This is a genomic window from Paenibacillus artemisiicola (genome assembly GCF_017652985.1).
Lineage (GTDB): Bacteria > Bacillota > Bacilli > Paenibacillales > Paenibacillaceae > Paenibacillus_Z > Paenibacillus_Z artemisiicola.
This window is the reverse complement of record NZ_JAGGDJ010000045.1, coordinates 1-45,509: the sequence shown is the minus strand read 5'-3', so window position 1 is coordinate 45,509 and position 45,509 is coordinate 1. Positions and strand designations below refer to the sequence as shown.

Genomic DNA, 45,509 nt, shown 5'->3' with positions numbered 1-45,509 from the left:
GACGAGGCGCGACAACGCCGCCTCCAGACGCCCGCCCGCCAGACGCCCGCCGGGCCAGCGCGCCGCGACCTGCAGCGCGTGGCCGAGCGGGAGCGGCACCGGCCACGCGACCAGCCGCACCGTCTCGCCGCCCATCGCATCCCCGGGGCGCCCGCCCTCTCCCTCCCCGGCCCGCTCCGCCTCGCTCCTCGCACGATGCACCGTTCCGTCTCCGAACCGGCCCATCGGCGTCCCATCCTCGCTTTGCTTCTCCTTGTCCTGCCTCATCGCCGCCCGCTCCGCCTCGCTCGTCCCAAGACTCGCTCCTCCGAACCGGTCCATCGGCGTCCCATCCTCACTTTGCTTCTCCTTGTCGCGCCTCATCGCCGCCCGCTCCGCCTCGCTCGTCCCAAGACTCGCTCCTCCGAACCGGCCCACCGGCGTCCCCTCCTCGCTTCGCTTCTCCTTGCCCCGCCTCATCGCCGCCCGCTCCGCCTCGCTGGTCCCAAGACTCGCCTCCTCTGCTCCGAACCGGCCATCGGGCGCGTCTCCCGCTCCTTGCTTCTCCCGAATCCCGCTCGCGGCCGCCCGCCCACCCGCCTCATCGGGCGCCCAGCTCGCTTCAGCTCCGCGCCGCTCGCAATCCCACCGCATCGCCGCCCGCTCCGCCTCCGCCCGATAACCGGCGTCCAACCAGTACGCGAAATCCACTTCGGGCGCGATCGTCCAGCCCGCCCATGAGCCGGCGGGCGTCGCCGCCGCGTATACCGTCACGTTCATCGTCAACATCCTCCATTCGGCTTCGTCCCGAAAACGCCAAAAAAGCACACCCCGACCGCCTTCCGGCAGTCGAACGGGTGTGCTTCACGCGTTTCGATCTTCAGTTGTGTCGATTATACCTCGCCCTCCTCCGCTGCGCAACGGTTCGGCCTCCAGCCAACCGCATGCCCCGCGGTCGCCGTCCGCCACCGCCTCAAAACGGCAGCTTCGACAAATCCGCCGGGTCGCGCAGATCGATGAGCACCGCATGCTCCTTCGCGGAGACGACGCCTTCCGCCTGCAGCATCCACAGCAGGTGCGTCGGCTCGAACGGCTTGCCGTCCTTGCCCGCCGGCTTCGCGCCCCGACGAAACCGTTTCCATTTTCCGGAGCGTCCAATTCCCGTTGTCGCTTCTTCTCCCCCGAGCGCACGCGTATCGGCAGCGGCATCGGCGCCTTCCCCGGCTTTCGCCTCGCTTGCGGGCCTGCCTTCGGCATCCGCGGGCAGACGACTTCCGCCATGCACCTGCACGTTCATCCCCTGCTTCGCGAACGCCCGCGCGATTTGTATCGTATCGTCCTGCGAGCCGTTATCCACGACGGTGACCTTCACGTCGGTCCCGGTCAGGTGCGAGAATCGGCGAAGCGAACGCATATACCATTCCATCCGCGGTTCTTCGTTGCCGGCGATGAGCACGTAATGCTTGACGCTTCGTTCGCGGCCCAAGCGAAAAGCCGAGCAGACGTAGACGACGATCGCCGCCAGCACGTAGCAGCCCACGATCCATAACAGCACCGATATCAAAGGCGTCCACCTCCTTTTTGTGACATCATATGCCGCGCCGCGCCCAGAGGTTACGGAGCGCCGAGGACGAGCCGGCCCAATCTGCGGCCCCCCGTCCGGCCCTCGTTTTTTTAGCGGCCGGAGACGTAATGCCCCCGCACTTCCCGCTCCTTCCGGCTCCTTCCATCCCCTTTCAACCGCTTCCCATCCTGCCTCCCCGCATGCGCGCAAAAAAGGCTCCCGCACAAAGCGGAAGCCTTCTTCGATCGTATGTATGCCTGACTTAAAGCGTAACCCAGCCGAACTTGATGGAGTTGATGACGGCCTGCGTGCGGTCGTCGACTTCCATTTTCTGCAGGATGCTGCTGACGTGGTTTTTAACGGTTTTCTCGCTGATGAAGAGGAATTCCCCGATCATCTTGTTGCTCTTGCCTTCCGCCATCAAGCGAAGCACCTCGGCCTCGCGGCGCGTGAGCGGATTGTCCTCGCTCGGGATGAACTTGACGCCGGTTTCGCGCGCTGCCGCCGCGCCCGAGGTCGAGCCGATCTCGTCGAGGTACGTCATGCGGCGAAGCTGGTTGATCAGTTTGCCCGTTACTTTCGGATGGATGTACGCATAGCCGTTTACGACGGATCGAATCGCATTCGCCAACGCTTCGGCTTCCATGTCCTTCAAGAGATAGCCGCTTGCTCCCTTGCGAAGCGTCTCGAAGACATAGCTCTCGTCATCGTGAATCGAAAGAATAATGACTTTCACGTCCGGGAAAATGTCCCGCAGCCGTTCCGTCGCCACCACGCCGTTCTCGATCGGCATGTTGATGTCCATCAGGACGACTTCCGGCTTGTTCTCGTTGCAGAATTCCAGCACTTGGATGCCGTCGTTGCATTCGCCGATGACTTCCAAGTCGTCTTCCATATTCAGAATCCGCTTAAGCCCTTCGCGGAACAGCTGATGGTCATCCGCGATCAGGACCTTGATTTTGCGCTTGCCGCTCGAAGCTTTGAATTCCATTCGTTAGTTACTCCTTTCTAGATTCCGCGTTGATGGGGATATGGATCGTGATTTTGGTGCCTTCGTTGATTGCGGATTCGATCTCCATCCTCCCTTCGAGCAGTTCAACCCGCTCTCGCATGCCGATCAGACCGAAATGCGCGCTGTTCTTCGCCTTGGACTCGATCTGATTCGGATGAAACCCGACTCCGTTGTCCTTGACGACAATTTTCACCATTTGCGCCTGGTAGGTCATTTCGAGCGTCACATAGGTCGGATTCGCGTGCTTGAACGCGTTGCTGTACGCTTCCTGCACCATGCGGTAGATGGCGGCTTCCATGGCCGACGGGAGCCGCAGCTCCTTGCCGATCGTTTCGAACCGCGTTCGAATCTTGTTTTTTTCTTCGTAATCTTGAATATATTTGCGAAGCGTTGGCACTAGACCGAGATCGTCGAGCGCCATCGGCCGCAGGTTGAAGATGATTTTGCGAATTTCTTCGATGCCGGAACGCACTTGGCTTTTCAAATCTATTAATTCGTCCTGCACGATTTGAAATTCCTGCTTCATCAGCATGCGTTCCGCAATTTCCGTCCTAAGCACTATATTCGCAAGGGACTGGGCGGGACCGTCGTGAATCTCCCGCGCGATCCGTTTGCGCTCTTCTTCCTGGGCCAAAATAATCTTGAGCCCGATTTGCTGTCGGTTCTTGGCGGATTCCAGAATGCGCGTCACCTGGTTCAAATCTCCTGCCAAGTACTCCAGCACCACGTTGATTTTGGACGCGATGGATTCCGCCCGCTCGATGGATTTCTCCACGTTGCGGACCCGCTTCTGCAATTCGTCGCGCCGGGCCTTCAGATACGTTTCCTTCTCGCGGAACATCATCAGCTCCAGCTGGAGCTGCGTCGCTTTTTCGTACGCCGTTTTGATGTCCTCTTCTTTATATCGGACGAAGTCCCGGCTAACTTCAGTCAGCCGGATCCTCGCCCTGCGGTAGTCGAGCTCGAGCTTGTCGACTTTGTCGATGATTTCCCCGGTTTCGGCCAGCACTTGGTTCAGTTCCTGGCTTAGGGAATACATTTCCTTGCGCGCCGATTCGCAGATCTCGAAGATTTGATACTTGCTGTCCTCCATGACCAAGACGGCGTTCTTTATGACGCGATCGATATCGTCTACGCGAAAATCCATCCGATAACGGCCCACTTTCTGCTTAATCTACTAAATCTATCATAGCATAGATTCAGAGGCAGGCATCCATATCATTCGACGGTAATCGTGCCCATTTTTCCATCCCAATTTACAACTAGGCCCAATTGCTCGGAAACGAGCCGGATCGGGACCAGCGTACGTCCGCTGCGGGTCATCGGTGCGACTTCGGACTGCTTGCGCTCTCCGTTCAGCACATACTCCTTGCTGCCGACCCACATATCCATCAGCTGGCTCCCGCGCAGCACGGAGACGCGCTTCAGCACGGCGTCCCAATCGACTTGGGCGCCCATCGCCTCGGTCACGAAGCGAAGCGGCAGGTACGTCGTGCCGTCCAGCAGCAGCGGCGCCACGTCGAGCTTGTAGGCCTTGCCGGCGACCGTCGCGTTCTTCGAGCCGATCTTCAGGCCGATCTTCTCGCGCGGCGGCTCCGGCGCGAGCGCCGGGTATTGGAACGCGACGTTGTCGAACCCGATCGCGCCCGTCAAGGCGCGCTCGTCCTGTCCGTCCTCCAGCGACGCGACATACAGGCGCTTCAGCGTGACCGGCGCGGGCATGCCTTCGGCCGCCAGGTTGACCTTGATCGTCTTCCAGCCGGTCCAGTCCACTTGCTTGGCCAGCGTGATCAGGTGCGCCGCTCCCTTGCCGTCGATGAACTCGGCGCGCGCCCAGTTGAGGCTGCCGTCGCCCATGACGTCGATGCTCATGCCGGACGGGCTGCCGTCCACTTTCCGGCCCGTGCCGTTCAGGACGGCATAAGCGGCCTTCGTCCCGCTTCCGTTGGTAAAATCGTACTGCAGCTGCACGACGCTCGTACTATTCGTGCCGGGCAGTCCCGACACGACCGAGGCCGTCCCACCTACACCATTCGTACCTTGGAACGAAATTGGATAGGTCTGGTTCTCGAAATCGTCGAATTTTTTATCCGCGCCCGTCGCAAGCACGGCCATTGTCGAAAATCCGTCGTAGCGGGCGATGACGTACCCGGCCTTCGCCGTCGGGCTCACCGCGCCGATCGTCAGCGTGCCGTCGTTCACGGCGCCCGTAAAGCCGCGCAGCTCCCATTTGACTGAGGACGCCGGAACGGTCAGCTGGCGGCCGTCCTTCAGCGTCGCGCTGACCGGAAGCGCCATGGACTTGCCTGCCTCCAGCACGAGCGAGCCCGCGCCGATCGTCATCGAGGCGATATCGGCGCCGCTCACGATCTCGACCGGGAGCTTGTCGCTGACCGCGCCGGACTTGACCGTGATCGTCGCGGAGCCCGCCTTCGCCGCGGTGAACGTATTGCCCGAGAAGCTGCCGAGCGCGGAGCCGACCTGCCAGGTCGGCTGCAGCGTGCCGGGATCGATCGGGTTGTAATAGTTGTCGTACGCCTTCATCGCGTAGGACGCCTGCTGGCCGACGAACAGCACGCTGCTGCCGCTGGCTTTGATGCCCATCAGCGTGCCGGCCGGCGCCGTCGAGAAGACGCCGAGCCCGTTCGCGACGAGCCGCTGCGTCGCGCCGTATTCCGTCGGGAACGCCAGCTGCGCCGCCGTCTCCCCGAGCGGGCGCGCGATCATCGTCGTGGAGCCGCCGCCGTCCAGGTTCATCCCTTTCCAGACGCCCGCTTGCACCATGATCTGCTGCAGCTCCGCCAGCGTCACGCCGAGGCTGCTGCCGCTGTCCTCCACGGTGACGATGAACGCCTTGGCGCCGTCCTTCGAATACCCGAGCGCCGTGCGCGCGCGGTCGCTGTTCGGGCTGATGCTGCTCGTGCTGCGGGAGAAGGCCGCCGCCGCGCCGTTGTTGACCAGAATCGTATGGCCGCCGATCAGCATTTGCAGCTGATTCGGGTCGATCTTCTGGCCGGTCGACTGCGCGACCAGGTTATAATTGACCGCGACCTGCGCCCCCACCTGCAGATGCGCGCGCGCGTACTCGGCCGCTTTGCCGTGCGTGCGCAGAATGATGCCGTCCGCCGGGATCGCGCCCGTAATCATGGCATTGTCGGCGAACTGCGTGACCACGCCGTTTTGCACGAGCACCTCCGTCGGCGTCGTGGAGCTGTCGCTCACGTCCGGTCTCGACTGCGTCCAGGCGCCCGTGTAGATGTACATCGCGTTGGCGTGGCTGAAGCCGTTGTCGGGCTCCGTCTTGTACGCCGCCTTGTTGATGCCGGACAGCGGGAAAGCCGAACCGTCGGCCGCCGTGACCGCCCCTTCAAAACCATATGTATCGATCGTCGGCTTATGATCGTTCGTCAGCGCGAACGCGTACATGCCGGTCAGCTGCGAAGGGCTCGTTACGAGCTGGCCGCCCGTCACCTCCGCGCCGATCGGATTGCCTTTGCCGCTCGCCGTATTGAAATAGTCCCCGTTCACGCCCGCGACCGCCCCGGTCTGGCCGACCATGTTGGCCACGGAGCCGACGCTCGTCACCGAACCCGCCTTGCCGTTCATGACGTCGAGCTTCACGTACGGATTCGTCAAATCCACCTCGATGACGTGCACGTACGACGGTTTTGCCCCTGCCTTGCTTACCCATGTATAATCGACGCGTTTCGCGCCGGACGTAATCATTTCCGCGTTCGTTTGCACCAGCTGCTTCACCGCCGCCTGCACGACGTTCGTGCCCGTGCCGCCTCCAGCGGCCGCCGCGAAGGCGGGCACCGCGATCGTCAGCGGCTGCGCCAGCAGCGTCGCCCCCAATGTCCATAGCAGCAAGCGTCTGCCGGCTTTGCCCGGCACCCGGTTCGGTTTCTGTTCGTCTCGCATGTCTCCTGCAACTCTCCCATCTCAAAGTCTAGTAGGTTAGACTATGAAACCGCTGGAAAAGTTACGTCTGATAGAAGAGTCCTATCAACAGCATTCGACCGACAAAAAAAAGCTATCCGAGCCGATTCGACCGGATAGCTGATAATTAGCTAGATATCGAGGAAATCCACGTTGGCCAGCAGCCGCTTCACCATGACCGCGGCCTCGGCGCGCGTCGCCTTGTTCTTGCCGCCGAACGACGTCGCCGTCTGGCCGGCGATGATGCCCGCCTGGACCGCCTTGGCGACGTCCGCCTGCGCCCACGTGCCGATCTTGCCGCGGTCGGCGAACTTCTTCAACGTGTCCGCCGCGGTGCCCTTGAGCGTGTATTGAACGCCCGCCGCCGCCGCCGCGCGCACCATCATCGTCGCCATCTCTTCCCGGGTGATCGGATTGTTCGCCTTGAAGCTGCCGTCCGTCATCCCCTGCACGATGCCGGACGTCGCCGCCGCGCCGATGTACGCCGCGAGCGCCGTGGACGTGTTGACGTCCTTGAACTTCGCCGCCGCCGACCGGTCGCCCGTCAGTCCGAGCCCTTTCGCGATGAACATCGCGAACTCGCCGCGCGTGATCGCTTTGTTCGGGGCGAACGCCGTGAGCGTGCTGCCTTCGACGATATACTTGTTCGCGAGGAGCTGGATGTCGTTGCGGGCCCAATGCTTCGCCAGATCGGTGAACTTGGCCGCGCCTTTCACGACGGCGTAGACGCTGTTGCCTTTGCGCTTGAACGTGACGACGGATTGACCGTTCGCCTGCGTTACCTGCGTCGGCACGTACGACAGCTTGTTCGTCTGCGGATCCAGCCACACGACCGCCACTTGCTTCCCGTCGAGGTTCGCGGGCGTCTTGATCGTGCGCGTGACGTAGCCGCTCAGGTTGTCGACGGGCTTCGTCTGGCCGTTGTTCGTCACCGCCAGCTGGAAGCTGACCGGGTTGACGAGCGACAGGGCGCCCGCGCTGCTCAGCTGCGCGTTCAGCGCCGAAGCCAGCGAACCGGCGTTGGTGTCGATGGAGACGACGAGCTGGCCGACCGCCCCGGCCGCGTTCATCATCTGCGCCAGCTGCGCGAAATTAAGCGCGCTGAGCGGGATGTCGTAGGTAACCGCCTTATAGGCCACGCCGATCGACGCGTTGGAAGCCAGCTTCTTGGCGTCCTCGAGCGCGCCGAGCGGCAGCGCGACGATCGCGGCGTTTTCCGTGCTCGGCACGGTGAAGACCACGCGCGGCACCGTGCCGCTGACGGACCTTACCGCGTTGTAGGCGGCCGTGACCTTCTCGGCCGTCAGGGCGTATTGGTTCGCCGGAATGCCGGCCGGGGACACCGTCGACGTCGTGAGCGCCGCGGAGGATTTGATCCCCAAGCCGCCGCCTTCCGCCGCCTCGTAGTCGCCCGACGTATTATCCGCCCAGGTCGTCTGGTTAGCGGCGCCCACCTCCGTGAACGAAGCCGGCAGAACGCCCGTGACGGAGCGAGGGCCGAGACCCGCGTTGCTATAGCTGACCTTCACCGCATCGCCGATCGCGACCGGCGTGTACAGGGACAAGACCACGCTGGACCCGCTGACCGAAGCGTTCGAAATCGGGCGCGACGCGTTGTTGACCTTGACCGAGAACTGCGACGTCGACGCCGGATAACTCGCGCTCAGCGCCGCCGAGAAGCTGACGGTGACCGTGCCGCCCTTCGCGATAATGCCGTTCAGGACCAGCGACGAGGTTCCGCCGTTGTTGGCCGGCATGCTGCTAAACGTCGAGGCCGCGTTGCCGTACAGATCCGTTATGGCCGGCGTGCCGCCGACATAGGTGACCACGACGGAATCGCCCGTCGAGATCGCCGTCGAGAGCGACAGCAGCACTTGCGAACCGCTGACGTTCACGCTGTAGACCGACCGGGACGCGCCGTTGACCGTGACGTAGAACGACGCCGCCGGCGGCGTCAGCGCCGTGTTCAACGCTTCGTTGTACGCGAGGGTGACGAGCGAGCCCGCGGCCGTTATGTATTGCAGCGCCGGCGCGCTCCGGTCCGTTCCGTTCTGCACGTAGAAATTGCTGAAGTTGGCGGCCGCGTTGCCCGCCAAGTCGCGCAGCGGGTAAGACTGCGCGTAATAAGAGACCGATACGGTCTGTCCCGACGCCGGCGCCGCGCCGCTGAAGGCCAGGAAGACGACGTTGCCGGAGCTCGAATAAGACGTGGCCGAGCGGTAACTGCCGTCGACGTAAACCGAGAATTGCGCATAGGCATACGAGTTGACCTGCGCGATCTCTTCGCTGAACGTCAGTACGATCGTGGTGCCGTTCAGCGAGCCGCTCACCTGGGAAGGCGCCGTCGTGTCCGGCACGTTCGTGACGTTAATGCCCGAGAAGCTCGCCGCCGCCGTGCCGTCCAGGTCCTTGATCGGATTCGAGCCGGCCGAGTAGGATACCTTGACGACCTGCCCGTAGGACACCGCGCTCTGCAGCGTCAGCGTCACGACTCGGCCGCTAATGGCCACGTCCGTGACCGCGCGCGCCGCGGTGTTTACTGTTACGTAAAAATTCGCCGTCGCCGGCTTTGCGGCATCCCGCGTGTCCAGGTTTTCGTTGAACGTGATCGCGATTTTGTTCGTGCCGACGAGCGCCGCGCTAGTTACCGTCGGAGGGCCGTACGACGAAGCGGACGTCCGGAACGCCCAGCCGTACTGGTTCAGTATCCCGTCGAACGCATTGCCGGCCAGATCGGTGACCGCTTCCGGCGAGATTTCCGCATAATAGTCCGTGTTGCCCGCCATCGTGCTGTTCACCGTGATCAGGAGCTTGCGGTTGTTGTTCGGATCGATGGCATACGTAGTCGTCAGCGGCGAATTGCCCGTGCCGCTCACCCGTTTGACTGTGATTGCCGCTCCGCTCGTGCCCAGCATGATCGGTTCGCTGAACGTCGCTTCCAGCTGCGTGCCCTGAAGCGGTACGTTCTGCGCCCCATTCGCCGGTACCTGGAGCACGAGCGAAGGCTTGTCGCTATCCTGCGTCACCGTGAACGACCACGCGCTGGAGCCGGACAAGCCGGCGAAATAATTCCCTTTGGCGTCCGAGAACGCTTGCCCGCCGATTTCGACGTAGTACCGCGCGTTGTCCGCATACGTTTTGCTCGTATCCGTAACGGTGATCTTCGTCGTGCCGCCGCCGGTGACTTTCGAAGACGTTACGGGAATGCTCGCGAACGCATTGCCCGACGGCAGCGAGCGAACGACGATGTTCCCCGTGCCCGGATAGACCGGCTCGGAGAAATTCATCTCCAGGCTGACCGTCCTCGTCGCCTGCGTGCCGAGCGGCTTCCGGTCCGCGAGCAGCGTCGGCGGCGTCGTATCGTTGCCGGGATCCGTAACGAAGCTCCAAGCCCGCGCATCCGAGATGCCCTGGAACAGCTTCGACGAATCGCCGGCATCCTTGAAGGCGCCCGCGTCGATCAGCACGTAGAAGCCGGTATTCGGCGCCAAATCGGAAGGCGGATCGATGACGACGTCCGTTCCTCCGGTCGACGCGTTCGGCACGTACGACACGCTGCCCGAGTTCGCGCCGATGTTTTGCACTGTCGTATTGTCGGCGACTTTATTAATGGTGATCATCCCCGTATTGGCGGCCACCGCGCCGGGGAAACTCAAAACAAGATTCGTCGTCACGCTGACCGAGTAGGCGTTGTCCGCCGGCTTCAGTACGGGCGTGCCGAGCGGCGGCGCCGTCGTCGTAAAGTGCCATCTCGACCCGTCGACGCCGCCGAACGGATTGCCGGCCGCGTCCTGGAACGCGCCGCTTGGCACGCTGACTTCATACGTGCTGCTGCCGTTCAGTACATTGGGCAGCGTGACGTTGATCGTCGACGTCGAGCTGCCGCTCACGCCGACGGAATTGACGCTGATGACTTGACTATCCCAGGATTGGCCGACGTTCTGCACCGTAATCGAGCCGCTGGCCGCGAAGACCGGTTCGTTGAAGCTCAGCTTCAACGCCGTGCCGACGCCCGCCGTTCCGCCGTTTGCGGGCGAGAACGGATTGGACGCGGCCAAGGCAGGAGCCGTCGTATCGGCCGCGGCGACCGTCGTGAAGCTCCAGCCGACCGCGCTCGTCAAGCCGGCGAAGTTGGCATTGTTGCTTTCGTTCGCGAACGCGCCCGCGTCGATCGTGACGTAATAGCTCGTATTGAGCGCGAAGTTCGAGCTCGGCGAGATCGTCACGACGTTCCGGTTGGCCCCCGTGCCGATCGAGACCCGGCTGTCGGTCGCGACGACATACGATTCGAACAACGCGTTGTCCAGCTGCTTGCGAATTTGGATCGTCGCGCTGCCCGTCCCTTTGCGGACGTTCTCGTCGAACGTCAGCTTCAAATTCGTGTTCGTCGGCACGTTGGCCGTGCTCGGCAGCGGCGAGATATTGGCGATGACCGGTCCGCTCGTCGCCGCCTCCGCCCGCTTCGGTCCGGCGGCGAGGCCGCCGATCGCAACCTGCAGCACCAACAGGGCCGCAATAATAAAGGATACTGCTCTGCGCATACGCATCATATGACCCACTCCCCAACTAAAGACACTCGTATAATAGTTGTCGGCGTGGAACGGAACGAAATGAAGACGAATGCCGAAAAAGGGCGGTTTGACACGCTTTCTCGAACGGAAGGCGAGAGGAAGGGAAAGGAAAAACCTTGGCGAGATGAGGGTAAGAAAAGGCGGGATAGCCAGGCGGGATAGCCGAAACAAGAGGCAAAAAAGCCGCTCCGTTGAAGGAGCGGCTTCCACTCGCGCGAGGTCGTCTTAACGAATCGCCAGCGCGTCGGCTTTCAGTTGTTCGGCTTTGTCCACGCGCTCCCACGGAGCATCGATGTCCGTGCGGCCGAAGTGGCCGTACGCAGCCGTCTTGCTGTAGATCGGGCGGCGCAGATCCAGCATTTTGATAATGCCGGCCGGGCGCAGATCGAAGTTCTTCTTGATGACTTCCACGAGCACTTCTTCGTCGACTTTGCCCGTCCCGTACGTATCCACGTTGATGGATACCGGGTTAGCTACGCCGATCGCGTAAGCCAGTTGGATTTCGCATTTCTCGGCCAAGCCGGCTGCGACGATGTTCTTCGCCACGTAACGAGCCGCATAAGCCGCGGAACGGTCGACCTTTGTCGGATCCTTGCCGGAGAATGCGCCGCCGCCGTGGCGAGCATAGCCGCCGTACGTGTCGACGATGATTTTGCGGCCCGTCAGGCCGGCGTCGCCTTGCGGTCCGCCGATAACGAAGCGGCCCGTCGGGTTAATGAAGTATTTCGTTTCGCCGTCCAGCCATTCAGCCGGAACGACGGGCGCGATGACATGTTTGCGGATATCCGCTTGGATTTGCTCCAGCGAGATTTCTTCCGCGTGCTGCGTGGAGACGACGATGGCGTCGACGCGCTTCGGTTTGCCGTCCACGTATTCGATCGTCACTTGCGTTTTGCCGTCCGGACGCAGGTATTCCAGCGTGCCGTCTTTGCGGACTTCGGACAGACGGCGCGAGATGCGATGCGCCAGCGCGATCGGCAGCGGCATAAGTTCCGGCGTTTCGTTCGACGCGAAGCCGAACATCAAGCCTTGGTCGCCTGCGCCGATATCTTCGTTTTCTTGGCGAACGTCTACGCCGTCGCGGGATTCCAGCGCGGCGTTAACGCCTTGCGCGATGTCCGCGGATTGCTCGTTCAGCGACGTCAGTACGGCGCACGTGCTGTAGTCGAAACCGTATTTCGCGCGGGTATAACCGATATCTTTGATCGTGCGGCGCACGATGGCCGGAATATCGACGTAATCCGCGCGGCTGCTGATTTCGCCGATCACCAGCACCAGACCTGTAGCGACGGAAACTTCGCACGCAACGCGCGCGTAAGGGTCCACTTCAAGAAAAGCATCCAGTACCGCGTCAGAAATCTGGTCGCAGATTTTATCGGGATGCCCTTCCGTCACGGACTCGGACGTGAACAAATGGCGTCCTTTGAGAGACATGAACCTCAACCTCCTGTACTTCGTTGTTCTAAGTAATAATGCATAACCAATCATGATTGCTGGGACTCTATAAGACATCGTCGTCCCATACCGGGATCTAACGCTGAACGTTTCGATTCCAAAAAATGAACCTTTTCCGATGTGGAAAAGGTCTCATTAAGAACTCTCTAAAGTATGATACCGAAGATGTCGCTTGGTGTCAATGGCTGACAGCGGTTTGCAGGACGGGATTTACAGCCCGTTTAAGACCTTCTCGGCTTGCTGGACAAGTCTTCTCGTGATGTTGCCGCCGATATAGCCGGCATCGCGCGTCGCGATCTGCGACCAGTTCACGTGAGCGCCGCCCGCACCGGACGTACCGCCTAATTCGGATGCGAATTCCGTATCCGCGCCGCCTGCGCCACCGGTCATGAGGCCGAGCTCGGCTGCCAATTCATACTTCATTTGATCCAACGCTTGCGCACATTCGGGAACCAGTTTGCGATTGCTTCTCGACATTCGTAAGCACCTCCTAATGGGATGCTTCTAGTGTGCGCGGTTGTCCGCGTTCCGACGCGGATCACTTGTTGTCAGTACGGGTAAAATTAGTTACTTCGCTAGCGCCTGCGACGTATACGTGCCTCGAACCATGACGGTCAAGCCCGTCTTCTGGCCCGGCGCCGGCGTGACGCCGCGGCCGCCGCGCGGGAATAAGATGAGGTGATTGTTCGGGACCGACTTGCCGTTCGTAATGTCCGTCCCGTCCGTCAGGTCGGAAATGCCGTTGCTGTCCGTGCTGTAGGCCACCGCTTTGCCCGCCCGCACGATAAATTCCGCGCCGTCCTTGGCGATCAAAACCTTGCCGACCGGCACCGTCACGACTTCGACCTGCTGAAACCCGCCGCCTCCGCCGCTTTGTCCGGCGCCCGTCTGTCCGCCGCCTCCGCCGCCCTGCTTGGCGAGTTCCGCCTTCACCAGATCGGCGACTTGCTTATCGATGTAGCTCTTCGTGACGATCGGGTCGTTCACGGAGCCCGGAACGACCGAAGCGCTATCGCCCTCCGCAAGCGTCGGAAGCTTCAGTCCAATCCACAATGCCGCTCCGACGACCGCCACGGAAAGCGCCAGTTTCTTGCCCGTAAATCTCACGATTTCGTCCTCCTTGCCCATCCTTCGCGTTTTCTTTCCTTAGTTTAACAATACTAGACTTATATCGGCACGTCGACTTCATTTCATGAAAAAGAGCCGGTTTTGGGTACCGGCTCTTCTCGCGATTGGTTTAATGGGTCGCTTTTCTACGGTGTAGTCGTAAACCAGTTCATTTCTTTGCTGGCCAGCCAGCATATTATTAGAGATTAGATCCGGCAGTATTTACTTTTTGAGAGGCGAGCAATTTTTTATGCCCTTGGAATTCATCGTACACATTTACGGTGAACTCACGGTAAATCGTTCCCCAAAGCTTCTGATCTTCGAAAGAAACAGATGCTTTTTGGTCTTCTCCCACAACTAAGGCACCATTACCGGTCTCGAAATCAAAAGACTGCTCATATTTATTTCCTTGATCTTCGACCTCGACCACAAGCTTATGGGCTCCCGCCGTTTTTTCAAACTCTTTAATCTTGGCTAAATCATACGTGAAATCAATATTCAATTTATAGGCGTCCTGCAAGTTTGGAGATAGCTTTTTCAATGTAATCTGATACGGATTGACAACTAAGTCTTCGAATGTGGACTTGACATCGGTATTCTCTGTTGGCAATTGATAATTCACCGCGTTGATGAAACCGTCCGGCGTTCCGTCTGGAGCTGTAAATTGACCTTGCGTAATGCCTTGCCCGATCACAAGCTGTGCATTCGTCAGATCATAATCCTCTGGAAAACTTGCATAGGCCATAACTTGACTTGCTTTGTTAAAGGTTACTTTATCCTTGATATTTAAGAAAGTAGCTGGCACATAACTGCCGTCTTTCATTTTAAAATAAGCCTGCAGGTTGGCAAGATTCGAGAATCGTTGTTCTAAACTCGTATAGTCGAATTCAGCGTAAAGCAGCTTCGTTTTATCATCTTCATTTTTATAAGTTTGGATTTGCGCCAACTTCAGGTCGGCGGAGCGGCCGCTCCCCGTTATCTTCATGCTGTTCGAAGCTAATACAAGAGGAAGTTGCATGGAATTTGCCGTTAATGCAAAGCTGCCGATCGTAGTTGCCCCGGCTCCGTCCTCGCCGTTCACCTCGGATAAGACGACGTTTACGTTCTTGGACAAGAATGTATATGGAATCTTCGTACTCACAATATACGTTGTCGTGCCAAGGTTATTCAGTGCGACATTTTGATCGGTCTTTATCAACTGAACGTTCTTATCGTCAACCGTATACCCTTCCACTTGAATAGTAGCTTTCAAATTAGGTAACGACTTCGTATTCGCCTCAGGGTTACGCACTGTTATCATGGCGTTGATAAGATCCTGATCTCCCCACGGCAAACGTTCTCCATGAGTGACAGAAAATTCTAGCATGCCTTGTTGGGTCATGTATTTAACGGTTCCTGTAGTGGTTCCGGATCCCGTCGATTTAGGCGGTACTTGAAATAAGCCGACAGCAAAACCTTTCTTATTCTCATCGCTAGTTTTACGAATGATTAGTTTCAAACTATTCGACTTTGCATTCGCAGGAAGCGTGAACTGCAGGTACTGCTCTTTAGCAATATTCGGAGATAACTCCAGCGCGGTCGTTTGAGTTTGCGTTTGTTTTGCCGGGTACATGGCGCCATCGCTGGTCAATATGTAATAGCTATAGTTAGGCAATGTGACCGAATTTTTACCGATATTATTGAAATTCAAATACATCGATAATAGCTGAGTATTGCCATCCTGGCTGTAATAGGCATCTCTGATTTTTGTATTTATAAGCGTCGAATCAATAGTCAGCTTTCCGGATGTTCCTGGTTTTACATAAACCTTATCCAATGACAAGGCTTTAATCTGATAAGAAGCCACAGGAGACTCGACTTTGGTTTCATCATTCATTCCTGTAACAATGAGTTGCATATTAGGATCTATCTTCGTAGTGGGAAGCGTGCCGAACAGCTGAATCTCTTTCGACCCGCCAGGAGGCAGCTGTTGGTCGGCAGTCGTTTCGACGCTTAGTTTGCTTAACGTCCCGCCGGATCGCTTGATGTAGAAGTTCAAGTTATTAAGCGCTATGCTTTGTCCGCTGTAATTCGTCACCCGATAAACAAGCGCGCCTTCAAGCTGGCCATTAAGGGCAACAAATTGGGATTTGGCAAGGATACTACTCATTTTAAGACCGCCGTATTTCACAACCTTACCCGTCGCTGCTGGAACAACCGGATTATAACCGGACGGTACGGAAGCTTCGCCAATATTGCGAGTATAATCAGGTTGACTGAAGTCCCACTTCACAACTCTAAATTTAAAATCCGATAAGTTCATAGATGCGTTGACCTTAGCCGTAAAGTGAAAATCAGTCGAAGTCTTCGAGACAATCTTATTTTTCTTTGTATCCCGATCGTCCATCTTTATGGTGTACTTGCTTCCGCCTTTCGTCCACAGTTCCACCCAATAATCCGAAAAATCAAGCTCTGATTTGGCGTTATTGTACACCGTAACCGTAAAATAGGCTGTTTTTTCATTGTTTCCATATAAAAACTGTAAATCCGTGACCTGTGCGTAGCTACCGCCGCCCAGACTAATAGCTTTTATTTTGTTTACGGCTGCGGAACTAACGGTCGCCGCAGAAACGGATAGGGGCTGGAGTAATCCAGCAGTAGGCAACAGAACCGTTGAAGCGATTAACATCGACATTCCTGCACGTTGAAGCTTTCGCATCCATTCATCATCCTTTTTTAGATTCTACCAATATAGACGAATATAGGTGCGAAAAGTTTCAGCAAAAAAAACAGGACCGATTACTCGGTCCTGTTTTTTACTATAAGGGCTATTACTTAACAACTACTTGGAACGAAATGTTCTTACCGTTCGAAGTCAGTGCCGTAACGCTGAACGTGTCACCAGCAACAACCGTGGACTTAGTTGCGTCCGCAGCATCGATTACGTGGTTGTTAGCTACGCTCGTGATGTAAACTTTCGAGAATGCCGTAGGAATTACAACGCCGTATTGGTCGGTCGTTTTGGTTGCCGCCGCTACCAGGGTTTGAACTTCAGCCGCAGTGTCGACTTTTGCTTTAGCAGCCGACAGAACGCTATCGGATTCTTTAGTAGCATCGTCAGTCGATTGCAGTTCAAGTTTGTCAGCAGCAGATGCAGCTTTCGAAACTTTAATGTTTTTGGTGATAGGTTGTTGGTTGGAACCAATAATGGTTACAACATAAACGCCCGTTACATCACCGTCTTTCAACTGATCAGCTGTCAGGTTAGCATGCAGCTTGTTCGTGTCAACATCTACATTCAAGCCGCTAGTGATGCCGTCAACCGTGAAGTAGGAGTTTGGAACAGCTACTTTCGAGCCGTCAGCCAGAACACCATTTACGGTAACTTGAACATCATGTGCACCCGTACCATCGCCGTTCAGGATCGACGTCACATCTGGGGACTCATAAGATGCGAGGTCAGCCTGTTCTACGACTTTAGAAGTGTACGTATATGCGCTGCCTTGAACGTCTGTCCAAGTACCTTCAACGTTCTTCTGCAGTGCTACCGTGATAACGGACGATCCTTTTGCCGCTGCAGTCAGCGTTTGTTTTGCTGCATCATAGGCAACTTTAGAAGAATCGGAAGAAGTAACGCTCAAACGGTAGTTGCCATTAGCAGTACCCCATGTTGGAGTGAAGTCGCGGCCATATTGGTCCTTGACAACAACGTTGTCTGTATCCAGAGCTACGACAGCCGACTTAGCCAATTGTGTTGCCAGGTCTTTCGTGCCGGTGACTACCGTTGCAACTGCCGAATCTACTACGCTCAGGTTCAAGTTAAACACTTTGCCCGTACCCGAGATAATCGTAATCGTTACTGGACCTTTTGCAGTTACGCCGCTAAGAACCAGCTTAGGCGTTTTCTTCACATAGTCTTGAACGAATGCAAGCGTACCTGCGCTCGAAGCTTTGGAAAGAATTGCACCGGAGTTGTTGATTGCACTTGCAGTCGTTACAGCTACACCGAATTGGTCAACAGCGCTGAATGGGATCTCGATGTCGGAGCCAGCTACTGCAACTGCAGGAGCGCTCAGCGACAGCGTATCGACTTTCACAGCGTCTTTAACGTTTACGTCGAACGATGCCGATTTACCGGACGTGACGGAGATGATGTTCACTTTAGCCGTACCTGCAGCTGGCGTGCCACCCAATTGGATTTTCAGAACGCCGCCATCCAGGTTCGCATCATAAGTTACAACATTAGCCGTTTTGCTAACGTCGACAACCGTTGGGTTGAACGATTGGATCAGCGTGTCTTGCTTGAAGATCGTTGGATCCGTGATTTTGTTGCCGTATTGGTCTTTAGCCGTAACTTCCAGGTAGAACGTCGACGCGTCCGAACCTACTGCCAGCGTGTTGCCGTCAGCATTGTACAGTTTGTCGATCGTCAGTTCAGCAACTTGCGCTCTGTCGGATACCGTCAGAGTCGTGGACGTGAACGTGCCCGTACCAGCATCAACTGCGCTTACCGTGAACTTTTGGTCTTTTACGAAAGCGATGTTAGCTTTCGTGTTGTCGAGTGTCAACACGCCGTTGGAAGCGAGTGTCGGCACGCCAGCAGCGGAAGTAACCGTCAGGCTACCAGCTTTAGCAGCTGTGATGTCTTCACCATATTGGTTGGATACTTTAACCGTCGTCGTAACGATTCTAGCGTCCGTACGGTTGAATACCGCTTTGTCGGAAAGGAATTCGATTTTAGTGACTTTCTCAGCTTCAACGGTAACTTTCGCCGAAACTTCTTTTTCAGCGCCTTTAGCCGTGATCGTGAGATCGCCAGTCAGCAGGTTGCTTGGGAACTCAAGCGTTGCCGACTTGTTGTCAGCAGCGAACGTCGTTTTCGAAACGTTCACAGCGCCGCCCGTAGCATTCTTCACTTCGAACGTTACTTTCGAAGCATCAACTGCTTTGTTCAGTTGAACTTCGATTTTCTTAACGCCTGCAACTTTAGCAGTGATTGCAAGCTCTTGTGCTTGCTCAGGCTTTGCAAGATCGTAAGTAACGTCTACCAGCAATTCACGCGTAGCGTTTGTTTGGTAGGAAGGAAGCTCAGGAAGAAGGCCTGCTTTAACAGCTGCAGCTACATAACCTTTCGCCCATGCGGATACTTTGCCGGATACTTCGCCTTCGATTGGCTCGAGGCCTGCAACCAGGTCAGCAACTTTCGCGATTTGCTCGATCGTTACTTGGCCGGATGGACCGAATTTGTTAGCGCCCAGACCGTTCATCAGTTTAGCTTCCGTGGAAGCGCCGATGAATGGAGCAGCCCAGTGAGTAGCCGGAACGTCCGTGTAGACTTTAGCCGCTGCAGTGTTTTCCGTAAGCTTAGCGAGCTTCGTAAGTACTTTCGCGAACTCAGCGCGAGTCATTTGCTTATCAAGACCTGCGGAACCGTCTGGGTAACCGTTGAAGATACCGAGCGCCTTCAGCGCATCGAATTTTTGTTGTGCAGTCAGTTCCGTTGTTGTTGGAGCCGCGTCAGCGAATGCAACGGACGCCGTTGTCAGCGTCATAGCTGCTGCTACTACGAGGGATAAACTTTTTTTCATAACCTTTTTTTCTCCTCCTCTAAATTGCTTCGGGTCTTGAGAGTTTTGTTTAGGATATTGTTTGCTCGAATGTCTCATTGGCCGATTCACCCCCTTTCACGAGTTGAGCATGTTCATATAAATTATGTCTGCAAAAAGTGACTCCATGTAGGAACTTGTCGCAGAATCTTGTAAATAAAAGAAGGCATGAAAAAAATGGTAGAGTCCAAACGCCACTTTAACATTATACAATGGGCACTTACTAGCGTAAAGAGCTAATTCACAAATCATTCCAAGCTCTATCAGAGGCCAGATAAGCTTTCTTACCGCCGTCTTCATGTAATTAAACGCACAGGTTTCTAAAAAGTTGCGATGTCGAGTGAAAATCTTTTAACTTTTTTTCGGCACCGCTTTTTTAAGAAATTTGTCGACAGATCGCATGAAGCTGGAGGGCTCGTCTACCACGTTACCAATTATAGAACGAATGACCTATAGACGTCGATAGATAACATTTCCCATGTATAGCGAACTCTACTAATCGCTAGAAATCCATGCAGGAACAAGAAGACTGCCCGGGAATCTCCCAAGCAGTCCGATGTCATCCAGTTTAGTTCAGTTTAGGCAGCCGCTTCAGGTCGGCCATCATTTTGCCGATGATGATCGACGCGTCCGAGCGAAGCAAGCTGGAATTCGGCTCGAAGGTATAGCCTTTCTTCAGGTCCTTCGGATCGATCGGCGAGCCTTGGATGTAGCCCTTCTTCGCGATGGCGAGCACCGATGCTTTGGCATAGTAGTTGATGTCCGCATAATCCTTAAACGACTTCTGCAGCGCCGCGTCGATCTTCTTCGGATCGGTCTCCAGCTTGAGATTCAGCGCGCGGGCCAGGAAGACGGCCGCGTCCGCGCGGGACAGATTCGCCGTCGGCTCGAATGCCCGCGGCTGGGTGCCGCGGATGATGCCTTCGCGGGCAGCCGTCTCAATGTAGCTGTAGTCCCATAACGCGTCTTGGTTAATGATCGGCGGCACGTCGTCGAAGTGCGGCTTGCTTAATTCATAGTTGAGCGGAATATCGATCGCCTTGACGACCATCCGCGTAAACTCTCCGCGCGTCGTGTACATGTCCGCGCCGAAATCATCGAAGTTGGCCGCGTTCATGATGCCTTTGGAGAAGATTGCCTCCATATAGTTGCGTGCATACGGGTGGTTCGTCACATCCGAGAACGAATACGTCATCTTCGCGACGACATAGTAGCCGAACTGGTCGAACGGAACGGTAATCGTGTTTTTCTTGGTATCCACGGTTCCGCCCAGGTTGACCCAGAACTTATTCTTCACGTCGTACCGGAACACTGTCACGATCGTCCCCGCGGTATTGCGGATGTTCGGATCGAACGACAGCGATAATGTACCGCGCTTGGACGCAATGAGCTCGCGGTCGTCCGGCCGCTCGTCGTAGGTCGGAATTTTCGTGCCGGCCGGACCCGTCGCGCCTGGATACTGGTATGGATCCACGCCCATCTTCAGCGGATCGTACGTTGGCGTCGTCGTATCGTCGGCCAAGCCGGCGTCAATCCAGTAGACCGGGCTGGACTTCGAGAAGCGCGTCGGGAACGAGACTCTGAAGCGCGTACCGAAGTTTTGCATGATCAAATCGAAGTCCGGCGGCGGGCTGTCGTACTCCCGTCGGTCGACGACGCCGTCTTCGGGATTTGCGATCGCGAAGAGCAGCTTATGTCCCGTGAATACCTGGTTTTTCAAATCTGCCGGAACGTTAAAGTCTTTCCGGATCAGCGCGGCGCCTTTCGGGAACGTCAGCGTCACCGCGCCGTCGAACACTTTATTGGACGTCTTCATGTCATCCAGGAACTGCGCGCCCGGAATGTTCGTCGGCGTGTAGGTGACCTCGAGATAATTGCTGACCTTGTCCGATGCGCTCTCGATGATGAAGTTGATTTTGTTCACGCCGGGCTTCAGGCCGTTGATTGTGGCTTTAAACGCATTCGGATATTCGATGCCGTTCGCCGGATTGTTGTCGGCGTCGTACGCGAATTTCTCGGCAGCCTGTTTATTGATCGTGACTTTGTCGGCGCCTTTGGCGTTGATGATGACATCGACGAAATTCTTGTTCACGATACCTTCAGCCGGCAGGTATGGACGAAGAATTTTGTACGGCAGCACGGTCGGGTCGACTTCCAGACGATATGTCGCTTTCGGACCGGTCTCGCCGCTGTTGTATACGTTAAACAGATAGACGCTGGAACTCCCGTCGGCGTTCAGCTCTTGCTTCTTGAGCAGGAACTGGAACGCTTGCGTAGCGATATCGTAGCGCACGACAAGGTTGCCGTTGATGCTGGCATTGGTCGGATACATGCCGATCGGCGTGTCGCCGTCGACGATCTGGAAAGGATCCGTCAGCTTCCACGTCAGCGGAGTCGTCAGCGTCGCGCCCGTGATTTTGAGAATATAATCGCTCGCTGGTACATGGCCGTTATCCGCAGCAAGCAAGAAGGTCATCTTATCGCGTACTGCTGCCTCTGATTTGCCCAAGTCGATAAAATCGAACGTGCCGAAAATGTTCATGAACGGCTCCGTCGTATTGTAGAGCGCGCCGTTCTTCGTGAAGTTCGGATCGTTCAGGATCGGCTTCGGATCGCTGATCGTATCGGTAAACGTAAACGGGTACACACCCGAATTATTCGCCGGAATGATCGGCAGGTTGGTTGGCACCTTATTTACCTTTACGACTTTCTCGTAGTAACTCTTCGAGCTTTGGAACACGAATTTGATTTCGTTCTCCCCGTTGAACAGAGCGTTTAGGGCGTTGGCGTAGACTTTCGCATCCGCCGTCGCGTCCAATTCAAACTGCGTGATGTCTGTTCCTGTCCCTGCCGGTCTTAACGGAAACGGCACGTTATTGATATAGAAGTACACCGTTCGCGGTTTGTTGTTCCCCGTATTGTAGTTAATTTCCGACGTGTTGTTAATATTCTGCAGCACGCCTTTGAAATCGCCCAGCTTGTTATGAATTAGATCCGTTACGCGGTCCGCGTTCGTCGAGTCGTCCAAAATCGTCATGCCGTCGAAAATCGTATTGTAGCTGACGTACGGGCCGTAGAGCATCGTGAACTTCGCGGTGCCCGTGTTACCCGTTCCGACTTTGACCGTGATGGTTTGCGTTCCTTCGTAAGGCAGCTTATAGAATTCCAAGATGACGCGCGTAAACACCTGCGGTACGCCGTTGACGGTACGCGTCACCGTGGAAATGTCGCGTTGGGCGTATTGGCCGGACGGAAGCGTTCCTCCTGCAGTGGGCAGACTCACTTTCGTCGGCGTCGTCGTATGACCGAAACCGTCCGCAATGCTCGTAATGGTTACGTCATCGGAACCGGCCGGGTTGCCGACCAGTACTTCGATGCCAACCGGCAGTCCGTAAATGTTTTTGCCGTCGAGCGGTACGCCTTCAATGCCTTGGTAGTTCTCCGGCTTGTACCCCGGCAAATAATTGATTTGGCCGATGAACGGCTTGTTCTTGTCGTGCAGCGTGAAATAGAGCGCATCGGTCCCCTGCTCGGTCGGCGTGAGATTCAAATGAGCGTTCTCTTCGTTGCGCGCCGTCAGTTTCAAATTGTACAGCACGTCCAGCGATTTAGCCGTGATCGCGCCCAGGTCGATCTCGTATTGGAAAATGAAAAACTTATCCGTGGCCGACGGCGTGCCTACGATTGTCGCGTTGCTGATCGCAGATGTCAGGTCGGTATAAGAGGCATCCGTCACTTTTTTAAGCGCCGCTTTCAAGGAGGCAAGCGTCTTGGCCGGATCCGGATGGGGCAGCGTCGCCTTCGTCGGCGGCGTCGTCTTTGGATCAATGACTTCTTCGTACACGCTGTTCGGTACGATGACTTTACCCGTGACCTTTAGCGTGTTGCTGGTGGTCACCACAAAGTTCGGGCTGTATTCCAGCGCCGCCGACTGCACGGTCGTGCCGGCGTTCATTTCGTTGAGATTCACGTCGTAGAACGTTACGCTTCCGTTATAGAACGCGATGTCGCGCGTCGTCTCGATGACTTGCGTGCCGTTCTTGACGCGGATCGTCACGAGGTTCTTGCCCTTCTGCAGGGTGATCGGCGCCGCGGCAAACGAGTTCTCGTTGCTGCTGTTGACGGAGTACGTCTTGCTCGCGCCGTTGACGACGATCGTCACCTGCTGCGCGTTCGGGGCTTTACCCGTGATGCTGATATCGGCTGTATCCCGGCCGCGCGACGTATTGGATTGAACCACGGTCGTGCTGCCGTTATCGCCAATCGGGAAGCTGTTGCCGTCCAAATTCGCCGTTAGATCGTACAGCATCGGTCCGTTACGATACTCTACGTAAATGGAGTTGGTTACTTCTCCGCCGCCTTGCGTGCCCTTGAACGTGATTTTGTTCAAGCCGGGGAAGAGCTGAATATTGAAAATCTGCACGTTAAAACCGTTCACCGACACGTTGCTGGTGAGGTTCTCGCGCGTGCTTCCCACTTTATCCGGGTTCGCGGGATCGATGATCTGGTACACGCTGTACGAGATCGAGGTCGGGTCGACGTTGTTGATCGTACCGGTCAAGGTAATCCGTTCGTCCGTCGTGACGCGGGGCGAGCCAATCTGGTCGCTCTCGGTCGGGAACGTGAAATTGCCTGTCGCGGCATGGGCGGTTTCGAGCTTGCTGGCCGGCACCAACTGGATGACCAGCGCCACCAAGACGAACCATATGCCTAATTTCCTAATCACGGTAAGCCTCCTCCACTGATTCCACAATCAGAGTTTGATGTACCGTTGTTATCGGTTTCCAGCATCCGAAACTTTAGTCGCAGACCCGAAAAATCCCGGCCCCCGCTGCGGCCTGCATACGCAAAAAGCCCCTTTCCCCAAAGGGAAAGGAGCTTCTACACTACCGTAATGTTAAGTTATTTTGAACGCGATTGTTCCGTTCGAATCAGCCGGCGCTGCAGGAAGTTGATCAGCGGCCGCCTTGACTTGTCTACGATGCCGATCAGCTCCGCGCCGATCTGGAGGAAGAACACCAAGACCAGGATAACGCCGAACGTGATCCAATTCGCCGCGTCCGATTGGACGATCGTCGATTGCAGAACCGCGCACAGTCCGAAGAACGCCGCGATCGCATAGATGATCAGCACCGTGCGGCGGTGGCTGAAGCCGAGCTCGCGAAGGCAGTGGTGCAAGTGGCCTTTGTCCGGCGCGAAAATCGGTTTCTTGTTGACCCAGCGGCGCACGATCGCGAAGAATGTATCCGAGAGCGGCACGCCGATGATGAGCAGCGGCGTCACGAACGACACCATCGTGACCTGCTTGAAGCCGAGCATTGAAAGCGTCGCAAGGCCGAAGCCCAAGAATAGCGACCCGGTGTCGCCCATGAAGATCTTGGCCGGGTGGAAGTTATACACCAGGAAGCCGATGACGCCGCCGAGCAGCAGCGCGCTCAACAGGATAACCGGCGCGAAGCCCATGACCGCGGCCATGACCAGGATCGTGCCGATCGCGATGCCGGATACGCCGGCCGCAAGACCGTCCAGGCCGTCGATCAGGTTGATCGCGTTGGTGACGCCGACGATCCAGATGATCGTGAGCGGGATGCTGATCCATGATGCGACGGGCTGCATCGCTTCGCCGAACGGAATGTTCAGCAAATCGATTTTGACGCCGAAGCCGAAGACGACGACGCACGCCGCGATGATTTGGCCAAGCAGCTTGACCTTCGCCGACAGCTCGAAGCGGTCGTCCAGCGCCCCGAGTAGGACGATGATGGAGCCGCCCGCAAGCAGCGCGTTGATCAAGTTTCTATCGTAACTGCGGAAGAGTCCTTCCGGAATAAACGGTTGTATGGCGAAGTATGCGCCGATGAATGCGGCATATATGCCCAAGCCGCCCATGCGCGGCATGATTTTCGTATGCACTTTTCGGTGGTTCGGCTTGTCGATCGCCCCGACTTTGAAAGCCAGCTTGATGACGAGCGGGGTGAGCGCCAGCGCAAGACATAATGAAATTATGAATGCGGCGGTGTAGAGAACGACGTGACTCATTTCCATCTCCCTTTCATAGCTATCGCCGGAATGAATTATACGCGGTTTGAAAAAGAAACTCCACTCTCATTTTCAAGCAATTTACACGAAATAAGCGACTCTTTCGCGCGCTTGGGCATGGTTTTGCGACATTTTCTCTCTCATACAACGCTTTCGCTTCGTTTTTCAGGCGCATAACTAGATGTCCGCAGGAACCAAAGACTGGATGAGTGGTGGCGTCTATATCTAGATTAACGAATTTTTGCGGCGATTTGTTTCGCCGGCATGCGCGCTTCTTCCTTCAAGCGGTCGATCGCAGGACCGTGCGACGCCCGCCACTGCGCCGGATCGTCGAGCAGCCTGCCCATCGCGGCCGCGAACGCGTCGGGATCGAGCGACTCCGTCGTGCCGACGGCTTTGAGCCCGAGCCGGTTCAGGAACTGGTCGATCTTCGGGTCGTACGACAGGCCGACGAGCGGCACGCGCTGATTCGCCGCGTAGATGAGCGCATGAAGCCGCATGCCGAACAACGCGTCGCACCGGCTGACTTCGAGCAGCATCTGCTGCGGATCGTCGCCGAGCTCGGCGATTTCGGCCACGCTGGCGCCAAGCTCGCCCAGCTGCGCGATCACCTGCCGTGACGTCTCGGCGTCCGCCGGCGTGTGGAACGGCAGGAACCGCAGCCGCACCGCCCGGCTGCGGGCCAGCGCGCCGAGCGCGGCGGCCGCGCGCGCCAGGTCGGCGCCGTCCTTGCGCCAATGCCGCAAGGACACGCCGACCACCGGCAGCGGCGAATCCGCCGCCGCCGCCGGCGCGCTCGCGTCCGCAAGCGGCTGCGCTGCCGGGAGCGGCAGCGCCATGACCGGATCGGGCACCACGTCGATCCGGTCGCGCGGCACGCCCATCCGCCAGAGCAGCTCGGCGGATTCCGCGTCGCGCACGGACACGTACGCGCTGCGCCGCATGACGCCCCGGATGAGCCGGTCCATCCACCGGCGATTCACGGGGCCGATGCCCTGCGCGTAGATGAACGTCGGCTTGCGCAGCAACTGCGCCAGCTTAATGATGCCCGTATAATACGGGATCGTTGCCGCGCCGGTCGCGTCCTGCAGCAGGCTGCCGCCGCCGCTGATGAGTCCGTCGCTTCCGCGAAGCGCGCGCACGATCTCCCCCAGCTTCATCCGATGGACGGCTTCGACGCCGTACATCGCGGTCGTCCACGCCGGATCGACCGACAGCACGACCGGCTCGATCCGAACGCCCTGCGCCGCGCCTTCTTCCGCCAGCGCGAACAGGATCGATTTCAGCACGGCTTCGTCGCCGCTGTTGCGAAACCCGTAATAGCCGGATATAACTACGCGGCGGATTTGGGGGCCGGTTTGGCCTTGAAGAACCGCGGTACCCATAGCTTCCATGCTCCTTCCAAGACCTGCCACACGCCGATCAGCACCAAGCCGATCAAGGCGCCCAGCACCAGGCCGAGCAAGTCGCGAATGATGGAGATCGCAAGCGGCGTATGAATATGCGCGAACGTATCCACCATCGACAGCTGGCCGATCGATCCTACGATAAATAATACCCACGCCGCGCGGTAGCGAAGCGCAAGGAATAATCCGGCAAAGAAGAGCGGATGCGACAACAGGAATTCCTTCGTTCTCGGACGCACGCCGAACGTCGTCTCCAAGAAGTTGCGGAATGTGAGCTCAATGGATGACGCCGAGCCCTCGTTGCCGGTCCGCGACAAGTAGTACAAGCCCAGCACGCCCACGACCGCGGCGACGGCCACCCAGAGCACCGTGATCTGCATTTTCAGCAGCTTCCGGATATTGCCGATGACGGAGTCGCCCGTATAGAGCAGCAGATATAGCGCCGTCAAGGCGATCGGAGCCAGATGCAGCAGGCTGACGCCGCGGAACTGCTCCAGCACGAGCTTATACGTGATGTTGTTCAGCAGCCCGACCACGAACGGAATGCCGCACAGCGAGATGACCGACGTCGTTGCTAAGATCGCCACGGCCATCAGGAGACGGCGTCCCGCGGTGATGCCCGGGAAAATCCAGCGGAGCTGGCCGTCCGCGCGGGCAGCGGCATTGCCGTCCGTCGCGCCGATCGGCCGGCGGTTGCCGACGGTATGCGTCCGCACGCGGCGAATGGCCCAGACCATCGCCAGCGTCGGCGCGCTGATCGCGGCGCCGAGCGCCAGGCCTTGCTCGAAGATCGACTTGGACAGGACGTACAGCCCCGCGCTGCCGATCAAGCCGATCAGGAACACCGGAATGGCGACGCCCGGCAGAAAGACCTGAATCAGCATCGCGATGAACGCGACGGCTCCGAGCGCGACGAGCGCCTTCAGCGGCTTCAACCAGGACGGCGATTCGTAGTCGAACGGCAGCGCCGGTCCCGTTTCGTACCCGAGCTTGTCCAGCTTCGCGAGGAAGCCGTCCTTGCCCTCCAGCGACTTGTAGATGTTATCCATCGGGTCCGTGATGGACGACTTCGCGGCATTGCTGGCCGGCGCGGCATTAATATAGAACATTCGGATGCTGCGGTCCTTCACGGCTAACTGGAAGCGGTCCGCGATGTCGAGCGGCTTCATGCCCGCGGCGTCCTTGTCCGGCAGCGAATACAGCCGGGCGACGTTATAATGCGTCAGGTACGCGAGCGTGCCCAGACCCTGTTGAGGCTTAGAATTCTCAATGGTCGAGATTCCGATACCGTGCTTGTTGAGCGTCTCGGCGAAATGCGTCAGCGTCTTCTTCTCGGCGTTGTCCGCGAAGCCCTTGACCGCGTTGCCGTCGAACAGGATCCGCGTGACGCCGAGCGCTTCGTAGGACGCCATCAGCTTGTCCACTTCTTCGGCGTTGTACGGAATGCGGTCGGACAAGCGCGGCACGATGCGGAAGCCGGCGTCGTGAAGCATTTGAACGGCTGCCGGGTCCGGCTGCATCGTCTTCAGCATGGCGTCTTCGACCGGCGTTTCGATCGCGAGGCCGTTGTTGCCTTTGAAGCTCCACGGCGCGGTGGCGATGCCCCATTGCTTGAACGTGTCTTCGATCACGGGGCGAAGCGCGTCCTCGTCCGGCTTGGAATTGAACAGCAGGTACGTGTAATTCTCGTCCTGCTTCAGCGGCTTGCCCTGCAGGTCGCTCAGCGTGGCCGAGCTGTACAGGGAGATGCGTCCGCTCCATTTGAGCTCTTGCAGCGTCGTTTCGTAGACGGCCATCGACCCGATGCCGGCCGCCTTCATTTTGACCAGCTCGTCCCGCACGTATTGCTGCGGATGGTTTTTGTAGGCCGCCACTTGAAGCAGGTCCCGGTAGTCGAACACGAGCTCCACTTGCTTGGACGAACGCTCGACCTTCCAGCGCTCCGCGCCTACGGGGATGGCCGCGATGATGCCGATTATGATCAGTACGCTTAAAACGGCGACTGCCTTGCGATTCCATTGGTGCCAGTTCTGACGCACAACTTCCACTCCTTAACATAAATCCGGCGGGGCTTGCGCCCCGCCCGGAAGCTTCTGCTTAAGCCTTGCTGTCGACGCGCGCCATGACGGTTTCCGTCAGCGCCTTGATGGCGTCCTGCGAATGATTCAGCGATTGGCCGCGCACGGCGAAATACACTTTGATCTTCGGCTCCGTGCCCGAAGGACGCAGGCAGAACCACGAGCCGTCCTCCAGCAAATACTTCAGAACGTTCTCGGCCGGCAGCCCGTCGATGCCCGGCAGGTAATCCAGCACTTGCTTCACGCGCACGCCGGCCACCTCGGCAGGCGGGTTGCCGCGCCAGTCGTCCATGATGCCGGCGATCTTCTGCACGCCGTCCACGCCTTTGAGCGTCCGGGATTCCAGACCTTCCAGGTAATAGCCGAACTTCGCGTACAGCTCGAGCAGCACGTCGTACAGCGTCTTGCCTTGGCTCTTATAGTAAGCGGCTGCTTCGCTGATGAGCAGCGAGGCGACGACCGCGTCCTTGTCGCGGGCATACGTGCCGGCGAGGTAGCCGTAGCTTTCCTCGTAGCCGAACAGGAAGGCATGCTCCCCGCTATGCTCGAACTTCGTCATTTGCTCGCCGATGTATTTGAAGCCCGTCAGCGTGTTGATGACGGCCGCCCCGTAGGACTTGGCGATGTCCGCGCCCATCTCGCTCGTCACGATCGTCTTGATAACGGCGCCGTTCGCCGGCAATTGGCCGCGCTCCTTCAACGTGCCGAGCAAGTAATTGACCATGATCGCGCCGGACTGGTTGCCCGAGAGAACGACGAACTCGCCCTCGTTATTGCGGACGACCGCGCCCATCCGGTCGCAGTCCGGATCCGTGCCGATGATGAGGTCCGCGCCGATCTCCTGTCCGAGCTTAATGGCCAGCGTGAACGCTTCGCGCTCTTCCGGATTCGGCGATTTGACCGTGCTGAAATAGCCGTCCGGCTGCTCCTGCTCCTTCACGATGCGCACGTTGGAGAGACCGGCGGCCGCGAGCACGTTGCGAACCGGCATGTTGCCCGCGCCGTGGAGAGGCGTGTAGACGACCGTCAGCGCTTCGCCGAGCCCGTTTTGCAGCAGCTCGCGGTTCAGGCTTTGCGCGGCGACCGTTTGGACGTAGTCCTGGTCTTCGGCGTCGCCCAGCCAGCGAAGCAGTCCCTTCGCTTCGGCTTCCCCGCGGCTGATCCGCTTCACTTGGTCGAATCCCGTCACGGCTTGGATCGCCCCGATGACCTGCTCCGCGTCGGCCGGCACCAGCTGGCAGCCGTCGGAGCCGTACGCCTTATAGCCGTTATACTCCGGCGGGTTATGGCTCGCCGTGATGACGACGCCGCTCGTGGCCTTCAACGCGCGGACGGCGAACGACAGCTGCGGCGTCGGGCGAAGTCCTTGGAACAGGTACGCCGTAACGCCGTTCGCGGCCAATACGAGCGCCGCGTCCAAGGCGAATTCCGGCGAATTGTTGCGCGAATCGTGCGCGATGACGACCGAAGGCGACGACGATTGGGTCAGCGTCCAGTTCGCCAAGCCTTGGGTAGCCTTGCCCACCGTGTACACGTTCAACCGGTTCGTGCCGGCGCCCATCACGCCGCGCAGACCGCCGGTGCCGAACTCCAGCTCGCGGTAGAAGCGGTCCTCGATTTCCTTGTCGTTCCCCCGAAGAGCTGCCAGTTCTTCTTTCGTGGCGGCGTCAATCGAAGGATCAGCAAGCCAAGCCTCGTAGCGTGCAACAGCAGTTTGGTTCATCTCCAGCATCCTCTCCATGGGTTTTGTTTTTGTTTATATCGTCCAATCGCCGAAAGCCGCGGAAAACGCAAGCGTTATTCCGGATCCTTCAGCGCGAACATGATTTCGCCTTCGGCCACGATCTTGTCTCCGACTTTGGCGGTGGCTTGTCCTTTGCCGATCGGCCCCTTGAGACGCGTGATCTCCACTTCCAGGATCAGCGTGTCGCCCGGGGTGACCTGGCCGCGGAAGCGGAAATTGTCGATGCCGGCGAAGAAGCCGATCTTGCCGCGGTTCGCTTCCACTTTCAGGATCGCCACGGTGCCGACCTGCGCCAGCGCCTCCACGATCAGCACGCCCGGCATGACCGGGTACGCGGGAAAATGGCCGGTGAAAAACGGCTCGTTCATCGTGACGTTCTTGAGCCCGACCGCGCGCTTGCCGTCCTCCACCTCGAGGATGCGGTCGACCAGCAGAAACGGCGGCCGATGCGGAATGATTTCCTGGATTTGCCGAATATCGAGCATTCGCGAACTCCCTTTCGTCATGCGTGTTATAAATTGCTTATTATTGTGCCACAATAAGGCCATCCTACACGAACTGCAGTCGTGGGGGTTAAGATAAGGGAGATTGGGCGCGCCGCTTCACGCTTGCGTTCAGTCTCCTTTTTACGTGCGCCTTAAGCCTCTCGCGCGTGATTCTCTCCGTTGTCCTCGGCCGGAACGCCGCCGTGCTCCGCTTTCTTCTCCTCGCGGTTCAGCGCCAAGAACAGGCCGATGTAAATAAAGGACGTGACGAAGGAGAACGCGATGACGCCCCATAGGTACGTCCGCGCCCACGGCAGCTCGAAGAAGATGAAGAAGATGGCCGCGTAATAGAGCGCCGTGGTCAGCTTGCCCATCCAGTTGGCGGGCACCGTCTTTTTCCCCCGAAAGTGAAAATACGCCGATCCCGCGATCATGCCCGCATCCCGAACGAAGATCGCGGCTCCCGCGCTCCATGGAATATGGCCCGTCAGCAGCAGGGACAGGATCACGCTGATCATCATCACTTTGTCCGCCAGCGGATCCAGCATGGAACCGACCGTCGTCACTTGCCCGTACTTGCGCGCCAAGTACCCGTCCAAAATATCGGTGAGCCCGGCCAGCACCACGACCAGGAACGCCCATTTCATATGATTCGTGGCGTCCGAGACGAATACGGCCACGTACACGGGAATGAGCGCGAACCGCAGCAGAGTGAGCAAATTCGGTACATTCATAAACGCTTACGCCTCCTTATGAACTAAGGGCGATCGGTTTGCTCGGGCGGCAGGCGGCACATGCGCGGGCCAAGGTCGTAGACGATCAGGAAAGCCAGCGAATTCCGGTCTCCTGACGCGACAGACATTCTTACCCATTATACCGCTACGCTGGAAAAAATAAAACCTGCCCCCGAGGGCCCTCTCCGGCGCCAAACGCTTCCGCGGCGCCGGCCGCCCCGCCTTTACGTTAACTAAATTTGGCAGAAATCACGCCATGCCTTCAAATTTCCGCCCTCCGAGCCGTTAATTAAAGAGACACCGCGAACCGGTTGTCCGGCTAATCGCCGGCTTTCCGTTCGCCCTTAGCAATCGAAGCCGCGCGATCCGCGAAAAAACGCTTCTATTAATAAGGGAACATTCACGTACTTGGAGGTATCGAATCCGCATGCGCAAGAACGCACCCGCCGCTCCCGTCGCACTCAAGCCTTGGCTTACCGCCCTGCTCGCCGTCGTCCTGATGCTGTCTTCCTTCACAGGCCTCGCTTACGCCGAGGATACCGTCACCGGCATTTCCTTCGATAACCCGCCGTCACCGGCCCGCATCTATATCGACGACGACGCACTGCAGCTCGACGTGCTCGCCTCGATCTCCGGCTCTTCGTCTCTGAAGAACGTCACGACGGACGCCGCCTGGTCCACTTCGAGCTCCGCCGTCGTCAAAGTGACGAGCGGCCTGCTCACCGCGGTCGCCAAGGGGTCCGCCACCGTCACCGCGACGTACAAGGGCTTCAAGGTGTCCTTGCCCGTTACCGTTGATTATTTATATGACAGCGTGACGATCAAGAATGACGGCTCGGCCGTAGATTCCGCGGTTGACGTCAAGCTCGGCGAGAAGCTCGCGTACGACCTCGCCGCCGCGAAGAGCGGTTCGTCCGATCGGGACGTCACGAAAGACGCCATCTGGACCAGCTCCAGCACGAGCATCGCGACCGTCGAGGACGGCGAGATCACGCTGCTCGCGGCCGGCACGACGACGATTACCGCCAAATACAAAGGCCGCACCGATACGGTCAAGCTGACCGTGACGTCGCCGTACAAATCGCTTTCTCTCGCGCCGAACGGCTTGATGGAATTCACGTACGGCGATAACGCGCAATCGCTGACGGCAACGGCGCTGACGACGGCCGGCGCCGCGGACGACGTGACGGAGGAAGCCGCTTGGACGACCAGCAGCGCGTCCGTCGTCACGGTCGACAAGGGCGTCGTCACGCCCGTCGGCAACGGTACCGCCACGATTACTTCGACATACCTCGGCGTAAGCGGCAGCGTGACCGTCGTCGTTCGCCCGGCTTACGAGGCGATGCGCCTCACGCCGAAGGAAGACCAGAACCTGACGCTGAAGGACGAGCCGGTCGCGCTCGCGGCCGTCGTCCTGAACGGCGGCGAAGAGCCGATCACCGTAACGGATATCGCCGATTGGACATCCAGCAACGTCTTCGCCGCCACGGTCGCGAAGGGCGTCGTCACGCCGAAAGGCATCGGTACCACCGTGATCAAGGCGTCCTATAAGGGCGTCACGCAGCAAGTGAACGTCACGGTCTACCCGACGGTCGCGAGCATGTCCGCCGCGAAGGACGCGATCGACGTGTTCCTGGACGACGCCGTCACGCTGCCGAAGATCACGGCGACGACCATCGCCGACGAGACCGTGGACGTCTCGAGTCTCGTGAATTGGACCAGCAGCAATACGGACGTGTTCGATAAAGCCGACGGCAAATGGAAAGCGAAGAAAACCGGCACCGCCACGCTGACCGGCAGCATCCAGGCCAAGACCGTGACGATCAAAGTCACCGTGCACGAGCAGCCGCTGCTGCTGACGGCCGACCAAGCGAATCTATCCGTCGTGCTCGGCAAAGAAGCGAAGCTTCCGACCATGACGATGACTTACGCGAGCGGCGACGAAGAAGACGTCACGTCGCTCGTGACGTGGAAGAGCTCGTCGGCGAACCTGATCGTCAAGGCGCCGAACGTGAAGGGCATCCAAGCGTCCTCGGTCACGCTGACCGCTTCCTACCTCGGCAAGTCGACGACGGTACGCGTCACGATCGAAGAGGAAATCACGAAGCTGCTCGTGGACAACACCGCGCCCGTCTTCAGCCCAGGCCGCACCTATACGATCAAAGTAACAGGCGTTTACAAGAGCGGCAAGACGATCTCGCTCGCGTCGAAAATGAACTGGACGATGGATCCGGAAGAGCTGGCGACGGTCAAGGGCAGCTCCGTCAAGACCTTGAAGGAAGGCACGGGCAAGCTGACCGGCTCCTACCAAGGCAAGACCCTCGTCCTCTCCGTCTCGGTCATCGGAAAACTGAAGAAGCTGACCCCGACGGTTAAAACGCTGACGCTCGCGCCCGGCGCGAACCAAGCGGTGAAAGTGTCCGGCGAGTACGAGGGCGGCCGCGTCGGCGACGTCACCAAGGCCGCCGCGTGGACGACGGGCAACAGTCGGGTCGCTACCGTAGAGGACGGCGTCATCGCCGCGGTCGCGAAAGGCACCACGTACATCCGCGGCACGCTGGAAGGCAAGACGGTCAGCATCCGCGTCACCGTAAAGCCATAACCGCTATGCATGAAAAACGCCTGCGTTGCCGTCGCATCCCGACGATGACGCAGGCATTCCATTTCCCCGGACAGGCAGCCGCTTTCGTACTTCCGGCACCTCGCGCACTCCTTGCGAGAGACGCGACGGCCCGGAACGGCCGTTCGCCTCGTTCGCGATGCGAGGCACCTTCGCCTCTACGTCACGGCCCGGAACGCGAAAAAGCCTGCCATGGCTCCGCCAGGCAGGCTTTCATGCGTACCGTGCGGGGGTTACCCCGCAAAGATCAAATCATACATATGCTTCCATGTCCCGATCTGGAATATCTCCTCGCCCGGGCGCTTGCCGAGCACCGCGTAACCGAGGTACATCCCGCCGATGATGGCCAGGACGCACAGCACCGGCACGATGCTCTTCAGCAGCGTCCAGCGCAGCGCGCGCACCGCCGGATGGCGTTTCTTGCGCGGCTTCGCGTCCCCCTTCGCCGAAGCGGCTTCCCGTTCCGGCCGCTTGGCGCCGCCGCGGGCCTTGTCGCCCGCCGGCGCCGGGCCGATCAGGCCGCCCCGCTCCGCGGGCGCGATGCTTTCCAGACCGGCGGCCGTTTCTTTTTTTGAATCCATAGGCATTCACTCATTTCCTAAGCGCGCAGATTGTTGGCAAGTCCCATCATATTATCGCTTGATGTCAAGGCTCTGGCGCTGAGTTGATAGGCCCGCTGCACGCTGATCAAGTCCGTCATTTCGTCGGCTAGCACGACGTTGGACTGTTCGAGATATCCCTGCTTGACCGCAATCTTCGATTCGGCGGTGGCCGTGACGTCATGCAGGACGTCGCTTGCCTGAACGCCGTCGGCTACCGCGAACAGATTGTCCGCGACCTGCGTCAGCAGTCCCGGTTTGTCCGCCTGAACCAGCTTCAGCCGGCCGAGCTGCACGATCGCGCCGCCCGGGAGCGTGCCGACGACGTTGCCGGAGGCGTCGATTTGGACCCCCTGCACGTCCGCCGGAATTTCAATCGCTTGGTTATCGACGGAGGAGACCGGATAGCCGTCCTTCGTCGTCAATATATTAATGCCGTTGCGGGTAAACGTCGTATCGAACGAGCCGCCGCGCGTGTAGGCCACGTGCCCGGCGTCGTCGACCTGCACCTGGAACAGCGCGTTGCCTTCGATAGCGACGTCGAAAGGCTGATCCGTCTGCTGGAGCGGCCCTTGGGAGAAGTCCGGTTCGATCATCGTGAGACGCGAGCCCCAGCCTTGGTTGAAGCCGAGCGGCGTCAGCCGTCCGGGCTGATCGAACGCTTCGGGCTGCTCCTTCAGCGTCGTCAGCAAATCCTCGAACGTGCCGACCTTTCGTTTGTAACCTACCGTATTCACGTTCGCGATGTTGTCCGCCAGCATGTCGAGCTTCTGCTGCAAGCCGCCCATGGACGCCATCGCGCTGATCATCGAGCCGTTCATCCCCGTAGCCTCCCCTGCCTTGCGTGCCTATACGCCGCGTTAGACGCGTCCGATTTCATTGACCGCTTTGTCCATGCTTTTATCGTAAAACTGGATGACTTTCTGGTTCGCTTCGTATGCGCGGGCCGCCGACATCAGGTCGACCATCGATTGGGCGGCGTCGACGTTGGAGCGCTCCACGTACCCCTGCCGCACTTCGACGCGGTCGCCGGCGTTCACGGGCCGCACGCCCGTCTCGCCGTCCGCCAGCTTGAACTTGCCGTCGCCTTCGCGGACAAGCTTGTTCGGGTCGTCCACGCGCGTGATGAGCAGCTGCCCCGCGCTCGCGCCCGTCAGCGGGTTCACGAGCCGGTTGTCGGGCGTGATCGCCAGATCGTTGATCGTGACGCCGTCCGGCAGCCGGAACGGTTGGCCGTCGGCGCCGAGCACCCGGGAGCCGTCCGGCAGCGTCATGTAGCCCTGCTCGTCCAGCCGGAATTGGCCGTCGCGCGTGTAGCGGGTCTCGCCGTCCTTATTCTGCACCGTGAAGAACGCCTGCGGCTGGAAGACCAGCTGGCCGCCCGCCGTCAGCGCCTTGCCGGATGCGTCGAACGCCACGCCCGGCACTTGAATGTCCGAGACGATCGCGAAATCGCTGAACCGGTTGGTCTGCATCAGATCGCCCTGCAAATTGACCTGCAGGCTCTCCTCGGCGAACACGCCCGTGCTCAGCTTGCCGACCGCTTGGCCGTTGTCGACGTCCTGCGACCCTGTCAAACGAAGGAGCATATCCGGGAAAGAATGGGTAACCGCGTATTTCTGTTTATAGCCCGGCGTATTCATATTGGCGATATTGTTGGTGATGGTATCATGCCTGTTCTGCTGCGAAATCATTCCCGCCGCAGCCGTGTACAGCCCTCTTAGCATGGCGAAACCTCCTGGCGCCTCCTGATCGATCCGACCGGCGCGTATCCTATCGATAATATCGGATAACGCCGCTTCGCGTTGAATAGACGACCGCTATGCCTTAAGACCTATTCTGCGACCGACGCCCCTCGGCGCGCCCCCCTACGGCGCCCTACCCGAACACCGGCTTTCCGCCTATTCGCGTTCGCACGGCTCGATTCTAGCGCTTGGAGATTTCCGCCCGCCGAGGCGCGCGGTCCAGATGGTCAAGCAGCAGGCCTGTCCCTTTCACGACGCAGTGCATCGGATCTTCGGCGATGAGCACCGGCACCTTCAGTTCTTCCGCGAGCAGCGCGTCCAAACCGCCCAGCAGCGCGCCGCCGCCCGTCAGGATGACGCCTCGGTCGATGATGTCCGCCGACAGCTCCGGAGGCGTCCGTTCCAGCACGGATTTGGCCGCCGAGACGATGGAGGATACCGGCTCCCAGAGCGCCTCGCGCACTTCCTCCGAGTAGATCGTCACGGTCAGCGGCAGGCCCGTTACCATGTCGCGCCCGCGGATATCGATCTCGTCCCGGAATCCGTTGTCGTACACGGTGCCGATCTTGATCTTGATGTCCTCGCTTGTCCGTTCTCCGATCAGGAGCTTGTACTTGTTTTTGATGTACTTGGAGATTGCCTCGTCAAACTTGTCCCCCGCGACTTTGATCGACGACGCGGTGACGACGTCGCCCATCGAGAGCACCGCCACGTCCGTCGTGCCGCCGCCGATGTCGACGACCATGTTGCCGCTCGGCTGGTAAATGTCCATGCCGGCGCCGATGGCCGCCGCTTTCAGTTCTTCCTCGAGGAACACGTCCTTGGCGCCGCTGCGCTCCGCGGCCTCCCGGATCGCTTTTTGCTCGACGGACGTGATGTTCGTCGGCGCGCAAATAAGGATGCGAGGGCGGCTGTACCAGGAACGGCCGCCGACGCGATCGATGAAGGCCTTCAGCATGATTTCCGTAATCTCAAAATCGGCGATGACGCCGTCGCGAAGCGGTCGGATGGCAATGATGTTTCCAGGGGTCCGTCCTACCATCCGATGCGCTTCTTCGCCCACGGCAAGCACGCGCTTGGTTTCGCTTTCGATCGCCACGACCGAAGGCTCATCCAGGACGACGCCCTTCCCTCTCACGTGAATGGACACATTTGCGGTTCCCAAGTCAATCCCGATATCCTTGCTAAACATAAGTCTGAAGTCCTCCAGCGCGAATAATAGTCGAGTGCAATCCACATCCCGTATAGTATTCGCTGAAGGGTACGAAAATCCTCTATTTTTGTAGAAAAAATCGCTTACGATTTTGCCGCGGCAAGGACTTCGCGCTTGCGTCCGGAGCTCTTCTTATACTTGATCTTGGTGGCTTCTCCTCCCCTAAGGTGCCGGATCGATTTGTGGTATTCCAGGATGTGCTTCACCTGGTCCGCCAGATCGGGATTGATCTCCGGCAACCGCTCGGTCAAATCCTTGTGCACCGTGCTCTTGGAGACGCCGAATTCTTTTGCGATCGTCCGTACCGTATGCTTCGTCTCGACGATGCAACGGCCGATTTTTATGGTCCGTTCTTTGATGTAATCGTGCACGCTCCCGCCTCCCTACTCGAGATAGTTTGGTACATTATATGAGGGGTACGGGTATATATTCTTTATGTCCAAGCGTGACAAGCCCAAGAATTGCGATTATTTTCAAACAAGTCCCCGGAACGCAAAAAAGAAGGCAGGAAATACCTGCCTTCGGAAGGGTTCGCGGCCGGTTGCCGCCTTGCCGAGATTGCTTATTGCTGCGCGTCCGCGCTCGCGGTTTCGATCAGCGTGGACGGGTTGACCGGCTTGCCGTCCTTGCGCACTTCGAAGTGCAGATGGACGCCGAGGTCCTTCTCCAGCTCGCTGCGGCCCGCTTTGGCGATCGCGTCGCCCTGCTTCACTTCGTCGCCGACTTTGACCTGCACGTCGCTCAGGCTGTTGTAGATCGTGACGAGCCCGTCGGCGTGCTTGATTTGGACCACGTTGCCGTTGACCGGGTTTTTCTCGGAGACGGTAACGACGCCGCTCAGGGCTGCCGTAACGTCGAAGGACTTGTCGTCTTTGCCGAGGTCGACGCCCATGTTCGGAACGAGCGTGTTGTCCGGACCGTCGACCCAAGCGGCCAGGCGGTCGTCGTTGCTGGCTTTGGCGTCATAGAACGGCGCCACGACGTCGAGCTGGCTCTTGTCGGCCGGCCATTTCATGACTTCGCTTGCCGATTGCTGAATCGCCTTGTCGGTATCCGCCGGCGGCTGCTCGTCGAGCGTTTGCTCATCCGTTACCCCTTGCGTGGTATCTACGGTCGTGCTGGCCGGTTTATCTGTCTCCCCGGCTCCCCCATAGAGCCACATTAAGGTTACGATGATTGCTGCGGCGGCCAGAAACGCTGATGGTGCTGCCCATTTTTTTGCCATCAGTTTTCTCCACGCAGACGGTTTGACGGCGTTGCCTCCCAGAACGTTTTTGGGAGCTTCTTCATTGAACTTTGATTTGTTATCACTCATTGTTCGATCACCTCACTAGCCATTGTTGCCACAACCTAGCAGTTTATACGTGAGGGATTGACATTTTTTGAGATTGTTAGAACTAGACGGTTCGCGCTAGTCTAGCACGCCGGAAGCCTGCACGATTTTCGTGCCCGTATAGTAGTGCGCCAGGATTTCCCGCGCCGTTGCGCCTTCCTTGGCCATACCGTCCGCGCCCCACTGGCTCATGCCGACGCCGTGGCCGTAGCCTTTCGTCGTGATAGATATCTCATTCCCGTCGATCGTCCACGAGAAATCGGAAGAAGCGAGAGACAGTTTCTCGCGAATCTCTCTACCGGTCAGCGTCGCGCCGCCCGCTCGAACGTCCTTCACCCGGTCGCCGGGCGTCGTGCTCCCGATCCGCATGCTCCGGACCTCGTTCGTCGTCAGGCCCAGCTTCGCGGCCGCGTCCTTCAGCTTCATCGTCACGGTTTGCTCGTACTTCGGCGAGAGCGCCTTGTCCCACGGGCTGGCCACGCAGCGCAGGTACGGCAGGTCGAGATTCCAATAATCCGACGCGTTCTCCGTATAGCCGTTGCTCGTGGAGAAGAACGACGCCTCGATCGGCTGCCCGCCGTATGTAACGATCAGCCCCTTCGTTTGCTCCACCGCTTCGTTCAGCTTGCCCAGGTTCGCGTCCTTCTCGTTCCCGCTCCATCGATTCAGCAGGGCGCTCAGCGAGAGATAGGCCTGATTCATAACGGTATCGTCCACGTCCGCTTCCTTCTCCCGCTCGCCGCTCAGTCCGCTTCGGTCTCCGGTCAGCAGCCTCCGGTAAATGTACGTGCGGGCGGCGATGGCCTGCGCCTTGAGCGCTTCCAGCTCGAAGTCGACCGGCATTTCACTGGCCAGCACTCCGCGCACGTAGAGCTCGATCGGCATATGTTCGATACGCTTGTCCTTCGTGAGGTACACCGATACCCACAGCCGGTCGTACGCGCTCAGCTTCTTCAGCTGCTTGTCCGCCGTTTCGGCGCCGGCGGAGGCCGGCACATCCCCCTGCGGCCCGCTCCCGGCGTTCGAGCCGTCCCGCGGCGCCGGCGCGGCCGTATCGGCCTCTTGATCGGGCCTCGCCGATTCCGACACGGCCAATTGCGCTTCTTTACGCTCAGGCGCAGCCGCGTTCGGCGTCAGCCAGTGGATTCCCGCCTTCACGAGAAGCACGAGCAGCAGCCCCCACAGAAATCCGAACCACCAGCCCCTTGTCCATAATCGACGACGATAAGAGCTTCCCGTCCTCCATCTTGCCCGTTTCATGCGCGGCTCCTTTCGCGGCTTTCGATTCTAGGGTCTTTCCTTCCCGCCTACTACAGTCTATGAATCGAAAAGATAGGATAGTACCGCGAATAGGGCCGCAGCAGGGTCTGTCGGGCGCGAGAAGCGCAAAAAACCCTATTTTCGCTTCTCCCGAAAGAGAAGTGAAAATAGGGTCTCTTGGTATGCGGAGGGTTTAGGCCCATGTCGGCTGCGCCTTGATCCGGGGCAGTTCCTTCTCCCGCTTGGCCGGCTCTTGCGTTCGCGCCGCCACGATCGCCGGTTCCGGCTCTTCGAGCACCGCGGCTACGCCTTCCAGCACCTTGGCGTAGAGCGGTTGGGCCGCTTCCGCGTCTTCGTCGCGGTAAATGTCCGCGCCCAACGCCGCCAGCTTGCCCGTAATGTCGACATACCCGCGATCCACGTGATGGATGCCGTTGATCTCGCTTTCGCCGTCCGCGCAGAGCGCCGCGCAGACGAGCGCCGCTCCGGCGCGCAGATCGGTCGCCGTGACTTTCGCGCCGGTCAGCTGCGTGCCGCCGGTCACGATCGCGGTACGGCCGTCCACCTTAATATGCGCGTTCATCTTCTGGAACTCTTCCACGTGCATGAACCGGTTCTCGAATACCGTCTCCGTCACGATGCTCGTGCCGTCCGAAATCATCAGCAGCGCCATCATCTGGGACTGCATGTCGGTCGGGAAGCCCGGATACGGCAGCGTCTTGACGTCCACGGACTTCAGCCGCTTGGCCGCCGTGACGCGGATGCCGCTGTCGGTCTCGACGACGCCGACGCCCATCTCTTGCAGCTTCGAAATCACGGGCGCCAGATGGTCGCCGATCGCGCCCTCGATGTGCACGTCGCCGCCGGTCATGGCCGCCGCGATCATATAAGTACCCGCTTCCACGCGGTCGGGGATAACGGTATGCGCTACGCCGCTGAGCGTATCGACGCCTTCGATGCGAATGACGCCCGTACCTGCCCCGCGGACGATCGCGCCCATGGCGTTCAGGTAGTTGGCCAGATCCACGATCTCCGGCTCCTTCGCCGCGTTCTCGATCGTGGTGGTGCCTTCCGCGAGCGCGGCCGCCATCATGATGTTCTCCGTGGCGCCGACGCTGGCGACGTCCAGATAGATCTTGGCGCCCTTCAGCTTGCCTTCGGAGCGGGCTTCGATGAAGCCTTGGCCGAGCACGATCTCCGCGCCCATCGCTTCGAAGCCTTTGAGATGCTGGTCGATCGGGCGGGTGCCGATGGCGCATCCGCCGGGAAGGGCGATGCGGGCACGGCCGAGGCGGGCCAGAAGCGGACCCATGACGAGGAACGAAGCGCGCATCTTGCGCACCCATTCGTACGGGGCCTCGAACGATACGAGCCGTTCAGCGGAAATGCGCATGGTCTCATTATCATATGTCAGCTTTCCGCCAAGCGCGGAAAGCACTTGTTGAAGGGTCACGACATCATCGAGATAAGGTACGTCATGAATGACGCTTTCGCCATTCTGGGCGAGTAACGTGGCAGCGAGAATCGGCAGTACGGCGTTTTTTGCGCCGCTTACGCGGACAGTTCCGGATAGTCGCTTGCCGCCGCGGACGATTATTTTGCTCATCTTAGGTTTCCCTCCGCGTGCAGTAGATTCTTTTAATTGAGGAAATATTTGGTACCATGATCCGTACCCAACCTACATCTTACCATCCGCTTACAGGAATCGACAAGCGTTATTTTATGCCTGTCGAAAAGCGGATATTCGACCTATTTTTGGCCCATTTTTATAGCATTCGCAAGCGATTTCGACTTTCGGACCGTTATCTATTCCCCATTGTTTACATGTTTCCGGGTTGTTATTCGACAATGCCCTTGAGCAGACCCGACCAGTTCCAGTAAGCCAGCACGAAAGACGCGAACCCGTGGCCGAGCACGACCGACAGGATGATCTGCAGCAAACGGGCCTGCCCTCCGCGCGGACGCTTCAGGATCGTGTCCCATTTCAGCTCCTGCAGCGCGACCCAGGCCAGCGCGATGCTGAACAGCTCGATGACGATCGACATTAAGGCATGCATGCCTGCCGTTGCGGCGATTTGATCCATGTTCATGACTCCCTATTCTATCCTATATTCCCGGCGTTGAGCGCCCGCAGCAGCACCGCGGCGAATTCGGCCCGGGTCGCGGATCGCTCCGGCTCGAACCGTCCGCCGGCGTAGCCGCCCATCAGCCCGAGCCGTTTGGCGGCGGCGACGGCCGGCGACGACCATCGGTCCGCCGGCACGTCGGCGAAGACCGGACCGCCCGGCCGCGCGGTCCGCACGTTCAGCGCGCGCAGCAGCGCGACGGCCATCTCTTCGCGCGAGATCGGGCGTCCGGGTCCGAACGTTCCGTTCGGATAGCCGCCGATCCAGCCGGCGCGCGACGCGTTCGCGACCGCCGCGTACGCCCAGTGGCCCGCGCCGACGTCGCGGAAAGCCGGCGCGCGCGCGGCGCCCGCGGCAGGCGCGATCGCCCGCGTCAGCATCGACACCGCTTCCGCCCGGCTGACGGGCCGGTCCGGCTCGAACCGGTAATCCCCGCTTCCGCCGACGATGCCCCGCTGCCGGAGCGCCGCGACCGCCGACTCGGCCCAATGGCCGCCGATGTCGCGAAAGCCGGCGACCAGCGTCTCGGCCGTGACCCGGAGCCCGTAATACTGCTTGTCGAACGGGGCGCTCGCGGTCACCTTGATGTAATACAAGCCGGCCGCCAGCACCTTCTCCCGGGACATCGACGCGGCTCCCGGCGACGACTTCAGCGCGTAGAGCGGCTGCTGCCGCTTATCGAACAGCTCCGCCTTCATGACGATGCCCGCCGGAATGCCGCCGATCCGCAGCGTCGTCAGCCGCTCGCCGGCGATCCGGAGCTGATACCAATCCGCGTCGCCCGCTTTGCCGATCACCCCGGAGTAGCCGGAGCCCGGCGAGACGTTGGTCGCCTGGTACGTTTTGTCGTTCGGCTCGTTGGGATCCGCGTGCCGCGTCGCGAACTGCACGTTCAGCGCGTACTGCGCCGGAACGGGGCTGGCCTGGGCCGAGATGGCATTCCGCACGCGAATATAATACGTGCCCGGCGTCACGTTGATCGGCGGGGAGGCTTCGCCTTCCCCTTCGCCGTTCTCGTCTTCCTCGAGCAGCGTGCCGCCCTGCCGTTCGTAGGCGAGCCCCAGGTCCGCCCGCGCCGAGTCCGCCGTCGCCGACAGCTTGAGCGTCCCCCCGGTCTCGAAGCGGATCGCGTACCAATCCTCGTCGTTCGTCTGGTGGAAGTTCCCCTCGACCCGCTGCGACCTAGGCGGCAGCGTATAGGCCTGATACGGCTTGTCGTTCACTTCGTACGCATCCGGCGCGATTTCGAAGGAGGAGGTCAGCAGGTAAGCCAGCCGCTGCTTGCTCGCCCCGTCGAACAGCCGCACCGCGAAATCGTTCCGCCCTTTCTTGACGCGCCATTCCACCGTTTGGTTGCCGAGCTTCGTATCCTGCGTTCCTCCGGGCGAGGCGTCGCCGGCATGCGTCACGCGCAGCGTCGGGGCGCTCTCTCCCGCGGCGGGCAGGCTCTGCACCCGAATCGCGACCGTGCCGTCGTACGGCGCTTCGACGCGGAACCAGTCCGCGTCCTTGCCGCCGCTCAGCTCCGCGGCGATCTGCTTGCCGAGCGGAAACAGCTTCGCGCTCTGGCGGTCGTCGTTCGGTTCGTAGGCGTCCGGCCGCAGCGCCGCCGCGACGGCCTTGTCGATCCGCAGCAGGCCGTAGCCGCTGAGGTTATCAAACCCCGGGCTGCCGATGTCCTTCGCCGACTGGCGAAGCAGGGCGCGCACCTGATACGGTTTGTAACCCGGATGCAGCGCCCAAACGAGCGCCGCCGCCGCGGCCGCCTGCGGCGCGGCCATGGACGTGCCCTGCTCCTGCTTATAGCCGCCGCCGACCGCGGTCGTATAGACGCTCCACGGAGCGGCGACGTCGATCTCCGGACCCGCGTTCGACCGCGTCTCCGGCGCGCCGGCCGCCGTGGCGCCGGCTACCGCCAGCACCGTGGGATAGGCGGCCGGGTACTTCACCTTCGCTTTGGTCCCTAGCGTTCCGCCGTCGTTGCCGCTCGCCGCGACCAGCAGCGCCCCTTTCGATTCCGCGTAAGCCGTCACGTCTTTCAAATACGGCGAATACCGGTAGAGGCCGACCGAGAGCACCAGAATGCGCGCGCCGTGGTCGACGGCGTAGGTAATCGCCTCGCCGAGCCGTTCCTCGTCGCCGTAGCCGTCGGCGTCGAGCGCCTTGACCGGCATGATCCGGGCATGCCAGAGAATGCCGGTTATGCCCGCCTTGTTATTGCCTTCGCCGGCGATGACGCCGGCCACCGCGGTGCCGTGGCCGTTGTCGTCCTCCGGCGGCTTGCCCGGCGACACGAGGTTCGTGCCGGGTACCAAATTGTCTTTCAAATCGGGATGATTCAAGTCTACGCCGGTATCGATGAGCGCGATCGTCAGATCGGTCTGATCGTGCACCTTGGTCCACGCGTCCCGGGCGCCGATTTGCGCCAGGTACTGCTGCTTCGGCAGCTCCGGATCATTCGGGGCCGGCTCGGCCGCGAGCATCCGGACGGCGCCGACCGGCTGCGCGTAGGCGATCTCCGGCCGGCTGCGCAGCCCGAGGAGCCACGCGTCCGCGTCCGCCCCGGCATCCGCGGGGCGGACCACGTCCACCGCCGCCCCCGGCAGCGCCAGGCGGCGCAGCATGCGCGTGCCCGGCAGCGGCTTCGCCTGCGCGGGGTCGCGCCACTTGATGAGCCAGGCCGTCGGCTGCGGCTCATCGCGGCCGCCGCCGGCGGCCTGAACCGGGACGGCAGACCCACCGGGGCCGTCCGTCGCCGCCGCAGGCGGCGGGGCCGCGGGAGCGGCCCCCGAGGCGGGCGAAGCCGCGGCCGCCGGGGCGCCCGCGAGCAGCAGCGCCGCGAGGGCGGGGCGCAGCGCGAGGCGCATGGCGCGCCGGCGCGAAGCCCGGGCCGCTGCGGGGATCCCGCGAGCGGCCTC

29 protein-coding genes are annotated in these 45,509 nt (G+C 59.3%); 1 reads left to right on the top strand and 28 read right to left on the bottom strand.

Going from position 1 to position 45,509, the window contains the following annotated elements; all coding sequences use genetic code 11:
- From I8J29_RS27980 to I8J29_RS27895, 18 genes are all read right to left on the bottom strand, one after another.
- On the bottom strand, window positions 1-759 hold a 759-nt coding region (locus tag I8J29_RS27980; protein WP_208850646.1), incomplete at its 3' end, for a hypothetical protein.
- A 193-nt stretch (window positions 760-952) separates the two neighbouring features.
- Window positions 953-1,534, bottom strand: a complete 582-nt coding sequence (locus tag I8J29_RS27975; RefSeq protein ID WP_338113306.1) for a glycosyltransferase family A protein — start codon at window positions 1,532-1,534, stop codon at window positions 953-955.
- Between the two features lie 271 nt (window positions 1,535-1,805).
- Complete coding sequence (locus tag I8J29_RS27970) at window positions 1,806-2,534, bottom strand: response regulator transcription factor (protein WP_208850644.1); 729 nt, start codon at window positions 2,532-2,534, stop codon at window positions 1,806-1,808.
- A 7-nt stretch (window positions 2,535-2,541) separates the two neighbouring features.
- Window positions 2,542-3,702 (bottom strand): sensor histidine kinase, encoded by a 1,161-nt coding sequence (locus tag I8J29_RS27965; RefSeq protein ID WP_208850643.1) that lies wholly within the window; start codon window positions 3,700-3,702, stop codon window positions 2,542-2,544.
- 71 nt (window positions 3,703-3,773) lie between these two features.
- Window positions 3,774-6,476, bottom strand: a complete 2,703-nt coding sequence (locus I8J29_RS27960) for a stalk domain-containing protein (RefSeq protein WP_208850642.1) — start codon at window positions 6,474-6,476, stop codon at window positions 3,774-3,776.
- Between the two features lie 149 nt (window positions 6,477-6,625).
- Entirely contained in the window at window positions 6,626-11,044 is a 4,419-nt protein-coding gene (locus tag I8J29_RS27955) for an Ig-like domain-containing protein (RefSeq protein ID WP_208850641.1), read from the bottom strand.
- A gap of 246 nt (window positions 11,045-11,290) precedes the next feature.
- A complete protein-coding gene (gene metK, locus I8J29_RS27950) occupies window positions 11,291-12,499 on the bottom strand; it encodes a methionine adenosyltransferase (RefSeq protein ID WP_208850640.1) in 1,209 nt (402 codons plus the stop codon).
- A 231-nt stretch (window positions 12,500-12,730) separates the two neighbouring features.
- Window positions 12,731-12,997, bottom strand: coding sequence for an alpha/beta-type small acid-soluble spore protein (locus I8J29_RS27945; protein WP_090642593.1), 267 nt, complete (start codon window positions 12,995-12,997; stop codon window positions 12,731-12,733).
- 90 nt (window positions 12,998-13,087) lie between these two features.
- Window positions 13,088-13,627, bottom strand: coding sequence for a hypothetical protein (locus I8J29_RS27940; RefSeq protein ID WP_208850639.1), 540 nt, complete (start codon window positions 13,625-13,627; stop codon window positions 13,088-13,090).
- Window positions 13,628-13,826: 199 nt separating this feature from the next.
- Complete coding sequence (locus tag I8J29_RS27935) at window positions 13,827-16,325, bottom strand: hypothetical protein (RefSeq protein WP_208850638.1); 2,499 nt, start codon at window positions 16,323-16,325, stop codon at window positions 13,827-13,829.
- Between the two features lie 112 nt (window positions 16,326-16,437).
- Window positions 16,438-19,272 carry an S-layer homology domain-containing protein gene (locus I8J29_RS27930; protein ID WP_208850637.1) on the bottom strand — a complete coding sequence of 945 codons (2,835 nt, stop codon included), beginning with the start codon at window positions 19,270-19,272 and terminating at the stop codon, window positions 16,438-16,440.
- A 508-nt stretch (window positions 19,273-19,780) separates the two neighbouring features.
- A complete protein-coding gene (locus I8J29_RS34525) occupies window positions 19,781-23,938 on the bottom strand; it encodes an S-layer homology domain-containing protein (RefSeq protein ID WP_208850636.1) in 4,158 nt (1,385 codons plus the stop codon).
- A 176-nt stretch (window positions 23,939-24,114) separates the two neighbouring features.
- Window positions 24,115-25,248 carry a glycosyltransferase family 4 protein gene (locus I8J29_RS27920; RefSeq protein WP_208850635.1) on the bottom strand — a complete coding sequence of 378 codons (1,134 nt, stop codon included), beginning with the start codon at window positions 25,246-25,248 and terminating at the stop codon, window positions 24,115-24,117.
- Between the two features lie 230 nt (window positions 25,249-25,478).
- Window positions 25,479-26,633 (bottom strand): polysaccharide pyruvyl transferase CsaB, encoded by a 1,155-nt coding sequence (gene csaB / locus I8J29_RS27915; RefSeq protein ID WP_208850634.1) that lies wholly within the window; start codon window positions 26,631-26,633, stop codon window positions 25,479-25,481.
- Entirely contained in the window at window positions 26,582-28,693 is a 2,112-nt protein-coding gene (locus I8J29_RS27910; RefSeq protein ID WP_208850633.1) for a DUF5693 family protein, read from the bottom strand. The genes csaB and I8J29_RS27910 overlap by 52 nt, the downstream gene beginning before the upstream one ends.
- Window positions 28,694-28,751: 58 nt before the next feature.
- Window positions 28,752-30,464: a phospho-sugar mutase gene (locus I8J29_RS27905; RefSeq protein ID WP_208850648.1), complete on the bottom strand. Its 1,713-nt coding sequence runs from the start codon at window positions 30,462-30,464 to the stop codon at window positions 28,752-28,754.
- A gap of 65 nt (window positions 30,465-30,529) precedes the next feature.
- Entirely contained in the window at window positions 30,530-30,961 is a 432-nt protein-coding gene (fabZ, locus tag I8J29_RS27900; RefSeq protein ID WP_090642581.1) for a 3-hydroxyacyl-ACP dehydratase FabZ, read from the bottom strand.
- A 152-nt stretch (window positions 30,962-31,113) separates the two neighbouring features.
- Window positions 31,114-31,695 (bottom strand): CDP-alcohol phosphatidyltransferase family protein, encoded by a 582-nt coding sequence (locus I8J29_RS27895; protein ID WP_208850632.1) that lies wholly within the window; start codon window positions 31,693-31,695, stop codon window positions 31,114-31,116.
- Between the two features lie 427 nt (window positions 31,696-32,122).
- Here I8J29_RS27895 and I8J29_RS27890 point away from each other — a divergent pair, with 427 nt between their 5' ends.
- Window positions 32,123-34,297 carry a bacterial surface protein gene (locus tag I8J29_RS27890; protein WP_208850631.1) on the top strand — a complete coding sequence of 725 codons (2,175 nt, stop codon included), beginning with the start codon at window positions 32,123-32,125 and terminating at the stop codon, window positions 34,295-34,297.
- Window positions 34,298-34,548: 251 nt separating this feature from the next.
- Here the strand turns inward: I8J29_RS27890 and I8J29_RS27885 are convergent, their stop codons facing one another.
- From I8J29_RS27885 to I8J29_RS27840, 10 genes are all read right to left on the bottom strand, one after another.
- Window positions 34,549-34,896 carry a DNA-directed RNA polymerase subunit beta gene (locus I8J29_RS27885; protein ID WP_208850630.1) on the bottom strand — a complete coding sequence of 116 codons (348 nt, stop codon included), beginning with the start codon at window positions 34,894-34,896 and terminating at the stop codon, window positions 34,549-34,551.
- 17 nt (window positions 34,897-34,913) lie between these two features.
- Window positions 34,914-35,735, bottom strand: a complete 822-nt coding sequence (locus I8J29_RS27880) for a flagellar hook-basal body protein (protein WP_208850629.1) — start codon at window positions 35,733-35,735, stop codon at window positions 34,914-34,916.
- 39 nt (window positions 35,736-35,774) lie between these two features.
- On the bottom strand, window positions 35,775-36,641 hold the full coding sequence (locus I8J29_RS27875; RefSeq protein WP_208850628.1) for a flagellar hook-basal body protein: 867 nt from the start codon (window positions 36,639-36,641) through the stop codon (window positions 35,775-35,777).
- 199 nt (window positions 36,642-36,840) lie between these two features.
- Entirely contained in the window at window positions 36,841-37,851 is a 1,011-nt protein-coding gene (mreB, locus tag I8J29_RS27870; RefSeq protein ID WP_208850627.1) for a rod shape-determining protein MreB, read from the bottom strand.
- A gap of 104 nt (window positions 37,852-37,955) precedes the next feature.
- Entirely contained in the window at window positions 37,956-38,243 is a 288-nt protein-coding gene (gene spoIIID, locus I8J29_RS27865) for a sporulation transcriptional regulator SpoIIID (protein WP_090575384.1), read from the bottom strand.
- Between the two features lie 191 nt (window positions 38,244-38,434).
- The gene (locus I8J29_RS27860) at window positions 38,435-39,097 is read right to left on the bottom strand and encodes a peptidoglycan DD-metalloendopeptidase family protein (RefSeq protein ID WP_338113305.1); all 663 of its coding nucleotides are present in this window, start codon (window positions 39,095-39,097) and stop codon (window positions 38,435-38,437) included.
- Window positions 39,098-39,283: 186 nt separating this feature from the next.
- Entirely contained in the window at window positions 39,284-40,465 is a 1,182-nt protein-coding gene (gene spoIID, locus I8J29_RS27855; protein WP_208850625.1) for a stage II sporulation protein D, read from the bottom strand.
- A 193-nt stretch (window positions 40,466-40,658) separates the two neighbouring features.
- Window positions 40,659-42,071, bottom strand: coding sequence for a UDP-N-acetylglucosamine 1-carboxyvinyltransferase (murA, locus tag I8J29_RS27850; protein ID WP_208850624.1), 1,413 nt, complete (start codon window positions 42,069-42,071; stop codon window positions 40,659-40,661).
- 232 nt (window positions 42,072-42,303) lie between these two features.
- Window positions 42,304-42,555: a DUF1146 domain-containing protein gene (locus I8J29_RS27845; protein ID WP_208850623.1), complete on the bottom strand. Its 252-nt coding sequence runs from the start codon at window positions 42,553-42,555 to the stop codon at window positions 42,304-42,306.
- 11 nt (window positions 42,556-42,566) lie between these two features.
- On the bottom strand, window positions 42,567-45,509 hold a 2,943-nt coding region (locus tag I8J29_RS27840), incomplete at its 5' end, for a S8 family serine peptidase (protein WP_338113304.1).

Excerpts from the sequence above, each read along its gene's own strand:
- I8J29_RS27970 (WP_208850644.1), bottom strand. The coding sequence starts at position 2,534 with ATGGAATTCAAAGCTTCGAGCGGCAAGCGCAAAATCAAGGTCCTGATC.
- I8J29_RS27965 (WP_208850643.1), bottom strand. The coding sequence starts at position 3,702 with ATGGATTTTCGCGTAGACGATATCGATCGCGTCATAAAGAACGCCGTC.
- I8J29_RS27960 (WP_208850642.1), bottom strand. The coding sequence starts at position 6,476 with ATGCGAGACGAACAGAAACCGAACCGGGTGCCGGGCAAAGCCGGCAGA.
- I8J29_RS27955 (WP_208850641.1), bottom strand. The coding sequence starts at position 11,044 with ATGATGCGTATGCGCAGAGCAGTATCCTTTATTATTGCGGCCCTGTTG.
- metK (WP_208850640.1), bottom strand. The coding sequence starts at position 12,499 with ATGTCTCTCAAAGGACGCCATTTGTTCACGTCCGAGTCCGTGACGGAA.
- I8J29_RS27945 (WP_090642593.1), bottom strand. The coding sequence starts at position 12,997 with ATGTCGAGAAGCAATCGCAAACTGGTTCCCGAATGTGCGCAAGCGTTG.
- I8J29_RS27935 (WP_208850638.1), bottom strand. The coding sequence starts at position 16,325 with ATGCGAAAGCTTCAACGTGCAGGAATGTCGATGTTAATCGCTTCAACG.
- I8J29_RS27930 (WP_208850637.1), bottom strand. The coding sequence starts at position 19,272 with ATGAGACATTCGAGCAAACAATATCCTAAACAAAACTCTCAAGACCCG.
- I8J29_RS27920 (WP_208850635.1), bottom strand. The coding sequence starts at position 25,248 with ATGAGTCACGTCGTTCTCTACACCGCCGCATTCATAATTTCATTATGT.
- csaB (WP_208850634.1), bottom strand. The coding sequence starts at position 26,633 with ATGGGTACCGCGGTTCTTCAAGGCCAAACCGGCCCCCAAATCCGCCGC.
- I8J29_RS27905 (WP_208850648.1), bottom strand. The coding sequence starts at position 30,464 with ATGCTGGAGATGAACCAAACTGCTGTTGCACGCTACGAGGCTTGGCTT.
- fabZ (WP_090642581.1), bottom strand. The coding sequence starts at position 30,961 with ATGCTCGATATTCGGCAAATCCAGGAAATCATTCCGCATCGGCCGCCG.
- I8J29_RS27895 (WP_208850632.1), bottom strand. The coding sequence starts at position 31,695 with ATGAATGTACCGAATTTGCTCACTCTGCTGCGGTTCGCGCTCATTCCC.
- I8J29_RS27890 (WP_208850631.1), top strand. The coding sequence starts at position 32,123 with ATGCGCAAGAACGCACCCGCCGCTCCCGTCGCACTCAAGCCTTGGCTT.
- I8J29_RS27885 (WP_208850630.1), bottom strand. The coding sequence starts at position 34,896 with ATGGATTCAAAAAAAGAAACGGCCGCCGGTCTGGAAAGCATCGCGCCC.
- I8J29_RS27880 (WP_208850629.1), bottom strand. The coding sequence starts at position 35,735 with ATGAACGGCTCGATGATCAGCGCGATGGCGTCCATGGGCGGCTTGCAG.
- I8J29_RS27875 (WP_208850628.1), bottom strand. The coding sequence starts at position 36,641 with ATGCTAAGAGGGCTGTACACGGCTGCGGCGGGAATGATTTCGCAGCAG.
- mreB (WP_208850627.1), bottom strand. The coding sequence starts at position 37,851 with ATGTTTAGCAAGGATATCGGGATTGACTTGGGAACCGCAAATGTGTCC.
- I8J29_RS27860 (WP_338113305.1), bottom strand. The coding sequence starts at position 39,097 with ATGGCAAAAAAATGGGCAGCACCATCAGCGTTTCTGGCCGCCGCAGCA.
- spoIID (WP_208850625.1), bottom strand. The coding sequence starts at position 40,465 with ATGAAACGGGCAAGATGGAGGACGGGAAGCTCTTATCGTCGTCGATTA.
- murA (WP_208850624.1), bottom strand. The coding sequence starts at position 42,071 with ATGAGCAAAATAATCGTCCGCGGCGGCAAGCGACTATCCGGAACTGTC.
- I8J29_RS27845 (WP_208850623.1), bottom strand. The coding sequence starts at position 42,555 with ATGAACATGGATCAAATCGCCGCAACGGCAGGCATGCATGCCTTAATG.